The organism is Leptospira noumeaensis (assembly GCF_004770765.1).
GTDB classification, from domain to species: domain Bacteria; phylum Spirochaetota; class Leptospiria; order Leptospirales; family Leptospiraceae; genus Leptospira_A; species Leptospira_A noumeaensis.
Genome location: NZ_RQFK01000033.1, coordinates 172,398 through 228,359, shown reverse-complemented (window position 1 = coordinate 228,359; position 55,962 = coordinate 172,398). Strand labels below are relative to the sequence as shown.

The 55,962-nt window shown below is 39.6% G+C and carries 65 protein-coding genes and 2 tRNA genes (2 of these 67 running past the window's edge); 59 read left to right on the top strand and 8 right to left on the bottom strand.

All coding sequences use genetic code 11. The annotated features are described in order from the left end of the window. Positions 1–201, top strand: the 3' portion of a protein-coding gene (locus EHQ24_RS17910) for a hypothetical protein (RefSeq protein WP_135602957.1). 147 nt of this gene lie to the left of the window's left edge; 201 of the gene's 348 nt are visible here — the last part of the coding sequence; the start codon falls outside the window, past its left edge; its stop codon occupies positions 199–201. A gap of 11 nt (positions 202–212) precedes the next feature. On the opposite strand, the gene EHQ24_RS17905 is transcribed toward EHQ24_RS17910, so the two are convergent. Continuing rightward, a complete protein-coding gene (locus tag EHQ24_RS17905) occupies positions 213–1,142 on the bottom strand; it encodes a rhamnan synthesis F family protein (RefSeq protein WP_167483098.1) in 930 nt (309 codons plus the stop codon). A gap of 135 nt (positions 1,143–1,277) precedes the next feature. Between EHQ24_RS17905 and glf the strand changes: the two genes are divergently transcribed. Beyond that, complete coding sequence (gene glf, locus EHQ24_RS17900) at positions 1,278–2,420, top strand: UDP-galactopyranose mutase (RefSeq protein ID WP_135602955.1); 1,143 nt, start codon at positions 1,278–1,280, stop codon at positions 2,418–2,420. On the opposite strand, the gene EHQ24_RS17895 is transcribed toward glf, so the two are convergent. Continuing rightward, complete coding sequence (locus EHQ24_RS17895) at positions 2,412–3,149, bottom strand: glycosyltransferase family 2 protein (protein WP_135602954.1); 738 nt, start codon at positions 3,147–3,149, stop codon at positions 2,412–2,414. The genes glf and EHQ24_RS17895 overlap by 9 nt on opposite strands. A gap of 160 nt (positions 3,150–3,309) precedes the next feature. Here EHQ24_RS17895 and rfbC point away from each other — a divergent pair, with 160 nt between their 5' ends. The 10 genes from rfbC (at position 3,310) to EHQ24_RS17845 (ending at position 14,745) form a co-directional block, all read left to right on the top strand. Next, positions 3,310–3,858, top strand: coding sequence for a dTDP-4-dehydrorhamnose 3,5-epimerase (gene rfbC, locus EHQ24_RS17890; RefSeq protein ID WP_135602953.1), 549 nt, complete (start codon positions 3,310–3,312; stop codon positions 3,856–3,858). 88 nt (positions 3,859–3,946) lie between these two features. Next, on the top strand, positions 3,947–5,008 hold the full coding sequence (gene rfbB / locus EHQ24_RS17885; RefSeq protein ID WP_135602952.1) for a dTDP-glucose 4,6-dehydratase: 1,062 nt from the start codon (positions 3,947–3,949) through the stop codon (positions 5,006–5,008). Next, positions 5,005–5,883 (top strand): glucose-1-phosphate thymidylyltransferase RfbA, encoded by an 879-nt coding sequence (gene rfbA, locus EHQ24_RS17880; RefSeq protein WP_135602951.1) that lies wholly within the window; start codon positions 5,005–5,007, stop codon positions 5,881–5,883. The genes rfbB and rfbA overlap by 4 nt, the downstream gene beginning before the upstream one ends. Positions 5,884–5,910: 27 nt before the next feature. Further along, positions 5,911–6,765 (top strand): dTDP-4-dehydrorhamnose reductase, encoded by an 855-nt coding sequence (gene rfbD / locus EHQ24_RS17875; RefSeq protein WP_135602950.1) that lies wholly within the window; start codon positions 5,911–5,913, stop codon positions 6,763–6,765. 122 nt (positions 6,766–6,887) lie between these two features. Next, positions 6,888–7,649 carry a glycosyltransferase family 2 protein gene (locus EHQ24_RS17870; protein ID WP_135602949.1) on the top strand — a complete coding sequence of 254 codons (762 nt, stop codon included), beginning with the start codon at positions 6,888–6,890 and terminating at the stop codon, positions 7,647–7,649. A 112-nt stretch (positions 7,650–7,761) separates the two neighbouring features. Beyond that, positions 7,762–8,517 carry a glycosyltransferase family 2 protein gene (locus EHQ24_RS17865; protein WP_208725857.1) on the top strand — a complete coding sequence of 252 codons (756 nt, stop codon included), beginning with the start codon at positions 7,762–7,764 and terminating at the stop codon, positions 8,515–8,517. Between the two features lie 202 nt (positions 8,518–8,719). After that, complete coding sequence (locus EHQ24_RS17860; protein WP_167483097.1) at positions 8,720–10,462, top strand: O-antigen ligase family protein; 1,743 nt, start codon at positions 8,720–8,722, stop codon at positions 10,460–10,462. Continuing rightward, entirely contained in the window at positions 10,459–11,601 is a 1,143-nt protein-coding gene (locus EHQ24_RS17855) for a glycosyltransferase family 2 protein (RefSeq protein WP_135602946.1), read from the top strand. Before EHQ24_RS17860 ends, EHQ24_RS17855 begins: the two co-directional genes overlap by 4 nt. Position 11,602: 1 nt before the next feature. Continuing rightward, positions 11,603–13,132: an LA_3751/LA_3752 family putative glycosyltransferase gene (locus EHQ24_RS17850; protein ID WP_135602945.1), complete on the top strand. Its 1,530-nt coding sequence runs from the start codon at positions 11,603–11,605 to the stop codon at positions 13,130–13,132. Positions 13,133–13,143: 11 nt separating this feature from the next. Next, on the top strand, positions 13,144–14,745 hold the full coding sequence (locus EHQ24_RS17845) for an LA_3751/LA_3752 family putative glycosyltransferase (RefSeq protein WP_244310501.1): 1,602 nt from the start codon (positions 13,144–13,146) through the stop codon (positions 14,743–14,745). A gap of 12 nt (positions 14,746–14,757) precedes the next feature. Here the strand turns inward: EHQ24_RS17845 and EHQ24_RS17840 are convergent, their stop codons facing one another. Together EHQ24_RS17840 and EHQ24_RS17835 are read right to left on the bottom strand one after the other, a co-directional pair. Continuing rightward, on the bottom strand, positions 14,758–16,209 hold the full coding sequence (locus EHQ24_RS17840; protein ID WP_135602943.1) for a hypothetical protein: 1,452 nt from the start codon (positions 16,207–16,209) through the stop codon (positions 14,758–14,760). Positions 16,210–16,358: 149 nt separating this feature from the next. Then, a complete protein-coding gene (locus tag EHQ24_RS17835) occupies positions 16,359–17,918 on the bottom strand; it encodes a hypothetical protein (protein ID WP_135602942.1) in 1,560 nt (519 codons plus the stop codon). Between the two features lie 152 nt (positions 17,919–18,070). On the opposite strand from EHQ24_RS17835, the gene EHQ24_RS17830 reads away from it, so the two are divergent. Further along, positions 18,071–19,606: a hypothetical protein gene (locus tag EHQ24_RS17830; protein WP_135602941.1), complete on the top strand. Its 1,536-nt coding sequence runs from the start codon at positions 18,071–18,073 to the stop codon at positions 19,604–19,606. A 130-nt stretch (positions 19,607–19,736) separates the two neighbouring features. After that, the gene (locus EHQ24_RS17825; protein ID WP_135602940.1) at positions 19,737–20,744 is read left to right on the top strand and encodes a glycosyltransferase family 2 protein; all 1,008 of its coding nucleotides are present in this window, start codon (positions 19,737–19,739) and stop codon (positions 20,742–20,744) included. A gap of 87 nt (positions 20,745–20,831) precedes the next feature. Here the strand turns inward: EHQ24_RS17825 and EHQ24_RS17820 are convergent, their stop codons facing one another. Then, the gene (locus EHQ24_RS17820) at positions 20,832–22,382 is read right to left on the bottom strand and encodes a phosphatase domain-containing protein (protein WP_425270101.1); all 1,551 of its coding nucleotides are present in this window, start codon (positions 22,380–22,382) and stop codon (positions 20,832–20,834) included. A gap of 44 nt (positions 22,383–22,426) precedes the next feature. Between EHQ24_RS17820 and EHQ24_RS17815 the strand changes: the two genes are divergently transcribed. Then, complete coding sequence (locus EHQ24_RS17815) at positions 22,427–24,199, top strand: UbiD family decarboxylase (RefSeq protein ID WP_135602938.1); 1,773 nt, start codon at positions 22,427–22,429, stop codon at positions 24,197–24,199. 123 nt (positions 24,200–24,322) lie between these two features. Beyond that, positions 24,323–25,294 carry an ADP-glyceromanno-heptose 6-epimerase gene (rfaD, locus tag EHQ24_RS17810; RefSeq protein WP_135602937.1) on the top strand — a complete coding sequence of 324 codons (972 nt, stop codon included), beginning with the start codon at positions 24,323–24,325 and terminating at the stop codon, positions 25,292–25,294. Between the two features lie 3 nt (positions 25,295–25,297). Here the strand turns inward: rfaD and EHQ24_RS17805 are convergent, their stop codons facing one another. The 3 genes from EHQ24_RS17805 to EHQ24_RS17795 form a co-directional block, all read right to left on the bottom strand. After that, positions 25,298–25,597, bottom strand: coding sequence for an ArsR/SmtB family transcription factor (locus EHQ24_RS17805; RefSeq protein WP_135602936.1), 300 nt, complete (start codon positions 25,595–25,597; stop codon positions 25,298–25,300). A 150-nt stretch (positions 25,598–25,747) separates the two neighbouring features. Next, on the bottom strand, positions 25,748–26,515 hold the full coding sequence (locus EHQ24_RS17800) for an SDR family NAD(P)-dependent oxidoreductase (protein ID WP_135602935.1): 768 nt from the start codon (positions 26,513–26,515) through the stop codon (positions 25,748–25,750). A gap of 73 nt (positions 26,516–26,588) precedes the next feature. Continuing rightward, the gene (locus tag EHQ24_RS17795; protein WP_135602934.1) at positions 26,589–27,281 is read right to left on the bottom strand and encodes a histidine kinase; all 693 of its coding nucleotides are present in this window, start codon (positions 27,279–27,281) and stop codon (positions 26,589–26,591) included. A 215-nt stretch (positions 27,282–27,496) separates the two neighbouring features. Between EHQ24_RS17795 and EHQ24_RS17790 the strand changes: the two genes are divergently transcribed. The 43 genes from EHQ24_RS17790 to EHQ24_RS17580 all read left to right on the top strand — a co-directional run. After that, positions 27,497–27,568: transfer RNA gene (locus EHQ24_RS17790), tRNA-Thr, on the top strand. A 6-nt stretch (positions 27,569–27,574) separates the two neighbouring features. Next, a tRNA-Trp gene (locus EHQ24_RS17785) sits at positions 27,575–27,648 on the top strand. Positions 27,649–27,689: 41 nt separating this feature from the next. Further along, positions 27,690–27,878, top strand: a complete 189-nt coding sequence (gene secE / locus EHQ24_RS17780) for a preprotein translocase subunit SecE (protein ID WP_002973751.1) — start codon at positions 27,690–27,692, stop codon at positions 27,876–27,878. Between the two features lie 8 nt (positions 27,879–27,886). Further along, positions 27,887–28,441: a transcription termination/antitermination protein NusG gene (nusG, locus tag EHQ24_RS17775; RefSeq protein ID WP_002973653.1), complete on the top strand. Its 555-nt coding sequence runs from the start codon at positions 27,887–27,889 to the stop codon at positions 28,439–28,441. Between the two features lie 39 nt (positions 28,442–28,480). Next, entirely contained in the window at positions 28,481–28,906 is a 426-nt protein-coding gene (gene rplK, locus EHQ24_RS17770; protein ID WP_135602933.1) for a 50S ribosomal protein L11, read from the top strand. 25 nt (positions 28,907–28,931) lie between these two features. Further along, positions 28,932–29,624, top strand: a complete 693-nt coding sequence (gene rplA, locus EHQ24_RS17765; RefSeq protein WP_100743132.1) for a 50S ribosomal protein L1 — start codon at positions 28,932–28,934, stop codon at positions 29,622–29,624. Positions 29,625–29,636: 12 nt separating this feature from the next. Next, positions 29,637–30,170, top strand: a complete 534-nt coding sequence (gene rplJ, locus EHQ24_RS17760; RefSeq protein WP_100743131.1) for a 50S ribosomal protein L10 — start codon at positions 29,637–29,639, stop codon at positions 30,168–30,170. Between the two features lie 36 nt (positions 30,171–30,206). Then, entirely contained in the window at positions 30,207–30,590 is a 384-nt protein-coding gene (gene rplL, locus EHQ24_RS17755; RefSeq protein WP_004783509.1) for a 50S ribosomal protein L7/L12, read from the top strand. 125 nt (positions 30,591–30,715) lie between these two features. Further along, entirely contained in the window at positions 30,716–34,402 is a 3,687-nt protein-coding gene (gene rpoB / locus EHQ24_RS17750) for a DNA-directed RNA polymerase subunit beta (protein ID WP_135602932.1), read from the top strand. Positions 34,403–34,416: 14 nt separating this feature from the next. Continuing rightward, positions 34,417–38,718, top strand: coding sequence for a DNA-directed RNA polymerase subunit beta' (gene rpoC / locus EHQ24_RS17745; protein ID WP_135602931.1), 4,302 nt, complete (start codon positions 34,417–34,419; stop codon positions 38,716–38,718). A gap of 140 nt (positions 38,719–38,858) precedes the next feature. Continuing rightward, entirely contained in the window at positions 38,859–39,233 is a 375-nt protein-coding gene (rpsL, locus tag EHQ24_RS17740) for a 30S ribosomal protein S12 (RefSeq protein ID WP_004783543.1), read from the top strand. Between the two features lie 14 nt (positions 39,234–39,247). Beyond that, positions 39,248–39,721 carry a 30S ribosomal protein S7 gene (gene rpsG / locus EHQ24_RS17735; RefSeq protein ID WP_012388943.1) on the top strand — a complete coding sequence of 158 codons (474 nt, stop codon included), beginning with the start codon at positions 39,248–39,250 and terminating at the stop codon, positions 39,719–39,721. 73 nt (positions 39,722–39,794) lie between these two features. Then, positions 39,795–41,744: an elongation factor G-like protein gene (locus EHQ24_RS17730; RefSeq protein ID WP_135602930.1), complete on the top strand. Its 1,950-nt coding sequence runs from the start codon at positions 39,795–39,797 to the stop codon at positions 41,742–41,744. A 49-nt stretch (positions 41,745–41,793) separates the two neighbouring features. Then, on the top strand, positions 41,794–42,999 hold the full coding sequence (gene tuf / locus EHQ24_RS17725; RefSeq protein WP_002974170.1) for an elongation factor Tu: 1,206 nt from the start codon (positions 41,794–41,796) through the stop codon (positions 42,997–42,999). Positions 43,000–43,004: 5 nt separating this feature from the next. Beyond that, positions 43,005–43,313 (top strand): 30S ribosomal protein S10, encoded by a 309-nt coding sequence (rpsJ, locus tag EHQ24_RS17720; RefSeq protein ID WP_002974412.1) that lies wholly within the window; start codon positions 43,005–43,007, stop codon positions 43,311–43,313. Between the two features lie 11 nt (positions 43,314–43,324). Next, the gene (gene rplC, locus EHQ24_RS17715) at positions 43,325–43,948 is read left to right on the top strand and encodes a 50S ribosomal protein L3 (RefSeq protein ID WP_002974191.1); all 624 of its coding nucleotides are present in this window, start codon (positions 43,325–43,327) and stop codon (positions 43,946–43,948) included. 19 nt (positions 43,949–43,967) lie between these two features. Further along, positions 43,968–44,603 carry a 50S ribosomal protein L4 gene (rplD, locus tag EHQ24_RS17710; protein WP_135602929.1) on the top strand — a complete coding sequence of 212 codons (636 nt, stop codon included), beginning with the start codon at positions 43,968–43,970 and terminating at the stop codon, positions 44,601–44,603. Between the two features lie 4 nt (positions 44,604–44,607). Further along, entirely contained in the window at positions 44,608–44,913 is a 306-nt protein-coding gene (locus EHQ24_RS17705) for a 50S ribosomal protein L23 (RefSeq protein ID WP_002973792.1), read from the top strand. A gap of 2 nt (positions 44,914–44,915) precedes the next feature. Further along, positions 44,916–45,752, top strand: coding sequence for a 50S ribosomal protein L2 (gene rplB / locus EHQ24_RS17700; RefSeq protein WP_100721553.1), 837 nt, complete (start codon positions 44,916–44,918; stop codon positions 45,750–45,752). Positions 45,753–45,765: 13 nt separating this feature from the next. Next, positions 45,766–46,044 carry a 30S ribosomal protein S19 gene (rpsS, locus tag EHQ24_RS17695; RefSeq protein WP_100743125.1) on the top strand — a complete coding sequence of 93 codons (279 nt, stop codon included), beginning with the start codon at positions 45,766–45,768 and terminating at the stop codon, positions 46,042–46,044. 8 nt (positions 46,045–46,052) lie between these two features. After that, on the top strand, positions 46,053–46,403 hold the full coding sequence (gene rplV, locus EHQ24_RS17690; RefSeq protein WP_004783773.1) for a 50S ribosomal protein L22: 351 nt from the start codon (positions 46,053–46,055) through the stop codon (positions 46,401–46,403). A gap of 3 nt (positions 46,404–46,406) precedes the next feature. Continuing rightward, positions 46,407–47,084, top strand: a complete 678-nt coding sequence (gene rpsC, locus EHQ24_RS17685) for a 30S ribosomal protein S3 (protein ID WP_100743124.1) — start codon at positions 46,407–46,409, stop codon at positions 47,082–47,084. 22 nt (positions 47,085–47,106) lie between these two features. Continuing rightward, positions 47,107–47,520, top strand: a complete 414-nt coding sequence (gene rplP, locus EHQ24_RS17680) for a 50S ribosomal protein L16 (protein WP_015678382.1) — start codon at positions 47,107–47,109, stop codon at positions 47,518–47,520. Further along, positions 47,517–47,789, top strand: a complete 273-nt coding sequence (gene rpmC, locus EHQ24_RS17675; protein ID WP_002973697.1) for a 50S ribosomal protein L29 — start codon at positions 47,517–47,519, stop codon at positions 47,787–47,789. Before rplP ends, rpmC begins: the two co-directional genes overlap by 4 nt. Positions 47,790–47,792: 3 nt before the next feature. Then, positions 47,793–48,062 (top strand): 30S ribosomal protein S17, encoded by a 270-nt coding sequence (gene rpsQ, locus EHQ24_RS17670; RefSeq protein WP_012388932.1) that lies wholly within the window; start codon positions 47,793–47,795, stop codon positions 48,060–48,062. Beyond that, positions 48,059–48,451 (top strand): 50S ribosomal protein L14, encoded by a 393-nt coding sequence (gene rplN, locus EHQ24_RS17665; protein WP_002974152.1) that lies wholly within the window; start codon positions 48,059–48,061, stop codon positions 48,449–48,451. Before rpsQ ends, rplN begins: the two co-directional genes overlap by 4 nt. Before the next feature lies 1 nt (position 48,452). Beyond that, positions 48,453–48,836, top strand: coding sequence for a 50S ribosomal protein L24 (gene rplX / locus EHQ24_RS17660; protein ID WP_004783817.1), 384 nt, complete (start codon positions 48,453–48,455; stop codon positions 48,834–48,836). Between the two features lie 2 nt (positions 48,837–48,838). Then, the gene (gene rplE / locus EHQ24_RS17655; protein WP_135602928.1) at positions 48,839–49,390 is read left to right on the top strand and encodes a 50S ribosomal protein L5; all 552 of its coding nucleotides are present in this window, start codon (positions 48,839–48,841) and stop codon (positions 49,388–49,390) included. Positions 49,391–49,400: 10 nt separating this feature from the next. Continuing rightward, the gene (locus tag EHQ24_RS17650; protein WP_012476296.1) at positions 49,401–49,586 is read left to right on the top strand and encodes a type Z 30S ribosomal protein S14; all 186 of its coding nucleotides are present in this window, start codon (positions 49,401–49,403) and stop codon (positions 49,584–49,586) included. Positions 49,587–49,602: 16 nt separating this feature from the next. Further along, positions 49,603–50,001, top strand: a complete 399-nt coding sequence (rpsH, locus tag EHQ24_RS17645) for a 30S ribosomal protein S8 (RefSeq protein WP_002973604.1) — start codon at positions 49,603–49,605, stop codon at positions 49,999–50,001. A gap of 14 nt (positions 50,002–50,015) precedes the next feature. After that, the gene (rplF, locus tag EHQ24_RS17640) at positions 50,016–50,555 is read left to right on the top strand and encodes a 50S ribosomal protein L6 (RefSeq protein WP_100743119.1); all 540 of its coding nucleotides are present in this window, start codon (positions 50,016–50,018) and stop codon (positions 50,553–50,555) included. A gap of 6 nt (positions 50,556–50,561) precedes the next feature. Then, the gene (gene rplR / locus EHQ24_RS17635) at positions 50,562–50,930 is read left to right on the top strand and encodes a 50S ribosomal protein L18 (protein ID WP_135602927.1); all 369 of its coding nucleotides are present in this window, start codon (positions 50,562–50,564) and stop codon (positions 50,928–50,930) included. Between the two features lie 3 nt (positions 50,931–50,933). Continuing rightward, positions 50,934–51,437, top strand: a complete 504-nt coding sequence (gene rpsE / locus EHQ24_RS17630; RefSeq protein WP_002973816.1) for a 30S ribosomal protein S5 — start codon at positions 50,934–50,936, stop codon at positions 51,435–51,437. A gap of 13 nt (positions 51,438–51,450) precedes the next feature. Continuing rightward, entirely contained in the window at positions 51,451–51,630 is a 180-nt protein-coding gene (rpmD, locus tag EHQ24_RS17625; RefSeq protein WP_100743117.1) for a 50S ribosomal protein L30, read from the top strand. 4 nt (positions 51,631–51,634) lie between these two features. Beyond that, positions 51,635–52,168: a 50S ribosomal protein L15 gene (gene rplO, locus EHQ24_RS17620; RefSeq protein ID WP_135602926.1), complete on the top strand. Its 534-nt coding sequence runs from the start codon at positions 51,635–51,637 to the stop codon at positions 52,166–52,168. A 7-nt stretch (positions 52,169–52,175) separates the two neighbouring features. After that, positions 52,176–53,555: a preprotein translocase subunit SecY gene (secY, locus tag EHQ24_RS17615; RefSeq protein WP_002974039.1), complete on the top strand. Its 1,380-nt coding sequence runs from the start codon at positions 52,176–52,178 to the stop codon at positions 53,553–53,555. Between the two features lie 3 nt (positions 53,556–53,558). Beyond that, positions 53,559–54,122 carry an adenylate kinase gene (locus EHQ24_RS17610; protein WP_004783833.1) on the top strand — a complete coding sequence of 188 codons (564 nt, stop codon included), beginning with the start codon at positions 53,559–53,561 and terminating at the stop codon, positions 54,120–54,122. A gap of 10 nt (positions 54,123–54,132) precedes the next feature. Further along, the gene (infA, locus tag EHQ24_RS17605; RefSeq protein WP_012476295.1) at positions 54,133–54,351 is read left to right on the top strand and encodes a translation initiation factor IF-1; all 219 of its coding nucleotides are present in this window, start codon (positions 54,133–54,135) and stop codon (positions 54,349–54,351) included. A 9-nt stretch (positions 54,352–54,360) separates the two neighbouring features. Continuing rightward, the gene (rpmJ, locus tag EHQ24_RS17600; protein WP_002974084.1) at positions 54,361–54,474 is read left to right on the top strand and encodes a 50S ribosomal protein L36; all 114 of its coding nucleotides are present in this window, start codon (positions 54,361–54,363) and stop codon (positions 54,472–54,474) included. Positions 54,475–54,480: 6 nt separating this feature from the next. Continuing rightward, on the top strand, positions 54,481–54,858 hold the full coding sequence (gene rpsM / locus EHQ24_RS17595) for a 30S ribosomal protein S13 (protein WP_100790756.1): 378 nt from the start codon (positions 54,481–54,483) through the stop codon (positions 54,856–54,858). 11 nt (positions 54,859–54,869) lie between these two features. Beyond that, the gene (gene rpsK / locus EHQ24_RS17590) at positions 54,870–55,283 is read left to right on the top strand and encodes a 30S ribosomal protein S11 (protein ID WP_100743113.1); all 414 of its coding nucleotides are present in this window, start codon (positions 54,870–54,872) and stop codon (positions 55,281–55,283) included. A gap of 9 nt (positions 55,284–55,292) precedes the next feature. Further along, positions 55,293–55,925 carry a 30S ribosomal protein S4 gene (rpsD, locus tag EHQ24_RS17585; RefSeq protein WP_135602925.1) on the top strand — a complete coding sequence of 211 codons (633 nt, stop codon included), beginning with the start codon at positions 55,293–55,295 and terminating at the stop codon, positions 55,923–55,925. 25 nt (positions 55,926–55,950) lie between these two features. Then, positions 55,951–55,962 carry the 5' portion of a DNA-directed RNA polymerase subunit alpha gene (locus tag EHQ24_RS17580; protein ID WP_002974165.1) on the top strand. It continues 966 nt past the right edge of the window, so the window shows 12 of its 978 coding nt (coding positions 1–12); its start codon is at positions 55,951–55,953; its stop codon lies beyond the right edge, outside the window.

Sequence of the window (55,962 nt, the reverse complement as noted above, 5' to 3'; positions counted from 1 at the left end):
CATCTGGTTGGAAGGAATGGAATGCATAAATACAACAACCAGGATCATACAATGATGACAACTATGTTAACAGTGGAAAACATAGCTACTGATCGAATTGTTTACGATGTTTGGAATGTAAATCAAGATGCAGAATACCATGAAAGCGGCGAAATTGGAAAAGAGAATATTGAAGAAAGATTAATCCCGTTTAAAGTCTAAAGCTTTCTTTTTTATTTGGAAATTAACTCAATATTGTCTAAATGATAATATTGATTAGTTTTTTCCAAAAGGTTTTCTAAATCATTCGTCAGACCGTTGGCAATCAGTGTTTTTGCTAGATCTCTTTTTATAAAAGGAAAACCATGATCTTTGACTATTGTGTCCCAATGCACATGCGTTGGATTTATATAAAAGCTACTGTCGATATTTTGGTCTAATTTTTGATATTCAATCAGGGATCCTACTTTAAACCCATTCTGAATCCAATATTTGGTTCCTCCGATTTCATACTCTAGGATCAGGAGTTTTTTGAAACGAGTTGGATAAAAACTAAGTTCCTTCCAGAATTTTTTAAATGATGCTGAGTGTATCACTTTGTTTTGAAATACTAGAAAATAACTCATAATGTGGTGTTCAAATTCATAGGAATCTGTGAGCCCCCAAACATCGTAATCGGATTTCTTAAATTTCTCGAAGATCGGTTTCAGCGAATGGAGAGGTCCATAAATACTGTCATTTGTAATTACAATTTGTTTGTAATCCTCCCAATCTTCCGTTTCCCATAAACCTGTTTTCCATGAACCGAAATCGTAACCAATGTTTTCGCGCCAAATATAGTGTTTTAAATAGGGTCTAATTAACTCTATCTCCTTTTCAGAAGAAACAGGGGAGGTATCCACTAAAACAATGTCGGAACCGAGGTCGGAAAGATTTTTTAGATAGTGTCTTAGATTTTTAGTGACCTCGCCTTTTAGATTAAATGTGGAAAACAATACCAAACGGTCGTGTTGTTTTTTGCGATAGTTTTGATTGTTGAGTATTTTCGGTTTTTGGTTTAGAAAAAGAAATTTGAATAATTTAAGCTTATGTATTCGGAATAAAACTTTTAATATGAATTCTTTAATGAGAATTTTATTGTTTTTTTTCTCTATCTTTATCATGGGATATTCAATCCTTTCATTGGATCTATTTAAATGAATCCTACTAACCAAACTCATGTAAAGTGTTTTGTATAAATTAAGAAAAATAAATTGAAAAGGGGATGCTGAACTTATTATTGTTCTATTAGAACTTTTATGGACTATTCAAAATATTCAGTCATTGTTGTTGGGTCGGGTTTTTTTGGTTCGGTTATTGCGGAGAGAGTTGCTTCTGAATTAAAGAAAGAAGTTCTTGTAATTGAAAAACGAAATCATATCGGCGGGAATTGTTATTCGGAAGTAGATCCGGAAACAGGGATTGAGTTCCATACTTATGGGACTCATATCTTTCATACTTCTAATGTAAAGGTTTGGGAATATATCCAAAAGTTTACTGAGTTTAATAATTATTATCACCAAGTTCTAACGACTTTTAAAAACAAAGTCTACCAAATGCCGATCAATTTGGAGACAATCAATCAATACTATGGTTTGAATCTAAAACCCTTTGAGGTAGAACCCTTCTTGGAGAAAGAAAAGGCCAAGGATCGTATTGATCATCCTCCACGCAACTTTGAGGAAAAGGCAATCTCCTTAATTGGACGTCCTTTATACGAGGCCTTTATCAAGGGTTATACCAAAAAACAATGGAATAAAGATCCAAAGGAATTACCTGAGTTTATTTTAAATAGATTGCCTATTCGTAAAAACTATAACGAGAGTTACTATTATAGTCGCTGGCAAGGAATTCCCAAAGATGGTTATGGGAAAATTTTTGAACGAATGCTTTCTAATCCGCTCATCACAACTGTGTTGAATACTAATTTTTTTGATATCAAGGATCAAATTCCGAAAGATACAATTTTGATTTATAGTGGTCCAATTGACCAATATTTTGATTACAAGTTTGGTAAACTAGAATACCGAACCCTTCGGTTTGAAAAAGAATCCCATCCTTATGATGACTTTCAGGGAACATCCGTTATGAATTATGCGGAGGAGACCGTTCCCTTTACTAGAATCCATGAGCCAAGACATCTCCATCCAGAAAGAACTTATGGAAATACAACTCTTACCATTAAAGAATTTTCTTCATTGGATGATGGATCAAATCCATATTATCCGATCAATGATAAGAGAAACACTGATTTGGTAAAGGTATATCGCAAAGAAGCGGATGCATTAGAAAATGTTTATATCAGTGGAAGGTTGGGTGATTACAAATACTTTGATATGCATGAAACCATTGATGCCGCATTGACACTTTTTGAAAACGGTATCCGTGAAAAACTAAAATAATCCGATTTTTCTTAAACTAAATTTGATTATTTCATAAAACATCACAAGTCTGCCTCTGATGATTTGGAAGATGTTCCGTTTGGTTCCGCCGAGTCCCCTTAGGGTAAAGGTGTTTTGGTGCCTACGGTAGTAGATATATGGAGTTTCAATCAAGATCACTTTTCCAGTTAACTCGGCTACGAGTCCGAGCCATAAGTCTTGTCCAATCTCTTTGGTTTTCGGAAAGGGAAGGGCGTCTTCTAGAATCTTTCGACGGAAAGCCATACAAGATCCGTAATAAGAACTTTTGATTACGTTTTTGAGAATGCCTTTTTTAGAGCCAAATATCTTAAAAAAAGAAGGCGCAGTAGTATTCAAATTTTCATCAGTCACGATAGAATCATGTAAAACCAAATCGTAGGATTCTAAGATTGTATTAATCGTATTTACTTTATTATCTAACCACACGTCGTCTTGGTCAGAAAGATAAATATAATCTCCAGTAGATTTTTTTAGAGCATTTTGAAAATTTTGAATCGGATCTCTAAAGGTTTGGTATAAAAAAAGTTGGATTCTTTGATCTTTGGCTGCGTAACTTTTTAATATTTTGACCGTATCGTCTGTTGAGGAATCGTCGGATATGACGACCTCATCATTTTCTGATAGTTGTTTGAGGATTGAGTTTAATTGTTCGGCAATGTATTTCTCACCGTTATATGTAGCCATACATACTGAAATTTTTGGTTTCATAGATGTTACTTCCAGTGTATTTCAGTTTCCTTATCTGAATACAAAATAAACTAAAAGTAAAGGTTCATAATGCTCTTTATTTCTTCTATTGACAACCCTTTCTAAGGAAAAGACCTTGTTCCCAGAGTTTGACAAGGACATACCATTCATTTAAAAATATATGAAAACGAAAGAATTTTCCATTTCGGGACCTGTTCTTATTTTTCCGACGGTTCATGGAGACGATAGGGGCTTTTTTTTGGAATCTTTTAAGGCATCAGAATATGCTTCTTTAGGAATTCCGAGTCTCTTCAGTCAAGATAACCATTCTAAATCCAATAAAAATGTATTGAGAGGTCTTCATTACCAAGCACCTCCAATGGATCAGGGTAAGTTGGTTCGGGTGGTCAAAGGATCTGTTTTGGATGTGGCCGTTGATATAAGGAAAAATTCAAAAACTTATGGGCAACACGTATCAGTCATTTTGACAGAAAAAAAACATGAGATTTTTTGGGTTCCTTCTGGATTTGCTCATGGGTTTCTCGTTTTGGAAGACAATACTGAATTTTTATATAAAGTTACGAATGAATATTCTAAGGAGTCTGAGGGGGGAATTTTATTTAATGATCCTGCTCTTGGAATCGATTGGGGTATAAGCACAGAAGCGTGCATTTTGTCCGCTAAGGATAAGATTCTTCCTTTCTTAAAAGACTTTGTCAGTCCGTTTTGATTAATTCATTTTTTATTAGAAATTACATAAATTTCAATTCTCCATTATTTTCGAAATTCCAAGTTAAAGGATATAGATAGTTTTAAACATGAAACAAAGAAAAATTTTGGTCACCGGTGGTGCAGGTTTTATTGGTTCAAATTTTGTTCATACGATTTTAGAATCTTCTGAAGATGTCTCTATCACCGTTGTCGATAAGTTAACGTATGCGGGAAATTTAAAGAATTTAGAAAAATGGAAAAATGATCCCCGATTTAATTTTATCAAGTTAGACATCACTGATAAAACAGAGGTATTTGCAAAGTTACAAAATGTTGCTATAACAGAAATCGCCCATTTTGCAGCTGAATCGCATGTTGACAGATCCATTCTCGGGCCAGAAGAATTTATCAAAACAAATGTCATGGGTAGTTTTTATATGTTAGAGTTTGCTAGAACTCTTCATGCAAAAAAAGAGCTAAAGGTATTTCTTCATGTTTCCACGGATGAAGTTTTTGGTTCCTTAAGTGCAGATGGAGCATTTACTGAAACGACACCTTACTCGCCAAATTCACCTTATTCGGCTTCAAAGGCCGGATCCGATCATTTGGTGCGGGCATACTTTCATACTTATGGATTACCTGTCATCACCACTAACTGTTCTAATAATTATGGACCTTTTCATTTCCCGGAAAAATTAATCCCGCTTATGATTCTAAATTGTCTACAAGGCAAACCACTTCCTGTTTATGGAACCGGAGAAAATATTCGAGATTGGTTGTTTGTGAAAGACCATTGTCTTGCTATTGATTTGGTTATGAGAGAGGGCAAATTTGGTGAAACTTATAATATTGGAACACGGAATGAAAAAAATAATTTGGAAATTGTTCATAGAATTTGTGAACTAATGGACAAAAAAAATCCAAACGGGGCTCCTCATAAAAAGTTAGTTCAATTTGTTAAAGACCGTCCTGGTCATGATTTTCGTTATGCTATTGATCCCGCAAAAATTGAAACGGAATTGGGTTGGAAACCGAAATACCAATTTGATGAAGCCATTGAACAAACAGTGGATTGGTTTTTAGAAAACAAACCTTGGTGGGAAGAAATTCTATCTGGCGATTATAACAAATATTATGAATTTCAATATAAGGAATTGAATTCAAAATGAAGGGAATCATTTTAGCAGGCGGCTCAGGAACTCGACTTTACCCAGTAACAAAGGTCGTCAGCAAACAATTACTGCCGATTTACGATAAACCTATGATTTATTATCCATTAAGTACCCTTATGTTAGCGGGAATTAAGGAAATTTTAATCATTTCGACTCCAGAATCAACACCTCTTTTTAAAGAAATGTTAGGTGATGGTTCTCAGTGGGGTATTTCGCTTACATTCGAAATACAACCTTCCCCTGATGGATTAGCGCAAGCCTTTCTGATTGGAGAAAAATTTCTGAATGGGGGAGAACCTGCGGCTCTCATCCTTGGAGATAATATCTTTTTTGGACATGGAATGGAAGAACAATTGAATGCTGCTGTTAATAAAAAAAATGGCGCTACAGTTTTTGCTTATCATGTCAATGATCCAGAAAGATATGGTGTCGTTGAATTTGATAACGAACGACGTGCCGTTTCCATTGAAGAAAAACCATTAAAACCTAAAAGTAATTATGCGGTTACTGGTCTGTATTTTTATGATTCTAAAGTTGTTGAATATGCAAAACAGGTAAAACCTTCAAAAAGAGGCGAACTTGAAATTACAGATCTAAATAAGATTTATTTGGAAAAGGGAATTTTAGATGTTCAGCTTATGGGAAGAGGGTATGCGTGGCTCGATACAGGAACCCATGAGTCACTTTTGGAGGCTTCTACATTTGTAGAAACTGTGGAAAGGCGCCAGGGTTTAAAGATTGCTTGCCCTGAAGAAATTGCCTATCGCAAAGGTTATATTTCCAAATCGGAATTAGAGAAATTGGCCGAACCATTAAAGAAAAATGGATATGGTCAATATTTGATTCGAATTTTAAATGAAACAATCTACTGATTGGTTAAGAAATTAGTTTAGCTAAATATGAAAAAAATTCTTGTTACTGGATCCAATGGGCAATTGGGATCTGAACTTCGTTTGTTGTCTGAGAAAGAAAAGAACTTTAATTTCGAATTTGTGGATCGTTCTGTCTTGGACTTATCCTCTGAGAATAGTGTTAAAGACTTTTTTTCTAAATCTAAAGATTATTTTGCAATCATCAATGCAGCAGCATATACAGCGGTTGATTTAGCAGAGAAAGATGAAAAAAACGCGGAATTAGTGAATTTAAATGGTGCCAAATCATTAGCTGCTCATGCTAAATCTCTAGGAGCAAAGTTCATTCATATATCAACGGATTTTGTTTTTGATGGGAACCATAATCGCCCCTACAAGGAAACAGATTCCAAAAATCCCATTTCTGTTTATGGCAAAACAAAGTCTGATGGAGAAGATCAGGTTTTAGAAGAAAATCCAGATTCTATCATCATTCGGACTTCCTGGGTCTATTCAAAGTTTGGAAAAAATTTTTTTAATACAATTGCGAAGTTAGCAAAAGAAAGAGAAAACCTTCGAGTCATTGATGACCAAATTGGTACCCCTACTTGGGCAGGTGATTTAGCTCGTGTTTGTTTTTTAGCTACCAAGACAAAACACTCTGGGATCTATCATTTTTCTAACGAAGGTGTGGCAAGTTGGTTTGACTTTGCCAATGAGATCGTCGAAACCTTGGGTTATTCTTGTAAGGTGATTCCCATTGCCACTGAAGATTATCCTACAGATGCAAAACGTCCTTCTTATAGTGTTTTAAGTAAAAAGAAATTTCGAGAAAATTTTGATTTTCAGAATGTACACTGGAAACAGAGACTACTAGAGTTAGTGAAAGAAGTTAAGCAGTAGAAAATTGGGATTATGTTTGCTCTCTGACCTAATTGTTTGTTAATTTATCCTTATATTTCATTTTCGATTTTGTTTAATTTGTCTTTAAAATTTACCAGTTCCTTTAAAATGTAGTCAATTTTATGCCTAAAGTATCTGTCATTATGCCCGCTTACAATGCGGTTTCTTATCTTGAGGAATCTGTTCATTCACTCACCAACCAAAATTTTAAAGATTGGGAGCTTCTTCTTGTGGATGATTGTTCCAAGGATGAGACTGCAATCTTGGCAAAAAAAATAGCTGCTTCGGACTCTAGAATTCAATTTATTCCCAAAGAAAATAACTCGGGTTCTGCTGACACTCGTAATACAGGAATCAAATTGGCTAACGGTGAGTTCATTGCCTTTTTGGATGCTGATGATTTATGGGAACCAAATTTTTTGGAGACGATGATTCCCTTTATGGAAAAAAATCATTCTCCTTTTTCTTTTGCCTCTTACCGAATTGTGGATGAAAACGGTTCTGAATTTTGTGAACCATTTCTCGTAAAATCAAAAGAGTATTCATATCGTGATCTACTGCATTACAATCGGGTCGGGTTACTCACAGCGATTTACCATGTTCCTAGTGTAGGAAAGAAGTTCTTTGACCCAGGTTTAAAAAGTTTGAGAGACGACTATGCACTTTGGCTTGATATTTTAAGAGACGGAAAAAAAGCTTACGCCAATTCTGAGATTTTGGCTCGTTATCGTGTTCGAAGAGGGGCTGCTACATCTAACAAGAAAAAAGTGATGTTAGCACACTTCCGAATGTTAAAAAATCGTGAAAAAATATCTACTTTTTATGCTTTCATTTTAACATTGGTTCATGGGTTTTTAGGCCTTCGCAAGTATAGAAATAAGTAACCAAAGTTTGATTCTGTAGATTCGTTTTTACCGCTTGACTTTCACTTATCATTGTAATTTCTAGATAGTAACTATGGTCGCTAGACGTAATCAGTTAAGTTCAGAGAAATCAATTAAGACTTCTTTAATCATCCCAATTTATAATGAATCCTCACATTTGGAGGAGTTTTTAGCCAAGGTTGATTCCCTTGAGTTGTCCACTAAAAAGGAGCTAGTTTTTATCGACGATGCTTCTCGTGATAACTCTTTAGAAATTCTAAAAACATTCCGCTTCCGATCGGAACATAAAATCTTGATTCAGGAAAAAAATCAGGGGAAGGGTGCCGCTCTCCATAGAGGGATCGCGGAAGCAACGGGAAATATCATTATCGTTCAGGATGCTGATTTTGAATACGACATGGACGAAATTCCTATGTTAATTGAACCCCTTGCGAAGGGAAAAGCGGACGTTGTGTTCGGTTCTCGCTTTAAAAAGGATGGTCGTCAGGTTCACCGTACTTTCCACTACCTGATCAATCGAATCCTTACCATCCTTTCTAATTTTTTGAGCGGTCTTTATTTAACCGATATGGAAACTTGTTACAAGGCCTTCAAAGCGGAAATTGTTCAAAACATCAATTTGGAATCAAAAAGATTTGGATTTGAACCTGAGATTACTGCAAAGCTCGCTCGTCTTAAAATCCGCGTTCAAGAATTTCCTATTTCTTATTATCCAAGAAATTATTTAGAAGGCAAAAAAATTACTTGGAAAGATGGAGTTGCGGCACTTCGCCATATACTTTACTTCAATCTTATCGTATCAAAGAAAAATTTCTTTCATAAGTCGATGCCCGACAAATACATTCCAAAAACTGCCAATTGGCTTTAAGATGCAGAGATTACCTTTTCTCCTTTTTGACTTTTTATTCTTTATAGGTTTTTTAAGTCTTTTTTTTGGAGAAACGAACCAAAAGTTTTTTAGAAACGATGCGATAGGTTTAGGCGTTTTTCTTTTCCTTATCTATTTCTTTTGGAATTTACGGAAAAGAAAATATTCCTTTCGTTCTTTCTTTCACCTACTATTTGTTATCTTGTTATCAAACTTTGTTTTTTTTAAATTAGCAGAGTATGATCCCATTCAATTATTGCCAGAAAAATTAACAATTAAACTAACCATGTTTTTTTGGGCTGTTGTTCTGCTCTATTATCATGCAAAATCTTCAGAAAAAGAATTTCTAACTTTCGGTAGTATATTAGCAGTCCTACCTTGTTTTGTTACTTCCAATTTTATGAGTTATCCAGTGGTTCCCATTGGATTTGCACTTGCCCTGGTGATCCGATACCAGGATTCCATTAGTGAAAATTTCACTTGGCTTCTGCTTTTATCGACCGCCGCTTTTATTTATTGGATCATCAAGGACTGGTATGATGACTTTGCGTTAATCAGAATTTTGTTACTTTTCGAAGTGATGATTTTTGTTTCTTTTGCTCGAACTTGGAAAGAGTCGATGAAACAAATCATCGTTGATGGTCTTCTGTTGGTATTTTTGATTAACGCTATTATTTTGGCTGTGAAGATGTTTTTGGAGCCGAATTTTAGAATTAGTAACTATCGTGAAGACTTATTCCTAATTCCGGTGAGCCTAATAGGATCAAATTCCTTTTTAGTCTTGGGTCTTGCTGTTTATTCCATCAGATCCGAAAATCGTTTTAAAAATTTATTCTACTTTGCAGTTTTAATCTTTGCCTCTCTTTTGCTAATGATTTCCGTTTCAAGGATTTCTATTTTGTCAGTGGGTTTACTTGCTTTTATTATCATCTGGAGCCAAAGATCAAGTTCAGTAAGAAAGTTTCTATCCATACTTGCTGTTCCAGTGATTGTGTTTTATCTAATATTTTTGCTCTATTCCGAAAAAACTTTATTTGATCTAGGAACCATTGGAATCCGATTTTCTATATGGAGACTTCATTTCTTTTCAACAATTGCGAACGCACCTTTGTTTGGCCTTGGATTTAATCCTGAGAAAATCATTCCATTTTTAGATATTAGATATTTGTCTTTAGCTGATTTCCGTTTTGTACAAGACTATATCATTCATTTTCATACCTTCCCTTTGGCTCATAATTTGTATTTTCAGATATTAAGTTCTGTAGGCATTGTTGGACTTTTATTCTTTTTTTATTTTCTTTTCATCTATTTGTATCGTTTCGTGAAAGGTTATTCTGAGTATTCTGCTAAAGATAGGCTTTTGTTCTTTATACTGATTGTCTGGTTAGTTCATGAATTTATGGACTTCAGCAGTTTAGAAGTGGCAAATGTCTTTTTCTGGGGGATGGTGCTTGTTGGTGTCACTAGAATCAATAAAAATGAAAATCGTCAAACGAAACCAATCAAACCTATATTTTCTAAAACTTTTTTAGTTTTTTCTTTTTTACTACTTATCTCATTCTCTTTACGTTTCGGGTTTGTAGAACAATCAATTTTCAAATACCACAAAGACGTACAACTTTCTACTTTTTATGAATTTCAACCCAAGAACAATAGTTTGGTAAAAAAGATTGAGAACAAGAATGTAAGTCTTTTAAAAAATTGGAAAATTCAATTTCTAGGTGCAAGATATTTTTTTCTTGAACTTGCTTTAGCAAAAGACACTGAGTTGGAACCCAGTTTACTCGTGCAATGTTTTCAGACCATGCCTCGTCAGGAACTCTGTGCGGCAAACCTAATGACCTATGTTTTAAAACAAAAGAATATGGATAACGCAATGACTCTGAGTCGTTATCTACTATCAGCAAAAGATCCATTTGGAATCTATACTCGGGACTTTTTATGAAAAAAAAGAAATCAGTCACATTTGTAATTCCTTGTTTAAACGAGGAAAAAACTCTTCCTTTTGTTTTGGAAAAACTTGTTACCATTCGGAAAGATTATAACAGTCTGTATGAAATAGAAATTTTGGTTTCAGACAACGGTAGTACGGACAAATCAGTTTCGATTGCAAAAAAGTTTGGAGCTCGCGTTGTTTCTGCCAAGGAAAAAGGTTATGGTTCTGCTCTTGATACCGGAATACGAAATGCAAAAGGTGAGATTATTGTTTTTGCCGATGCAGATGATACTTACGATTTTTTAGAATCGCCAGCTCTTATCAAAAAGTTAATTGAGACTGATTCCGATATGGTGATTGGATCTCGTTTGGATGGAACGATCCACAAAGGAGCAATGCCTTTTTTGCACCGGTATTTAGGGACTCCAGTTATTAATTGGATCATCAATTTGCTTTATGCCAAAAAAACAAAAATTCGGGATTCAAATTCTGGTTTTCGTTGTTTTAAAAAAGAAAGTTACCTGCGATGGAATGTAAAAAGTAAAGGGATGGAATTTGCTTCTGAACTTTTAATCAAAGCTTTGATTCATGATTCTCTTATGTATCACGTTCCTGTCTCGTTATATCCAGATAAGGTGGGCAGGATTCCTCATTTACGCACTTGGCGTGATGGTATGAGACACTTACTCCGAATTTTGTTTTATGGTTCGCATTTATTTGAACGAACGGGAATTGTTATTTTTGTTCTGGCCTGGTCTCAGCTTCTAATATCGGTTTTTGTAGGGAAAGTGATCTCTGTATTTGGAGTCAATTTCTACGGATTACATTCTATGTTATTGTTTTCTTTTCTTTCTGTTCTTGGTCTTACACTTTGGGGGACAGGGCTACTCATCGCAACAAAACAAGCCAAAGTAAGTTCGATATATCAGTTTATTTTATCAATGGAAGAAGACAGACTTTTCTTTGTACTCCTGAGTGGTTTGGGCATCATTGCTTTAGCGATTGTATGGATTTTCATTCAGTGGCAAAAATCGGGCTTCGTTTTTATTAATTTTGAACGTGAATTCATTGTAGCGACTAACTTAAGTTTAACTTTGCTGATCTTTGGGTTACAAGCCGTTACAGCACATATCATTAAACGAGACTAAAATGGGTTTTCCCAAAAGATTTTGTATTTATTTTCTTATTATCCTGATTCCATTTTTTTATCGATGGAAATGGAACGATCATTCTGTTTTTATCTCTAGCGATCCTGAAATCAAATACTACCAAGTATTAAATAGTCTAGCAGGTGGTTCCGCAGAGGAGTGTTATTTCCCTGCAAAGGAACTAGGATTTGAAGTATCAATGATTCCATTCGGATATCCTTGGGCTTTCTTTCTAAAAAATGGGAATTGTGTTTTTCAATATCCAGTTTTGTTTACTTGGATTCAGAAGTTAATTTTACTCGTTGTCTCAATTAAATGGATCACTTATATTCCGATACTTTTCTTTTTGTTAAATTTTTTTCTGTTGGATCGAATCTTAAATCAATATGAGAAAAGGGGGAATTTCGTTCTTCTTTCTGTTCTATTCATTCAATGTTTAACACCAATATTTCTTTCTTCGTTGGATTATTCTGAACTCACGTTAACGAATTTTTTCCTTTTAGCAGCCATTCTTTCTTTTCTTGAATTTCAGGATAAAAGTGAATTTCGATATGGTTTGCTTTTGGCTGTTGCCATTGTTTTTAATTTTCAACTGCGTCCAGAGTCATCCATTGCCCTCATTTTATTTTTAGGAATTTCTTTTTTAATATCTGAGAACAAAGTCAGTTTATTTAAAAGATTAATTCCTTATATTTTATTATGTATGGGATTACAAATATTGTTCTTTCTCTGGAACCACGATGTATATGGACATTTCCTTGGTATGAGAGGTTTGAACACCGTCACAGATATGGAGTCGGGAAATTTACAGAGGGATCTCGGTCGGGAATGGATTGCCGATCTCTGGGGTAATGAGTTTAAGATCGGAATTTTTAAAGGTTATCCAATCTTAATTTTGGCAACTCTTTCGTTATGGTGGGAAAGGAAATCACCAATATTTCCATTTCTTATTTCTGGAACCATATTCATTCTTTTGTTGCCTATTATTTCTCCTTACCGCGCGGGTGTTGATATTTTTGGGATGCGATATTTTGAAAGTGGTGTTTATCTTTTAATGGTCGGAACTTTTCTCTCTTTTGGGAAAAGGCAGTTTAAAATCCCTGTTTATCTTCTTTTTTTGCCTTTGGTATATTTTTCATATAAGTCGGATACAAGGGCGATCAAACAATGGTCGTCTTCGGCAAAATTATACCATCAAGTAATGGAGCAGATTGATAATCTCAAACCAGATCTAATCGTTCAACGTGGTCTTTCCATCTCTTATTTAGTCGGTTATAGTTACGTTAAATACCCTCAGCTTGCGGTATATTCCAATGAAGATTGGTTGAAAGTAGAGAATCAGTTACAGAACAAAGATAATCGAATTCTGTACTTAGAGTGGGAAGGAAATCAATTGGTAAATGCCGAATTTCCTACTGCGATTTGGAAGGAAAAGTTTGATATCAATTTTAAGTTAAAACCTGTGAAATATAAAATTCAATCTGAATTTACCTTGGCACATTTCAAAGGGTTTCTTTTAGAAAAGAAGTAATGAAGACCCTTATGTATTGGTTAAACAAAGTTCAGCAAGTATTCATCAGTGGAAATTTTCTTCTTTTATTATTGGTTATATTTATTGGTAATTTGGTTTATAAAAGGGTTGTTTGGGATAGTGGAACCAGTCCCTTAATACAATCTGATTCTCAGATCAAACTTTATCAAACTATTGAATACAAAGATAGAGGGATTCATTCCCATCAATGTTTTGCAAAGTATCAGGATTTTGATGAAAACTATAGATTTTATCCTTTCCGATATCCATGGACAGTTTTTACAACAGATGACTTCGGTATCAAACATTGTGTTTTTCAGTATCCAAGTTTTTTTGCTCAAACATTTTCTTTGTTGCCGATACCATATCGCTTTTTTAATGGAATCATCCTTATTTTATATATAATCTTATGTTTTTTTGTTGTACTCAGTGTTCGATCTCTTTTCGAAATTAAGGAAACAAACTATTTAGCTTTAACAGGGCTTTTGTTTCTGGTAGGGTATGGCATTTCGAGTGCCATTGAATTTTCTGAAAGTATCCCTGCGCAATTACTGCTATTAGCCTTTTTCTTTGTGGTGTTTCGACTAGAAAACAATCAGAAAGTGTCTTTACCATTTCAGTTACTATTTGGATTTTGCGGTGGTATCTCGATATTTCTCCGTTCCGAATCACTAATGTTTATTGGGATTCTTGGTTTAATTGTTCTTTATCGTAACCGAAATCAGTTTTTTGTTTCGTTAGTTAAGTATATGCCGTTAATAGCCGGATTTATTTTGGCTTTCGGATTGTTTGGGTACTATAATTTTACCGAGTTTCAAGCAGTTTTAGGCGTTAGAAGTAAAGTTAGTTTTACCGATTTTTCAAGATTGGATTTAAATCATCGATTTCATTTAATCCAAGAGTTCTTTTTCGGAAATACAGACCGAATTGGGTTTTTATTCTACTGTTTTCCTATTTTGATTTTGATAGTTTATTCATGTTTTAAATTGAAATTATCGCAGCTTCAGAAATTGATTATCACAGTAACTCTAATATCATTTGTAACGGTTGTTATACTTAGCCCGTATTCTTCGGGTGGTTTGTATTTAGGTTTACGATTTACCGAATTCTCGTATTTACTATTTTCTATATTTGTTATCTCCTTACTTTCTACTGTATTTGATCAAAAAGAACGACAAATGGTTATTCTTTTAATCCTTCTGCAAATTGGGTTGGGTTTCTATCATGTAAGAAGAAATTTTAAAACGATAGACTTTGTAAAAAAATACCATGAAATTTTTCAGGCAAAATTAAATGAACAACCTGACTCACCAGTTGTTCATTTAAGTGTATTTGATTTATTATTGATTTCTGATTCTTTTTTAAAAAAGCCTCATTGGATTGCAAACCAACAAACTGAGTTTAATATTTTAGAAACAAAATTTATGAAATCTGGAGTAAAAAAGTTCCAGGTTTTCTTTTATAATTTTAGACCACCTAAAGATGATAATGTGACAGAAGAATTCTACGATCAATGGATCGATACTAAGTATGAAATAAGTTCAAATTATTACCAAAAGGTTTCAGATGAGGAAATTGCCGGTTTTAGATTGATGCTTTGGACAAAAAAGTAAAATTATCTGAGTTTACCTGTAGTAGAGGTCACAACCTTTTAAGGGTGTAGTTTTGTTTTTAAAACTTTCTTTTACAAAAACTTGAAGCGGTAGAATGAAATCTTGATTAAGTGATTCGTCTTTGTCTGCCGTTTCTAAAGCAGTATCATTACACCACTGAATGTAATTCACGTTTTTTACTTCGGAAATAACCTTAGAAATATCAACCGCAAAGTTTTTGGAAAATAGCGGATCAATATAGTTCACAGGTTGTACATATTCTGTTGGACTGAGTTGGTTCAAAAAGATATAAGTGGCGTGTACTCCGCTGGCTACAAATACAGTTCCTTCTCCCAATTTTTTTATCTGATCAGCAATGATTCTACTATGATCGGGAATGTGTGAAAGATCTTTTTTCCACCGGGTGCTAATCGAGTTCCAAGAGTAAAAAACCAAAATCAAAGCAAAAAGCGATAGCTGCCATGATACTTTTCTTGCAGGTGTTGCTAGAATTGCCAGTGGTGGTATTAGTGCCAAGAAATAGTGTTGGAAATAATAACCCGTATAACTTGCTCCAAGAAGAGCTGTGAGTGTTAACGCAACGAGAGCGATTTTATAGGAAGAGAATTTTCGATCAGAAAGTAAGGTAAGAAAACCAAGGAAAAGTAGGGGCCAAAAAAGCCGGAGTAAAACTCCAAACGGAAATCCAATAGTTTCATTTGGTTGGTGTTTGGAGGATACGGTTAGAAGAGCATCAAAAAATTCTTGGGTATGACCCAGGAAATAATAAACTAAAACACTTGTACCAATAGGAATGATGAAGGTGCTCATTTCTAAACAGACTTGGAAAAGGGAAGTGGATTTGGATCTTTTCCAAAGTGCATACATTCCTAGGAACACAACATCGAAAAAAATTATATATTTGATTAGAAAGGCAAAACCTAAAAAGAAAAAGGAAATGGCTTTTGAATTTTGTCGAAAGAATAAGGAAATGCCAAGCCATTCGTAAAATAAAAAGTAAATTTCGGAATTGGCAGACAAACCGGAAGATAATCTAGAAAAAAAATACAATACCAAGGTTCCACAGAATAACCTTTGGATCCAAGTTTGATTTTTCACAAAAGTGGAAACTATCATCGCTAGACCGAGGAGATGGAGAAAAGAAGTCCACCGTAAGACCTCCGTATCGTAAGGTAAAACTAACAGGGAAATGGCGTGGATCAGATAAATACCTATAGGTTTGATATCCCAAAGATCTAAATAAGGAACTTTTCCGAGCAGTATTCCTTTGCCAATGATAAAGTAGGTAATTTCGTCCCAATCTAAAACAGAAACAGTAAAAGTAAAATGCCTAAATGCATATCCTAGAAGCCCAAGGAAAATCCCTAAACTAAGAACCTGTGGTATTTTTAGTTCCCGATTCTCAAAAAAATTTGTTACAAAGACAAAATAAGATCGGAGTAATTTTACAATTTCAGATTTCACTTATAATCCTATGAATAGATATTTTTGAATCTTATCATAAGTCTACTGAATTTCGAATCTTTGTATTTTTCTTTTTCATAATTTAAAAAAGATTCTTACGTATCTTTCCCTCGGCTGGCTATCGAACTATATCGTAGTTTTATTTAAAATCATCGTTGAGAGCAGTTTGTGTTGTTGACGTTGGGGTGAAAGGGTAAGTTTTCGAAATCCATCGATCTTTTGAAATTACTTTCATAATAACAATTGTTCCAGAGTGAAACCATTTCTTTTTCGTTTGCACCAAAATATTGGACATAAAAGGAAAAAATAAGAAAAACTAAAGTCACAATTTGATAAGGGCGATTCCTCCAAATGGTCAATGGAACCATAGAAAAAATTAACATGGAATAGAGATTAATATCTGTTAAAAATCTAGCACCATAGGAATGGCCTCCTTCCCAATATATATATTTAGCATAAAACAAAAGAAATAACACTTCGGGTAAAAGAAGGGAAAGGAACAAAACTTTATTCGTAACTTTGAAAAAGTGGAAAAACGGCAAAAGTAAATATGGAGAAAAAAAATAATATCCGAATCCTGGACTAAAGGTCAGACCAACAAGCCCTTCCAAAAAAGGTTTAGAGAATAAATCAGAGTGTCCAACATAAGAATAGGCGATCTTGTGCAATGAATATCCACCCAAAAAATGTTGGTAGTAGGCATCATTCAACAAACAGAAAAACAAAAGTGTGACCGAAAAAGAAATCAACGCCGAGAGCAAAGACCATTTAAATTTTTTGAATTTTGTGATTAGCACTGTCAGGGGAAAGGTTAATAGAAAAATTGAACTCGGTCGGGAATAAATTAATACTGCTGCAGAAAAACCAATAAGCAAAAATCGAAGATGGTGATTGTTTTCAATAAAAACCAAATATAGAATAAAACCAAGTATAAATTCAATGATTGTATGTTGCCATAGGCCTTGTGACGAATTTGAAAAATGGGATGTACATAAAGAATAAATCAATACATACGAAAAGGATATGGCTTTTGAATTTGAAAATGGCTTTAGGCAAAGAACCAAATAAAGCAGAAATGATGTTACAGTGGCCAGGAGAGCGGCACTAAAATTTTCCAATCGGTAAATTGCTTGTAAAACAAAATAGACCGAATTAAGGTTTTCGTAATTTATTTCCGGAACTACTGGATAGAAAAGTGAAAAGGTTTTATAAATCAAAAAGTTAAAAAAACCAGGAGTCCAGGGATAGGTCGGTAAAATTTCCATGTTTCCTGGGACTAAGTAATAAGGTAAAACTAAAAAGCCATCCTGTCTTGGATGTGGAAGGTTTTTCATTTGCCCTTGGAGTGAAGCTAAATCGTTTTGACTGAGGAGTGTGGTAGAACCCTGATTTAATAACATACTAAAGTTAAAATTTGTGGAAGGATCTAACCAAAGTGGGAAAAACCGAGAAGGGATCAAATCCGATGAAGGGACAGGGTTCGTAAAGGATAGATAAAAAAGAAAAAGGGAAACAAATTTCAGTAAGGTGTTCCCTTTTTTTGTAAATGTATAAAAAATTAACAAACCCAAGGTGGTAAATCGGGCTAATTTGGGAGAGATAAAAAAGCTCCCCGTATACAAATAAAAAATGGAAATTAACATTAAAAAGAGGACTGCGGGTACGTATAAGAATGGTCTTTTTTTTGCGAAGGAAAACGAATTAGGCATAGAAAATTTTTCCCAGTTTTGTATTGAATCATCCTTTTTGCTATCTTTTTTAAACAGGTGTTAGATTTTTTCAGAACTTATCTGGAACAAAAAATACCCAACTTAAATTTTTAATACACAGTTTTTATACCTGTTATGGAGTATGTCGAGAAATGAATATTACAGATCTGAAAGATTCCTTTACCAAAACTAAAGTTTTGATTTTGAAAAAACCAGAGACCCAAGTGTTGGTTTTTTTTCTCACTTTTGTTCTTCTCTATTTTTTTGTGAATTTATCCAACTTTTTGGGTGAGTATTATTTCGTAACGGACTTAGCAGCTAACGATTTTCAAATTATGGAAATCCTAAGTGGAAGGATTGCTTATGGCCCATACTCAAGGTTTCAGTTCAACCATCCTGGCCCTGTATATTTTTACTTTTTGGCTTTCGCTGAAAAACTGTTTTTCTTTTTTGATTCCGCTTATGCCCGTTATGTTTTTTTCACCTATTTATTAAACTGTTTTTGTATTGGTTTTGTATTTTACCAACTGACAAAAATTTTTAAATCTCCTTGGGCTGCGGTTTTCTTATGGATTTCTAGTTTTTTTGTATGGAAGAGTTTAGGGTTTGGGTTTCTGTTTGAGACTTGGACGCCATTCGTGATGATTTGTCCTTTTCTAGTTTTTATATATTCTGTAGCTAACTTATCCGAAAGAAAGTGGTGGTATTTACCTGTTTTTTTATTCACCGGATCTTTTTTATTTCAGATAAACATTATGGGTGCAGTTCCTTTTGGAACTGGATTCCTTTTTGTTTTCTATTACCTTTTTAAGGAAAGAAAGAAATACCAATGGAATGTGAAGGAATTAAAGTTTCCAATCCTTGTTTCTGTTCTGGTATTGTTCCTTGTTTGGCTTCCAGTCCTCATTGATTTTTTTCAGAATTTTCCCGGCAATATCAGCAGTGTTTTGAGATACTTACTGAAAGGTGGTGGGAACAAAAAACCCGTAGAGGTGTTTTCGTTTTTAAAAACGATGTTGGATTCTATTTTTCCTTTACCATACGCTGGTTTTTTTTATGGGATCATCATTCTTTTACCATTTTGGAAACCAACTGGTTTGAACGACTTCGGACTACGACTTCGTAATTTTAGTTTTGTATACACTGTTGTCATTTTACTTACCCTGTTTCGGATGAAAGGGCCAATTGTGCCTCACCTTTACTGGCATTTTGATTCGGTAATTGCGATTCAGATTTTTCTTGTTTTGATGGTATTTTTCCAGAAACAAATGGATGTGGAATGGAAACCAAAACAGCTTGTTTGGTTTGTTTTACTCATCAGTTTTAGTGTTTTTTTGTATGGGAAAGAACCGGCAAAAGATAGAAATTTATCTGTGAAGGAATGGACAAATGCCATTCATGATTTGGATGATCGTTTTGTTTTGCATTGGGATTCCAATCCAAAGGATTTTTCTCAAGGCAATTTGGTTCTCGGTGTGGCGTCCACGTTAAACAGGGAAGGTAAAAAAGTTTGTTTTACGGATCCTTGGTTATTTCTCGTTCCTCGCACCTACCACTGTAGTCCAGAAGATTTAAAAACATCCACTTTCATCCAGTTTGAAACAAAGGATGAGTCGACTCCTGTTTTAGTTCGGGAAGAAAATCAAATTCGATATCTAAATTCTTCCGTAAAGATCCAAAAGAATTAACCGTTTCAAATCAGAGTTTTTGCTTCTGAAAAATGATTTCAGAAGCAAATTGTAGTGGTCTTAAAGGCAGGTTTTCTTTTATTTTCTCTTTAGTACGTAATTTCTTTTAAAGAATCAACATATCTTAAATATGCATCATTATCTTGTCCCCAGAAAAAAACCAAATCTTCTCTCCCTAATCATTCCTTGTTATAACGAGGAAGAAGTTTTAAACATTTTAAAAAAAAAGTTAAGAGATACCATCCCAAAGTTTCAAGTCAAAACAGAAATCATACTGGTGAATGATGGAAGTTCTGATTTGACTATCGTTGGTTTGATGCAATGGGCAAAAGAAGATGCGAGTGTTCGTGTTATATCCTTAGCTAGAAATTTTGGTCACCAAATTGCTGTCACTGCAGGTATGGATCATGCACGCGGTGATGCTGTGGTTGTGATGGATGCCGACCTGCAAGACCCTCCTGAAATCATTCTGGAAATGTTAAAAAAATACGAAGAAGGGTATGATGTTGTTTACGGGCAGAGACTAGCTCGTTCCGGTGAATCATTTTTTAAAAAAGTAACTGCTTGGGCTTTTTATCGTTTGATGAAAATTTTAGTTCATAAAGACCTTCCTTTGGATTCGGGAGATTTTCGCCTGATTTCTAGAAGATGTTTGGATGCATTGAATGGCCTTCGTGAAAATCACAGATTCCTTCGCGGGATGAATGCATGGATTGGATTTCCGCAAACTCCCGTTTACTACAATCGGGATCCGAGAGTGGCGGGTGAAACCAAATACCCGTTACAGAAGATGTTAAAATTGGCAATGAATGCCGCGGTTTCTTTTTCTCCTTTGCCACTCCGTTTTAGTTTAGGGCTTGGGATTGTGGTAGCAGTGATTGGTTTTGCAGTAGGGGTGTATGCGCTCTTCCGAGCCTTCCAACATTTTATTTTGCAAATGCCGATAGTTTATAATCCTGGTTGGGCCACCATCGTCACTTTGATTTGTTTGATCGGTGGATCCATTCTGATTTCGATTGGGATTTTGGGAGAATATGTAGCCCGTATTTTTGAAGAGTCCAAAGGCCGACCTCTTTATGTAGTCGAGTTCACCGAAGGTATCCGCACAGAGAAATCTTCGGCCAAACCGAAAAGATAAAACCCTTTGTTTCTTTTCTCATTTCACCATAATTTAATTTTTATCAGAACGTTTGTCTTTTACGATCCGATCATTGGTATTTTTGATTTAAGACCTAAAGGCAGAAATTAAACCTTCTTTTAGTTTTTGCCTAGTTCCCTCTGCTGATTTAGGGATGGTCAATTCGTCCATTAACTTCAGCAAAAAACCCTCATCCACAAGTTTCCCCTCAAGCACCTTCCCAATCATTCCCGCCACCACAGCTAAAATCTGTTCGATCGTTAAGTATCCTTCCGATTCTAAAATGATCCCCATTCCCAAAGCTCCCTCTGTTCCATAAAACGCTTGTTCCTTGGCAAAAAGGTTCTCATACATTCCCGCAGGTAAGGCATCCTTTACTTTTTCACGCATATCGGCTTCACTTGGTCCATGGTTTGTTTTGTTGATGAGACTTAAGGAAACCGGGTTAGAGGTTCCATGGATTCTATGAATTTCTTCGGCTAGGAGTCTAATTTTTTTAGCCGCATCTCTTGTGATGGCATCCCGACCAAGAAAGTTTAGTTTGTATAAATATTCTTCTAATTCGTCTCCGGTGAGTTTACCCATACAAATGACTTGGTAAAGAGTAAAGATCATATAATCGGATTCTGTATTGTCACCGAGTAGGATTTCTTTTGCATCTTTGGGAAGGTAAATGCGGTCATAGAGTAGGATGGAGAGTTTGTAAGACATTTGGTCAAATAAACTCTGGTAAGAAGCTCCTAAGAACTTTTTCGTTCGAGACCATGCGGGTTTAAATCCATTTTGTAAAAATTCGATAGGGTTAAAAATTGTCCCAAGCACTTTATCAAAGACACCTTTGATCGTTCCTTCTAAATATTTTAAATGCAAAGATTCAATCTGGATTCCATCTTTGGCAATGGTGGCAAGCATGGTGCGACGAAAAAAATGGGGACTGGCTGAGATAAATGCCAAAGGAGCATTCGACAATGAACCACGAAGTTCTCTGTACAGTTCCGGCATACCGGGCAGCGCCTGTTTTTGGTTAGGTGTCTCAAAGACAGCAGTAAACTTTCCTTTTCCAGAGTGGATGTCTGTAGCCAAATATGTTTGGTCAATATCCGAAGTCACCACCATTCCTTTGTAGTCTTCGGCAAGGATCCGGAGTTTTCCTTTTCCAACAATTGTTGTTTTTCCCAAAATAGAATCTTCTGTGGCATTTAAATGGGCCAAGTCTTTGGAATATTGTCGAAAACTATCCAGGCCTTCGAGTATGACTTGAAAGTCATGGAACCCAACGGGGAGTTTGTCTCGGATTTCGCAGGAAAAAAAACCATCTTCATCCGCTTTGATTTTGCCTGAGGTGTAAATTTTTCCACCACTCGCATCATACACTTCTAATTTTAATACTGGTTTTCTGACGGGAGCCAAAGAAAAATCTAGAAAGGGTGTGATTTTTGTTTCTTCCCCAATAAAAAGTCCAGTCATTAGATCCCAAAGGCCCTCTGCCTTCATCAGATCGGTAATCCCCACATCCACCACTTGGCCTCGGACATACGAGCGCCTCTCTCTTCCTAAAGATCCTCCGCAGACAGCAATTCTTTTGATATCGGTAATGATTGGTTGTGTGGTATTTGGTTCTTGGGACATAGAATTTATGCCCTTAAGAGTCTAAGAAAACGAGGAGCCGTCCATTCCTTTTTATGGTTTCACTACGATCTACCAATGATTTTGTCCGACTTTTGCAAACGGAGGGAGAACTCCGTGTGATTTCTGATCCCGTGGATCCTTACCTGGAACTTGCGGAGATCCAGAGGCGAATTGTGGCGAAAAAGGGCCCAGCCCTTCTTTTTACCAATGTCAAAGGGACAAAGTTTCCGGTTGCTACCAATCTTTACGGCTCTGAAAAACGAATTCATTTGGCCTTTGGCCCAAAACCAGTAGCGACCATCCAACGTCTTGCTAAACTCGCGAAGGAAATTTTTCCACCTCGGTTCTCGAAACTCTGGAAGGAACGTTCTCTAGGGCTTCTTCCTTTCCAAGTGGGTTTAAAACAGGTGAGAAGGGCCCCAGTTCTCTCTGGCAGCGTTTCATCCACGCTTGAGTTACCCCAAGTGGTTTCTTGGCCGAAGGATGGTGGTGCCTTTGTCACTCTTCCTTTGGTTTATACCCAACATCCTGAATCGGGAAATGGAAACTTAGGTATGTACCGCGTGCAACTTTTCAAAGACAAAACTGTAGGGATGCACATCCAAATCCACCGCGGGGGTGGGTTCCATTATTATGAAGCTGAAAAAAAAGGAGAATCCCTTCCGGCTCATGTTTACATTGGTGGACCACCTGCCTTAACCATCGCTGCTGTGGCACCACTCCCCGAAGAGATCCCGGAACTTGTTTTTGCCTCCTTTCTTATGGGTGAAAAACTCCGGATGAAAAAAGACAAAATGGTTTCCCCGTATCCCATTGTAGCCGATGCCGATTTTGCTCTTATCGGTTCCATCCCACCGTACGTAAGAAAACCAGAAGGCCCTTTTGGTGACCACTACGGATACTATTCGTTGTTACACGATTATCCTTACTTAGACCTAAAACATATTTTGCATAGAAAGGATGCGATCTGGGCGGCTACAGTGGTAGGAAGGCCTCCCCAAGAAGACCATTACATCGCCGAGTTTTTACAAGATTTACTTTCTCCTATGTTTCCCCTAGTGATGCCACAGGTGCTCGGTGTTTGGGCCTACGAAGAATCAGGTGTCCATTCCCTTGCTGCTGCCGTGGTAAAGGAACGGTATTTCCGAGAAGCCTTTATGGGCGCTCTTCGCATTTTAGGAGAAGGACAACTTTCTCTCACAAAATGTTTACTGGTTACAAACGAACGAGTGAATTTAAAAAACTTTTCAGAAACCTTCAAAGTCATCACTGAAAGATGTGATCCAAAAACTGATTTTTTTATCTTTAGTCATATCAGCCAAGATACTTTAGATTATACAAGTGGAACTGTAAACAAAGGCAGTAAACTTTTATGGATGGGAATTGGTGATACAAATGCACCTGTAAAGTTCCCAAATCTTCCCCGACAGTTTAATGGAAATTTTAAAGACAAACGATTGACTAAACCAAGAGTATTTTTACCTGGAGTGCTTGTGGTAGAAGGATCAGCTTTTGCAAAAGACGACCAATTGGCTCAGCACTTGTTAAAGGAAGATCTCGGTAGTTTCCATTATGTATTTCTTGTGGATGATGCAGAAGATGCTTCCAAAACAGATTCGGATTTCATTTGGACCATGTTTACAAGAATGGAGCCGGCCTCCGATGTTTATGCAAGAACAGAAACCAAACAGAACCATATCGCATACCAAGTTCCTATTGTATTTGATTGCCGGATGAAACCTTGGATTCCTGAAGTCCTACTTCCTCTTTCGGAAACAGTGAAACAAGTGAATGAAAAATTTGGACGGATCATCGATTCTATCTGATAGTCTCTGATGGAATCGGCAATCCTCTCATCAAATTCCATTAGGAATGGATTTGGTTTTCTTTGTGTTTGTAAAAAAGTGTATAGAAAGAATCCCTGGGTATAAAAAACTAAAACGAAACCAATGGCAAAAAAACTAACTCTCGTCACTGGAGGCGCAGGCCTCATCGGATCACAAATCATTGAAGACTTAAATCAGAATGGAAATACCGATATCTTGGTTGTTGATCATTTAGGAACCACAGAGAAATGGAAAAACCTACAAAGGAATTTTTTCTTAGATTATTATGAAAAAGATAAATTCGAATCTATGTTCGATGTGGGAAATTCAATCTTAAATGAGATTTCTGAAATTTACCATTTAGGTGCTTGTTCCGCTACCACAGAAAAGGATGCCACCTATCTGATGCAAAATAACTTTCATTATACGAAAAAATTGGCCGAGTTTGCAGTCGCAAAAAACATACCTTTCCTCTATGCCTCCAGTGCGGCCACTTATGGGGAAGGAGAATTTGGATACAATGACAATGCCCCAATCGAAAATCTTAAACCTTTAAACATGTATGGGTATTCCAAACAACTCTTCGATCTTTATGCCAAAAAAATAGGGATCGCTGACAAACTCGTTGGACTCAAATACTTCAATGTTTTTGGATACGGGGAAGCCCATAAGGGAGAAATGAGGAGTCTAGTTTTAAAAGGTTACGAACAAATCCGTGACACAGGGAAGTTAAAATTATTCAAATCTTATAAACCAGAATACAAAGACGGGGAACAAAAAAGGGACTTTCTTTATGTCAAGGATGCGAGTAAAATCAGCATTTATTTACTTTCTGAACGAAAGTACGGATTGTACAATGTGGGGCGGGGGATTGCGGAAACTTGGAACGATTTGGCGAACGCTTTGTTCGCTTCGATGGACAAACCGGTCAATATTGAATATGTGGAAATGCCAGATTCGTTAAAGGGCAAATACCAATACTATACCTGTGCGGAGATGGAAAAGATCACCCAAACAGGATATCCCTTCGGTTATACAAACCTCAGGGATGCCGTTGCTGAATACATCCATTTCCTATTAGAGGAAAAGAACTGATGTTTACTTTCTGTACACTTTTACAATGGTTTGGATCAGATCTTTGAACTTAGGATCTTTCAAACTATAGAACACTTGGTTCGATGATTTACGAGACTCTAAAATTCCGTTATTTTTCATCTTACTTAGGTGTTGGGATGCCGCTGATTGGCTGGTTCCTAACAATTCGACAAGCTGACCTACCGTTTTTTCTTCTTTCGCTAAAGTATAAAGAATCAAAAGGCGAATCGGGTGGGCTATCCCTTGAATTCCTTTGATCGCTTGTTCCAATTGTTGTTTGGTGAGTTCTGTTTTTATTTTCATCAGTAAGAGTTCCGTTATATCCTTATGACGAATATGTATTGTATTTACCTACGAAATTTTTTTCGTTTGTAAAAAAAATGACAAGAATTGGGAAATAGGGTTCCTACCCTCGCGATGTTTTGTCGAGGGTAGGGTAGGCATTAATCGAAGTTAGATTCGAACCCCACCAGAAATTTCTAGAACCACTCCAGTTACTAAATCATTGGAAATGATAAACTCGGCAGTAGATGCAATTTCATCAGGTTCCCCGAGCCTTCCCACGGGAATGATGGATTTCCATTTTGAAAGAGCTTCTGGGTTCATGTCTTTTAGAACCATTTCAGTTCCAATAAACCCTGGTGCAATCCCAGCCACTCGGATTCCAAACTTAGCGAGTTCCTTCGACCAGGTCACAGTCATAGCCGCAACACCTGCTTTGGCAGCGCTATAATTCGTTTGGCCTGAGTTTCCGTGCATAGCAACGGAGGCAATGGGAATGATCACTCCCTTCTTTTGTTCAACCATCTTGGCCGCGGCTTCGCGTCCGGTAAGAAAGACACCCGTTAAGTTTACGTCAATGACTGATTGCCATTGGTCGAGACCCATTTTGCCTTTTACCTTTCCCGTTTCTTTGTCGACCCGGATGAGTAGGCCATCACGTAAAATTCCTGCATTTAAGATAGCAACATCCAAACTGCCTTGGAAAGCGGCCGCTTCTTCGATGAGACGGATGCTGTCTTCTTCTTTGGCTACGTTTGCCACAACGCCAGTGGTTTTGATTCCTTCTTTTTGAAAGAGAGCTACCGTTTCGTCCAATTTGTCTTTTTGGATGTCTGAGAGAATGATATTGGCACCTGATTTACCTAAACGGTAAGCCATTGCTTTTCCGAGGCCACCGGCAGATCCGGTGACGAGAATGTTTGCACCTTTTAATTCCATGTCCACCAGTGTAAAAATGGCGGACACAAGGTCGATAAAAATCTATGTGAGTAGAGCCTAAGGGATTAACGAATTAAATTTCTGCTAGTTCGGCACTTCGAAATGACACATAATTATCGTTAAATGGAATTTCCACTCGAGCGACAGTGCGGTCTCCATGAGTGATGATGCGAAATAGGTTGGGGTCAACCCCTTCGTTTTTGAGTAGGATCATGATGAGAGCAATCCCAAGGCCTGCACCTTCCGTATTGTCCATATTGTCCATATAGAATTCGGCAATGTCGTTGTATCCCATGGACTTTTTCATTTTCTCTCGCATCCGAACTTCTTCGGTTTTGATGACAGGTGTGTTGTTTGTCACTTCGACAAGAAGACCATCTAAGCAGTAATGGAATTTAATTTGAACGTAGACTCCGCGGGCAAGGCAACGTTTTCCATATTCATCAGCCATCTTTTCTGAAAACTTTTTAGAATAGTCTTTAATTCCCTGGAGGTAGTCGTTTTCGTCAGTAATGTCTAGACCCTCGTCTTCAAAAAACACACGTTTTTGATTGGCTTTGATTCCGTTGATGGTGAGTTCTTTGGAGATTGTATAAAGCATCTCCACAAATTGAGATTGTCCCACTTCCGAAAGGATATTTGTGATGAGGCCTAAAACATATTGCTCGAGTTGGCGATTCATCCGGGAAGACCTTACGACAATTTTGGATTTTGCCTTTACTAAATCGGGAATTTGTGTTTCTAATTCTACAAAAGGTTTCGCCACGAATCATTCCTTAAAGTGGGGGACTTATCCCACATGGTTCTATTATCGAACCGGGAAATCCACAACTAAAATCTCAAGGGAAATTCAGTATTTTTCCTGTTTTTTTACCATTTCCAGGAAATAAACTCATTTTCCATTGACCAAAGAGCCTCATTTAAAATAGTGTAAAAAACCTAGCCTCGCTTGGAAACCCGCGCTTGGGTGGGAAACGTTTTGCCCTCTTAGCTCAGTGGTAGAGCACTTCCATGGTAAGGAAGGGGTCACCAGTTCAAGCCTGGTAGAGGGCTTGTTTTAGGGCTGTAGTTTAATGGTAGAACTAGGATCTCCAAAGTCCTTGGTGGGAGTTCGATTCTCTCCAGCCCTGCCAGACTACAGAATATATAGAATTAGAGAACAGGACAAGGATCAATGAAAGCTACGAGTTTCATTCAGGAATGTAAAGCAGAACTTGAAAAAGTGCATTGGCCAACGCGCCAAGAGGTAGTCAGTTCTACCGTTGTAGTCCTAGTTACAGTATTTATCTTTTCCCTATTTTTATCAGCTTCGGACTTTGTATTCCTGAAACTGTTAAAGTGGTTCTGGGCATTAGGAACATAGGTAGGGAAGTGGGCGATTCTTTAGATAAAAAATGGTATGTGCTTCAAACTTATTCCGGTCACGAGAATAAGGTGAAGACAAACATTGAGAAGATGGTCCAACAACAAAAGCTGGAAGACCAGATTTTCGCGGTAAAAATTCCTTCAATGGAAGTTGCCGAAATGAAAAACGGCAAGAAGAAGGTCACAAAGAAAAAACTCATGCCGGGTTACGTTCTCGTTGAGATGAACATGACCGATGACCTTCGATTTAAAATCCAGAACTTACCTTCTGTGTCTACTTTTGTAGGCGGAAAAGGGAAAGGTCCGGAGCCACTTTCACTGGATGAGATCAAAAATCTTTTCAGCGATGTGGGAAGTGTGGAATCGGAAGAAGTTTCGAGACCTCGTTTCCTCTTCAAAGTGGGCGAAACATTGAAAATTATAGATGGTCCGTTTGCTAATTTCACAGGTCTTGTGGATGAAATTTTCCCTGACAAGGGAAGACTCCGCGTTCGTGTAGAAATTTTCGGAAGATCCACTCCTGTAGAGTTGGATTATCTCCAAGTAAAATCGGAACAATAGAACTGATAGATTGATTTTTAGTAAGGAACTTGAAACGAGATGGCTGCAAAGAAAGTAGTAAAACAAATTAAACTCCAAGTGGAGGCAGGGAAAGCAAACCCGGCTCCTCCAGTAGGTCCCGCTCTTGGTCAAGCCGGACTCAATATCATGGAATTTTGTAAACAGTTCAATGAAAGATCAAAAAACCAAATGGGACTCAAACTTCCTGTGGTCATCACTGTTTATTCCGACAGAAGTTTTACATTCGTAACTAAGTCTCCTCCAGCAGCTCTTCTTGTCATGAAGGCGCTTGGGATTCCCGGTGGTTCTGCCACTCCCCACACTGTAAAAGTGGGAACAATCAAACGAGCTCAACTAGAAGAAATTGCAAAAACTAAGATGGAAGACCTAAATGCGAACGATATGGAAGCAGCAATTAAAATCATTGCTGGAACTTGTCGTTCCATGGGTGTAAACGTCGAGTAATCATTAGGAAACGGGAACCGAAGTCATGAAACGCGGCAAAAAATATATCCAACTCAAAGAGAAAGTCGATCGCACTAAGGTTTATACCCTTGGTGAAGCAGTCGGTTTGGCAAAAGCTACTAGTTTTTCCAAATTTGATGGAACTTTAGAGATTTCGACTAAAATCAATTATAAATCTCTTCAAAACGTAAGAGGGACAATCTCTCTTCCACACGGAACTGGAAAAACAATCAAGGTTTTGGTTTTCTGTAAAGGAGACAAACAAAACGAAGCGAAGGAAGCTGGTGCTGATTTCGTAGGTGATATGGATCTGATTGAAAAAGTTTCTGGTGGATGGACTGATTTTGACGCTTGTGTGGCAACTCCTGATATGATGAAGGAAGTTGGTAAACTTGGTCCAGTTCTTGGTCGTAAAGGCCTTATGCCAAAACCAAAAGCAGGAACAGTAACCACTGATGTATCCAAAGCAGTGAAAGAACTGAAAGCGGGTCGAATTGAATACCGCCCTGACAAAGGGGGAGTGGTTCACTTGGGAGTGGGAAAATGTTCCTTCTCTGATGACAAACTTTCTGACAACATCAATGCTGTTGTTGCAGCTCTTATGAAAGACAAACCTTCCGATGCGAAGGGTGATTACCTAAAGTCTTTCTCTGTAGCAGCAACTATGGGAATCGGCGTAAAAGTCGATGTGAAAGAACTAGTAAACGCGAACATATAACGAGTAAGAATCATGGCAAATCCATCTAAAATTGAAGCAGTAGCAGAACTTAAAACTCGTTTGGAAAAACGACCGAACTTTATTTTAGCATCTTACAGCGGTTTAACTGTTGAAGATATGTCCAACCTTCGTGCGAAACTTCGCAAAGAAGGATCGGAGATGAAGGTGATTAAAAACAACCTATTCCTCCGTGCTTTAAAAGAGTCTTCTGAACATAAAAACAACTCCATTGATTTTGGGGATGTTTACAAAGGCCCACTTGCAGCTATTTTCTCTCTGGATGCACTTCCAGCAGTAGCAAAAGTTTGTAAGGACTTTGCAAAAGATAAGAAGGAACTCGAAATCAGAACCGGCTATATGGACGGGGAAGTTTTGGGTAAATCTGGAGTAGAGGCGATTGCTGGACTTCCGTCCAAACAAGAACTTCTTGCGCAAGTGGCTCGTGGGATCAATGCTCCTGCAACGCAAATTGCTTCTGGAATCAATCAAATCATGGCATCATTGGCACGCGCCATCAATGCTGTAGCCGAGAAAAACGGCAATTAGTAATCATAGTGATTAGTAGGATAAGGAGAATATAGGATGTCTGTTGACGCGCTATTAGAACAAATTGGAAGTCTTACACTGGTTCAGGCAGCTGATCTAGTGAAAAAGATGGAGGACAAATTCGGGATTTCTGCTGCTGCACCGGTTGCGGTAGCGGCTGTTGCGGGTGCAGGTGGTGGCGCAGCTGCTGCTGAAGAGCCTGCAACTTTCAATGTAATCTTGAAAGCACACGGTGACAAAAAGATCGACGTTATTAAACTCGTTCGCGAAATCACTGGTCTTGGATTGGCAGATGCGAAAACGCTTGTTGAAGCTGGTGGAAAATCAGTGAAAGAAGGCGTTTCTAAAGACGAAGCTGCTGATATTAAGAAAAAACTCGAAGGTGTTGGGGCTCAAGTAGAAGTTGCTGCTGCCGGTTAATCGGTTGCCAATTTTTAAACCCAGTCTTCAAAAACTTAGAGGCAGGGAGGCCGTAGGCGTCCCCACCTCTATTTTTTCGTTTATCATACCATCTACTATTTTCATGTCTCTAGGGAGAGTATTCCATGCATACCCGAATGCAAATTAGAAACCGGGTAAATTTCGGTAAAATTACCGACCTCAATTTACTTCCTAATCTTATCTACGTACAGAAAAAATCCTTTGATTGGTTTCTCCAGTCGGAAGTGAAAGATCCGACGAAACGTTTGAACCAAGGGTTGGAAGCGGTATTTCGCGAATCCTTCCCAATCGAATCGCCAAACAACGATATGGTCATGGAATATGGCCATTATATCTTGGGAGAGCCAAAACGCGATCCACAAGAGTGCAAAGACACTGATTCTTCCTTTGCAGTTCCTCTAAAAGCAGTCATTCGACTCATCATCAAAGACACCGGAGAGATCCGGGAACAAGTTGTCTACATGGGAGACCTTCCTGTGATGACAGACCACGGAACTTTCATCATAAATGGTGCGGAAAGGGTAGTGGTGAGCCAACTTCATAGATCCCCTGGTATTTTCTTCTCTTATGACCAAGCGCGTGATACTTTCTCTGCTCGAGTGATTCCTTACCGAGGTTCTTGGTTGGAATTCGAAATGGACAATAAGGGAATCCTTGTTGCCAAAATCGACCGTAAGAAAAAATTCCCGGCCACCCTTCTTGTAAAAGCAATGGGTATGGGAACCAACGAAGAAGTGCTTCGTCTCTTCTACGGATCTTCCAAAATGAAAATTGCTGGTGCGAACCCAAAAGACCTCAAACGTCTGATTGGTCGCCGAACCATCGCTGATATCATCAACATGGAAACGGGAGAGGTAATGCTCGACGCCGGATCCAAAATCAATGAAGACAATATCTCCATCCTTCGTGAAATGAAGGTAAAAGATGTGGATGTCATTGAATTTCCGAAAGGAAAAGACAACCCAGTTCTTATCAATTGTTTGGAAAAAGACGGTGTCAACGACTACGAAGATGCGGTCAAAAAATTCCATACAATCATGCGTCCCGGCGAACCATCTACGATTGAAAACGCAGAAGCGGAACTGAAACGTCTCTTTTTCTCACCAAAAACTTTTGATTTGGGGATCGTTGGTCGTTACAAAATCAATAGTAAATTCGAATTCAATAATCCAAAAGAGTTTGCAAAAGCGGAAGACCGAGTATTAAGAAAACAAGATATCATCGAAACGGTTCGTTATCTTGTGATGCTTATGTCTGAAGCAGAAAACTACTATCCGGACGATATTGACCACTTAGGAAACAGAAGGATTCGTTCTGTTGGTGAGCTCATCGCAAACCAATTGAAACTTGGATTCTCTCGTGTAGAACGAGTGATCAAAGAAAGGATGACAGTTCAAGAGCCGGAACAACAAACTCCGCAGCTTCTTATCTCCATCAAACCAATCACTGCTGTGATCAATGAGTTTTTTGGATCATCGCAACTTTCTCAGTTTATGGACCAAACCAATCCATTGGCAGAACTTACGCACAAACGTAGGTTAAACGCTCTTGGGCCTGGTGGTCTTTCACGTGACAGAGCAGGTTTCGAAGTTCGTGACGTTCATTATTCTCACTATGGTCGTATGTGCCCAATTGAAACACCGGAAGGTCCAAACATTGGTCTCATTCTTTCCATGTCTAGTTTTGCACGAGTGAACGATTATGGGTTTATTGAAACTCCATACCGTCTCGTAAAAAATGGAAAAGTCCAAAAACAAGTAGAATACCTCACTGCAGACAAAGAAGAATACCACTACATGGCGCAGTCCAACTCGACTGTAGATGATAAGGGAGAATTTACATCCAAACTCATTTCCACTCGCCATAGAGGGGATTTCCCTTTCCGTAGCCCATCCGAGATCCAATATATGGATCTGGCTCCTTTGCAAGTTGTGTCTGTATCCACAGCACTCATTCCATTCCTCGAACATGATGATGCGAACCGCGCCCTAATGGGTTCGAACATGCAACGCCAAGCGGTTCCTCTTCTTACGGAAGAAGCTCCTTTTGTCGGAACAGGGATGGAAGCTCGTGCGGCTTATGACGCAGGGGTTTGTATTGTTGCTAAAAAAGATGGTGTGGTTTCCAAAGTGGATGCTACTGGGGTTTGGATCAAAGAAGACCAATCCAAAGAGATTGTTCACTACCCACTCATTAAATTCAAAAAAACCAACCAAGGTACTTGTTTTAATCAAAAACCAAACGTTTCGATGTTACACACAACGACTGGTGGTAAGGTAAGTAAGGTTTCCAAAGAACGTGTAGAGTTAACCACTTCTAACGGAGAAAAAGAAACTCACGAGCTTTTCCATTCAGAAGACGTACAATACGTTGCGGTTGTGAAAGAAGGCCAAGACTTAGGAATTGGTGCTCCAGTTGCCGGACAAATCATCAAAGGTGAAAAATACGGTGACTTCGGTCAAATCCTACAAAAAGGAACTGTTCTTGCTAATGGCCCATCGACTGATGCTGGTTATTTGGCACTTGGCCGAAACGTACTCGTTGCGTTTATGCCTTGGGAAGGATACAACTTTGAGGATGCGATTCTCATTTCAGAACGAATCATCAAAGACGATGTTTTCTCTTCGATCCACATTGAAGAATTCGAAATCCAAGCTCGGGAAACCAAACTCGGACAAGAACAAATCACTCGTGACATTCCAAACCTTTCGGACAAAGCGTTCCGTGATTTGGATGAGTCTGGTGTGATCCGTGTGGGTGCAGAAGTAAAACCAGGTGACATTCTTGTTGGTATGGTGACTCCAAAAGGAGAAACCGACCTCACTCCTGAATACAAATTATTACACTCCATATTTGGAGAGAAGGCAAAAGAAGTAAGGGATTCCTCACTTCGTATGCCAAACGGTTTTGAAGGAACTGTCATCGATATCAAACGTTATTCCCGTGAAACAGGCGACGAACTCGCTGCAGGCGTGGAAGAAATGGTAAAAGTCTATGTGGCTCGTAAACGTAAACTCCTGGTGGGTGATAAGATGGCGGGTCGTCACGGAAACAAAGGGGTCGTTGCTCGTGTGATGGCACAAGAAGATATGCCATACATGGAAGACGGATCTCCTGTTGATATCGTTCTCAATCCACTCGGGGTTCCTTCACGGATGAACCTCGGTCAGATTTTTGAAACTCAACTTGGGTTTGCTGCTAAAAAACTAGGGATCAACTTTGAAACTCCCGTGTTTGATGGAGCATCCGAAGGTGATGTAAACGAATTCTGCAAAAAAGCCGGTTTACCAGAAAACAGCAAATTTCAGTTATACGACGGAAGAACGGGAGAGAAATTCATCAACCAAGTATTCTGTGGATACATTTACATGTTGAAACTGGCTCACTTGGTGGATGACAAAATCCATGCAAGATCTACTGGACCTTACTCACTCGTAACGCAACAACCACTTGGTGGTAAGGCGCAGTTCGGGGGACAAAGGTTAGGAGAGATGGAAGTTTGGGCTCTTGAGGCTTACGGTGCATCACACACCTTACAAGAGTTACTCACCATTAAGTCAGACGACATGTTGGGACGTGCAAGAATTTATGAAGCGATAGTCAAAGGAATCCACTCGATCAAACCGGGAATTCCAGAATCATTCAACGTTCTTGTTCAGGAACTCCGAGGACTGGCTCTTGATATCATCATCAAAGACTCCGAAGGATTGGAAGTGGATATCTCTGATTACGAAGATGAATTCTCGAAAAACAAAAAGAAAATCAAATTCGAGACCATTGAAAACGTTTAGGGAAGGGAAAAAGTATGAGAAATTACAATAGTTTTGAATCGATTACGATCCGTTTGGCATCACCCGAACGGATCAAAGAGTGGTCGTTTGGGGAAGTTAAAAAACCTGAAACGATCAACTACCGTACCCTAAAACCGGAACGAGATGGTCTTTTCTGCGAAAAAATCTTCGGAACCACAAAGGATTGGGAATGTTACTGCGGTAAGTTCAAATCCATCCGTTATAAGGGAGTGGTTTGCGACAAATGCGGAGTTGAGGTAACTCACTCCAAAGTGCGTCGTGAGAGAATGGGCCATATCGAACTTGCGGCTCCAGTATCGCATATTTGGTACTACCGTTCGGTTCCGTCTCGTATGGGACTCCTTCTTGATATGACGATCAACCAACTCAAAAGTGTCCTTTACTTTGAGAAGTATGTGATCATTGATCCTGCTGATTCCGGAAGGAACAGAGGGGAACTTATTGATGAAGATGAATACCATAATTATCTAGATGAATACGGTGATAAATTTATCGCAGGGATCGGTGGGGACGCCATCAAAGAACTTCTCGCACGCATTGATGTGGATGCAGAAGCTCGTGTGATCCGCCAAAAAATCCAAGATAAAAATAAAATCTCTGACAAACGTATTTTTAAACGTTTGGAAGTTTTGGAAGCTTTCCGGGATTCCGGAAACCGTCCTGAATGGATGGTTCTGGATGTAGTTCCAGTCATCCCTCCAGAACTTCGTCCGATGGTACAACTTGAGGGGGGACGTTTTGCAACTTCCGACCTTAACGATTTGTATCGTCGTGTGATTAACAGAAACAATCGACTCAAACGTCTCCTTGCTTTAAAAGCTCCTGAGATCATCGTTCGTAACGAAAAACGTATGTTACAAGAAGCAGTAGATGCTCTTTTTGATAATAGCCGTCGCAAACGCACTGTGAAAGGAAAAGGAAATCGACCTTTAAAATCGATATCCGATATGCTCAAAGGAAAACAAGGCCGGTTCCGCCAAAACCTACTCGGAAAACGGGTGGATTACTCTGGTCGTTCCGTAATCGTAGTTGGTCCTGAACTGAAATACCACCAAATGGGTCTTCCTAAAAAAATGGCTTTGGAACTTTTCAAACCATTCATTATGAAACGCCTTGTGGATTTGGAACTAGCACCAAACATCAAATCTGCGAAGAAAAAAATCGAAGCAGAAGACAAAGAAGTTTTTGATGTATTGGAAACAGTAGTCAAAGAACACCCAGTTCTTCTCAACCGTGCTCCAACTCTTCACAGACTTGGAATCCAAGCATTTTTACCAGTCCTTGTAGAAGGAAAGGCAATCAAACTTCATCCACTCGTTTGTCACGCGTTTAACGCCGACTTCGACGGGGATCAAATGGCAATCCACGTTCCGCTGGCTCCAAAAGCACAGCTCGAAACTTGGATGCTTATGTTATCACCGCATAACATTTTGAATCCTGCCAATGGACAACCGATTTGTGGACCAACTCAAGATATCGTTCTTGGAATTTACTACCTAACTTCTGAAGTAAAAGACGCGAAAGGAGAAGGTAAATTCTTCACAGGTCTCGAAGAAGTGATGTATGCGATTGAAACAAAAACAGTTGAAATTCGCTCGAAAATCTCCGTTTTACACGAAGGGAAAATCATCGAAACCACACCTGGCCGACTTATCTTCAACCAAGTGATGCCAAAAGGGTATGTTTATATCAACAGAACCCTCGGTGATAAAGAAACAAACAAAATCATTGCTGACGTATACGAGAAGTTTGGACCAGGGATCACTGTTGTGATGCTTGATGAAATCAAACGACTAGGTTACCGTTACGCGACTGTATTTGCTCCTACGATCTCGATTGATGACATCCGAGTTTCTCCTCAAAAAGAGGGACTTGTGAATGATGCCAACAAAGAAGTTGAAAAAGCGGATATGGAGTATCGTAAAGGTATCATCACGAACGAAGAACGTCGTAAAAAGGTAATCGAAATTTGGACGAAAACCAATGACCGGATTACAGACGGGATGTTTAAGGAATTGGAAAAAGACCAAGCGGGATTTAACCCGGTATACGTCATGGCAGCGTCTGGTGCTCGTGGATCCAAACAACAGATCCGTCAGCTCGCAGGGATGCGGGGCCTTATGGCGAAACCGTCTGGGGAAATCATCGAACTTGCGATTCGTTCCAACTTCCGTGAAGGTCTCGGGGTATTAGAATTTTTTATCTCGACTCACGGTGCGAGAAAGGGTCTTGCGGATACGGCGTTAAAAACTGCCGATGCCGGTTACCTCACTCGTCGTTTAGTGGATATCTCTCAGGATGTGATCGTATCGGAAGATGATTGCGGAACGAAACTAAACATCACTCTTGGAATCGTAAAAGAAGGGGAGAACGTAATTGTTTCCCTCGCGGACAGAGTGTTCGGTCGCTATACGGCTGAAGATTTAGTGGATCCTGTGACAGAAAAAGTAGTTTTCCCGAAAGACACTCTCATCACAAGAGCTCTTGGACAACAAATTGAAAACCTTGGTTATGATAAAATCAAAGTAAGATCACCTCTTACTTGTAGATCTCGCCACGGAATTTGTACAAAATGTTACGGTATGGACATGGCTCGCCTTGTCCCTGCTGAGATTGGAGAAGCAGTGGGAACCATTGCAGCTCAGTCCATCGGACAACCGGGAACACAGCTTACGATGAGAACCTTCCACGTGGGTGGTGCGGCATCTGCTACCATTTCAGAAAAAGAACATAAAGTTCCTTATCGCTCTATCGTAAAATCAATCAATGGTCGTCTTGTGACGAACGCAAACTCTGCTAAAGTATTTGCTCGTCGCGGAACCATCATCGTCAACAGGCTGATCCAAGAATTCAATACAGATTCACTTTCCAGTGTGCGTGTGGTTGAAGGTCAAAGATTAGAAAAAGGGGAAGTATTTGCGACCCAAGTTGGCGAATCTACAGAACAACGAATCACTTCAGACCAAGCGGGAACTGTTTCTCTTGTAGGAACGACTCTTCGAATCTTGGGCGATGACTTCGTGATTCCAGTAAAAATCGGAACCATCCTTCGTGCGGAAGAAGGTCAAATCGTAGAAGAAAACAAGGCACTCGCTGAGTTTGACCCTTTTAACGAAGTGGCTGTTTCAGAAACCGCAGGAACCATCCAATGGGAAGATTTAGAAATTGGTAAAAACGTTCGTCGTGACGTGGATCCAAAAACTTCCAATATCATTCTGAAAGTTGTAGAACAAAAGAAAGACCGTCTTGTTCCAAAAGTTCTTGTTGGATCGGATGAATACTCAGTCCCAGTGGATGCACTCCTCCAATTCCAAAATGGAGACAAAGTAAGAGAAGGGGATATCATCTTTAAAATTCCATCGGTAGCGGAAAAAACGCGAGATATCACGGGTGGACTTCCAAGGGTAGATGAACTTTTCGAAGCTCGTCGTCCGAAAGATGCCTGCACACTTGCAGAAATTGACGGAAAGATCGAAGACAAAGGGGAAATCGTAAAAGAAAAACGAATTCTCTATATCATCCCAGAAACTGCAGAACAAGAAAAGGTAAAAGTAGCCATCCCAGTCGGAAAACAAATCCGTGTGCGCCAAGGTGACTTTGTGAAACGAGGAGACCAGTTGGATGAAGGAAACTTTGACCCGCATGATATCCTTGCGATCAAAGGACCAAATGCCCTTCATGAGTATTTGGTATCTGAGGTTCAGGAAGTTTACCGTCTGCAAGGGGTTCATATCAACGATAAACACATCGAAGTTGTGGTTCGTTCCATGCTTCGTAAAGTGATCATCACTGACAGTGGGGACACATCGTTTGTGAACCAACAACAAGTGGATAAATTCCTCTTTGATGAAGAAAACGACCGAGTGGAAAAAGAAGGGGGATCCCCTGCACAAGGAACTCCAGTTCTATTGGGATTAACAAAAGCATCCCTCAACACAGAGTCTTATTTCTCAGCAGCATCCTTCCAAGAAACCACTAAGGTTTTAACAGATGCGGCCATCAAAGGAAAAACAGACAACCTAATGGGTCTGAAAGAAAACGTAATCATTGGTCATATGATTCCTGCGGGAACTGGTATGAAAAAATACCGTGACATTGAAGTTTTCAAAGACCTTCCAGGAGATTTGGATTGGGATCTTGAAACCGAAGAAGAGGAAGAAGAAGTTTCGGAACTTTCTGAAGCGGCTCCTGTTTCTACTGCCACACTTTCCAGACTTGTTGCCGAAGAGGACGAGGATGAAGATGAGTTGGAAGAAGAAGCGGACGACTCCGATGATGAGGACGACGACGATTAAATCAAAACTTTGTCCTTAGAGACTTTTTGCAAGTTTCTAGGGACAAAACCATGTTTTCGTTTACAAAATGTCCCTATCTGGAATTTTGGACGAAAACGTCATTATTTTTTTAAAGACAGAGAAGTAGAAGAAGGAATCGAATGCCTACAATTAACCAGCTCATCCGTATTGGAAGAGAAGACCAAAAGAAAAGAACTAAATCTCCTGCCCTAAAAGCATGCCCACAAAGACGTGGAGTTTGCACAAGGGTAATGACTTTCACTCCTAAAAAACCGAACTCAGCTCTTCGTAAAGTAGCAAGGGTTCGCCTCACTACGGGAATCGAAGTCACGGCTTACATTCCTGGTGAAGGCCATAACCTCCAAGAACACAACGTGGTTCTTATCCGTGGGGGAAGGGTAAAAGATTTACCAGGGGTTCGTTATCATATCATTCGTGGAACACTGGATACACTCGGTGTAGACAAACGTCGTAAAGGACGTTCTAAATACGGCGCTAAGCGTCCTAAAGCGTAATCGGAGAAAGTTATATGTCTAGAAGAAGAGGAAAAGTTGAGCCACGCCACATCGAAGGCGATCCTAAATACAATGACAAAGTGATTTCTAAGTTTATCAACTGCCTAATGGTAGATGGTAAAAAAAGTGTCGCTGAATCCGTGTTCTACGATGCGTTAGAAGTAATTGCTAAAAAAACTGGTCAGGATCCGTTTGCTGTTTTTCAAGAAGCCTTGGAAAACGCGAAACCACAAGTGGAAGTAAAATCTCGTCGTGTGGGTGGTGTGACTTACCAAGTTCCTATCGAAGTTCGTCCAGAAAGACGATTGGCACTTGGAATCCGATGGCTCATTAAATATAGCCGTGGAAGAAACGAAAAATCAATGAAAAACAAATTGGCAGCGGAATTCATGGAAGCTCAAAAAGGCACAGGATCTGCGATCAAGAAAAAAGAAGACATCAGAAAGATGGCAGACGCCAACAAGGCTTTCTCCCACTACCGCTGGTAGTCTTATCCATTCGATTCCAATCATTGATAAGCCAGGTTCATACCTGGCTTTTTTATTTTAACGAATCAGCATTATGAAATACCGTACGATTGGAATTTTTGCACATATTGATTCGGGAAAAACAACCCTCACCGAACGAATCTTATTCGAAGCAGGAAAAATTTCTGCTGTGGGCTCCATCGAAGATGGAAATACAGAATCGGATTCTTTACAGGAAGAAATTGATCGCGGGATTTCCATTCGAACTACCTTTCACTCCCTTCCATGGAAAACTACTTTCGGTGAATTCCAAATCCAACTCGTAGACACACCGGGCCATATCGACTTTCGTAACCAAGTCACTGATCTTTTGCCCGCTATGGAAACAGCCATTGTTGTTTTAGAAGCAGGGACAGTGGTGCAATCACAAGCCCGTCTTGTCATCGAAGAACTAACAAAGGCCTCTGTTCCTATGGTGTTTTTTATCAACAAACTGGACAGGTTTGGAGATGAGTATTTGGACACTCTTGTTTCTTTAGAGGAAATTTTAGGTGGAGCTCCCGTGGCTCTCTTTCAAAAAAATGAATCTGGCAAATTGGAATTTTATTTCCATCACCCTTCCGCGTTTCCAAAAACAGTAAAAGAGGAATTAATCTCATGGAGTGATGATCTGATGATTTCCTCCTGGAATGATCCTTCTGGCCAAACTGATTTTTCGATGATTGGGTTACACACAGGCCCGAAGGCCGGAAAACTTTATCCCGTGTATGGGGGTTCTGCGAAAACGGGTGAGGGGGTTCGGGAGCTTTTGGATTTGGTACTCTGGACGGAACCAAAGGCAATAGAAAACACATCTTCCCAAACGATCCCCCTCCTTGTGCTTTCTAGAAGGACAAACCCAGAGTTTGGTCGGTATGCCGTCATTTATCCAACCCGTGAGATCCTTTTGGAAGAAATCCACTCCCTTTGGAGTAGGCTTGTTACTGGAGACAGCGGCAAAGAACTCGGGCGTTCCACCGAGAATGATCTTCCGGAAGAAAATCCCTTTCACTTCTTAGATCCAGAGTCGGAAGAAACCATAACGACATTGGAAAAGGGAAAATTGGTTCTCCTGAAAAATCACCCAGGCTTAGTCCTTTTACCCGGCTACCAAGTGAGCCAAACGAGAGATTCTTTTTCAGAAGAAGATAGTTCCTCGTCGGAACGTTCCCAGAGTCCCTTTTCCGTGGTGATCGAACCGGAAGAGTCTTCGGAAAAAGAATTTTGGTTATGTCGTTTGGAGGAACTAGTTTGGGAAGATCCAGGGTATACACTCCAAAACAAGGAAGATACCGGACAAATGGTACTTCTTGGGCGAGGGGAGCTGCATTTAGAAATTGGGGTTCGTCGGGTTATGGAAAGGACTGAAAAAAAACTCAGTTTCAGTTCGATAAACATTGCCAAATTAGAGCATCTTAAAAAAATGTCTCATAAGGTTGCCCTAGAGCATCGTGCCTTTGAAGACCAAAAATCAAGCGGCGCGCTCATCGCAGTCCTGGAAGATACTGCCGACTTTTCGAAGCAAATTGCCTTCGAGGTAAGTCTTCCGGAAGAAGTAAAAAATTCGATAGAAACGTCCTTTTTGGAAGCCTGCTTGCACGGGTTCTACGGTGAGGAAGTTGTAGGTCTAAAGTTTCGTGTCCTCTCGTATGAGAAGCCGAAAGGAGATTTACAGACCACTTTAACGCTTTTGAAAGTAGCAATACTTGCGGGCGTAAAGGAATTGTTTCCTTCAAACACATACTTGGTCGGACCCCTCACAGAAGTAGAAGTGATGGTGGACGCAGACCACTTAGGTGTAGTTCTTTCTGATCTAAGTCGCAGAAATGCTAAGGTGGTTTCCATCTTGGAAGCTGTGGCAGGGAAGAGTCACTTAAAAGCCAATGCACCGGCCCAAAACCTGCTTGGCTTTTCAGGGGCTCTTAGAAACATGACCAAAGGGATTGGCATTTCTTGGGAAAGGACTGCTTTTACCTATGAATTTCATGCAGTTTTAAAGGAGTAAAGAACCGAGGATCGGGTCTTGCACCACGATTGAGGAGTAGATTCTAACAATGGCTAAAGAAAAATTTGACCGTTCAAAACCACACTTAAACATCGGAACTATTGGTCACGTTGACCACGGTAAGACAACCCTAACAGCAGCTATCACAACAACGCTTGCAAAGTTAGTGGGTGGAAAAAATAAAGCGATTGCTTATGACCAAATCGACAACGCGCCCGAAGAAAAGGCTCGTGGGATTACTATTGCAACGTCCCACCAGGAGTATGAAACTCCAAACCGTCACTACGCACACGTAGATTGCCCGGGACACGCGGACTATGTTAAAAACATGATTACTGGTGCTGCTCAGATGGACGCTGCGATTCTCGTAGTATCTGCAACTGACGGTGCTATGCCACAAACTAAAGAACACATCCTTCTTGCTCGCCAAGTAGGGGTTCCTTACATCGTGGTTTACCTAAACAAAGCTGACATGCTTGCTGCTGATGAAAGAGACGATATGGTTGAGATGGTTAAAGAGGAAATCAAAGACCTTCTTAACAAATACAACTTTCCTGGTGATAAAACACCTTTCATCTCTGGTTCTGCATTAAAAGCTCTTGAAGGTGAAGATTCTGACTTAGGAATGAAATCCATTCTTAAACTTATGGAAGCTGTTGATACTTACGTTCCAAACCCTACACGTATTGTTGATAAACCTTTCCTTATGCCAGTTGAGGACGTATTCTCAATCACTGGTCGTGGAACTGTTGCAACTGGCCGTGTGGAGCAAGGTGTTCTTAAGATCAACGACGAGATCGAAATCGTTGGTATCCGTGATACATCTAAATCAGTTGTTACTGGTATTGAGATGTTCCGTAAACTACTCGATCAAGCTGAAGCTGGAGACAACATTGGTGCTCTTCTTCGCGGAACTAAAAAAGAAGACATCGAAAGAGGTCAAGTTCTTGCGAAACCGGGTACTATCACTCCACACAGAAAGTTTAAAGCGGAAGTTTACGTTCTTACAAAAGACGAAGGTGGACGTCATACTCCATTCTTTAACAACTACCGTCCTCAATTCTATTTCAGAACTACAGACATCACTGGTGTTTGTAACCTTCCTGGTGGAATGGAGATGGTTATGCCGGGAGATAACGTTACGATGTCAATCGAACTTATCCACCCAATTGCTATGGACCAAGGTTTGAAGTTTGCTATCCGTGAGGGTGGAAGAACAATTGGTTCTGGTGTTGTTGCGGAGATCGTTGAGTAATCCCAATGGCTGGACAAAGAATTCGCGTTAAGTTAAAAGCTTTCGATCATCGGTTGATTGACCAATCAACCTTTGAAATCGTTGCAACTGCGAAGAGGACCGGAGCTACTGTCTCCGGTCCAATCCCACTTCCAACGAAAAAAGAAATCTACACGGTATTACGTTCTCCGCACGTGAATAAAAAAGCTAGAGAACAATTTGAAATGAGAACTCACAAGAGACTCATCGATATTTTAAATACGAATGAAGATACGGTAGAAGCCCTGATGAAGCTTCAACTCCCTGCTGGAGTTTCCGTAGATATTAAATCCTAAGGATAGGATCCATGGCTAAAGGTTTAATCGGCGAAAAATTGGGCATGGCCCACATATTCAATAACGAAGGTAAGATGGTTACTGTAACTGTTTTACGCGTGGGTCCTTGTTTTGTGTCCCAGGTAAAAACATCTGCTAACGACGGCTACGAAGCTGTTCAATTAGCATTTGGTGATGCCAAAGAAAAACACATGACGAAGGCCGAAGTTGGACACATTAAAAAAGCTAACATTGCTGCCCCTAAAAAAACTCTGATTGAATTCAAAGGTTTTGAAGATGTAGCAGTTGGTGCTGAGGTAAAACTCGCTGATGTGTTTGCTTTGAACGACACGGTGAAAGTGACCGGAACTTCTAAGGGAAAGGGAACACAAGGTGTTGTGAAACGCCACGGTTTTGCCGGTGGTCCTGCTGGACACGGTTCCAGATTCCAAAGACACCCTGGTTCGATTGGTTCTAATACAACTCCTGGACGTGTGTTCAAGGGTTTGAAGATGGGCGGAAGAATGGGTTCTGAACAGAGCACTGTTCGAAACCTGAAAGTAGTAAAAATTGATGCAGACGCCAACTTGGTATTTGTATCCGGTCCGGTTCCAGGAAGAGAACGCGGTATCGTTACGATAGAGAAAATCGGATAAATAAATAGATAGGTAGAACATGAAAGCGCGTAAATACAATAAAGAAGGCGTATTCGTAAGCGAAGTTGAACTTCCGGCAGAATTATTTGCTGCCGGCATTTCGCTTGGAGCCATCTATGATGCGGTTAAAGCTGAAAATGCGAACAATAGACAAGGAACACATTCTACTAAAGATCGTTCCGAAGTTCGCGGTGGGGGAATCAAACCTTGGGCTCAAAAGGGAACTGGTCGTGCAAGACAAGGATCCATTAGAGCTCCACATTTCGTTGGTGGTGGTATCATTCATGGACCAAAACCAAGAGATTATTCCTCTAACTTGTCACGCAGCGTTAAGAAAAAGGCTGTTCTCTCCATCCTTAACAAAAAGGCAGAAGAAAACAGAATCGCGATCATAGAAGACGTAGAACCTTCTTCTTACTCCACAAAGTCCATCTACAACATTTTGAAGAACATGGACATTGCAGAGAAGGGTAACGTGGGTTTGGTGGTAGCTGGTGAAAACCAATTCCTCAAAAGATCCACTCGCAATATAGAGAACCTCAAATATGTGAACAGCAAACGAGTCGTTTGCCGAGACATCCTCTATAATAACAATTTAGTAATCTCTGAAAGCGCTTTAAAAGAGCTTCAGGCTCAGTATTCTAAGAAAGGATAAGACAGTGAACCTAGAGAATGTAATCTTATCACCAGTTGTTACAGAAAAGTCGCAAGACCTTCAAACAATTGGAGAACGTATGGGAAAAAGAACTGTCAAGTATACGTTTAAAGTCCACCCGGATGCGAACAAAACTTTGATCAAACAAGCCCTGAAACAAATGTATAACGTAGTTCCAACTGCTGTAAACGTAGCCGTTTACCGTGGGAAAATGAAACGTTTTAGAAACATGCCGTCCCCAAGACCTCACTACAAAAAAGCTGTAGTGACGTTTGCTGACGGAGCAAATTTGGATTTTGCTAAGGTTTAATTATGGGAATTAGAAAACTTAAACCCACAACACAATCTAGCCGGTATTATTCCGTTTTAGATTTCAAAGAAATCACTGAAGTGGTTCCTTACAAACCGCTCACTGCCAACATTTCTTATAAAGCTGGTCGTGACAACAAGGGACGTATCGCAGTTAGACGCAAAGGTGGACGTAACAAAAGAAAGTTCCGGATCATCGATTTCAAACGTAATAAATTTGGAATCCCTGCGACTGTAAAAACCATCGAATACGATCCAAACCGTTCTGCTTTTATTGCACTCATCTGTTATGCAGATGGAGAATATCGTTACATTTTAGCTCCTAACGGCTTAAAAGTTGGGGACAAAATTGAATCTGGTGCGAATGCAGAGATCAAATTAGGGAATACACTTCCTCTAGATAAAATCCCTGCAGGAACTAACGTTCACAACATCGAACTACATATCGGAAAAGGCGGTCAAATCGCTCGCACAGCAGGATCTTTTGCTGTGATCTCCGCAAAAGATGGTGACTATGTATCTCTCAAACTTCCTTCTTCGGAAATCCGAAAGGTTCGTAAAGAGTGTTTAGCGACTATCGGAGAACTTTCCAATAAAGACCATAACTTGGTCATCATTGGTAAAGCGGGACGTAACCGTTGGTTAGGAAAAAGACCGAAAGTAAGAGGGGTCGTTATGAACCCTGTGGACCACCCACTCGGTGGTGGTGAAGGTAGAACTTCCGGAGGTCGTCACCCTGTGACTCCTTGGGGTAAACCTACGAAAGGATTTAAAACACGTAAGACTAGACCGTCTGACCGTTTTATTGTCCAAAGACGTAAGAAAAACAGGAATAGGTAGGATCTAGATACTCATGGCTAGAAGCTTAAAAAAAGGTCCGTTCATTGACGACCACCTCATGAAAAAAATTACGAGCCTAAACTCTGAAGGGAAAAAAACTCCCTTCAAGTCTTGGTCAAGAAGAAGTACCATTTATCCAGATATGATTGGTCATACAGTCATGATTCATAATGGCAAAGCGTTTGTTCCTGTTTATGTAAACGAAAACATGATCGGTCACAAACTCGGTGAATTTGCTCCCACTAGAACCTTCAAAGGCCATGGTGGAGACAAAAAAGTAGCGAAGAAATAGGTAGAGAGATGGAAGCAAAAGCAGTAGGAAAACACCTCAGAATTTCTGCCAGAAAAGCTCGCCTGGTTGCTGATGAAGTTCGTGGATACGATTACAAAGAAGCCATTGATATCTTGCGTTTTACAAACAAAGCTGCAAGTTCAATGATCATCAACCTCTTGAACTCGGCAGTTGCGAACGCAGTGCAAATGAATGAAAGTTTGGATCCAAGTTCACTTTATGTTAAAAAAATCTATGTGGATGACGGCCCAATCATGAAACGTTTCCGCCCAAGAGCACGTGGACGTGCTTCTCGGATCCGTAAACGCCTTAGCCACATCACTGTTGTCGTATCTGAAATCGAAAAGAAGGTTAGCTAATTTATGGGTCAGAAAGTAAATCCAATCGGACTACGAATCGGAATCACACGCAATTGGGATTCTATTTGGTTTTCCAAACAAGATTACATTAAAAATCTTCATGAAGATATCAAGATTCGTAGATTCCTTCTGAAGAAATTCAAAAACGCATCCGTTGTGAAAATCGTAATCGAAAGATTCCCTGAAAAAATCAACGTAAACCTCCATACTTCTAAACCAGGTATGGTGATTGGTCAAAAAGGCCAAAACATTGAAGCGGTAAAACAAGAACTTAAAAAATACGCGGATAAGCCGATTGGCATGAACATTATCGAAGTGAAAAAACCGGAAGTGATTGCACAAGCAATTGCAGAAACGGTTGCCCTTCAAATCGAACAAAGGATGCCATTTCGTCGAGTGATGAAAGCAGAACTTCGTCGTGCGATGCGCGGTGGGGTGGAAGGCGTAAAAATCCAAATCTCCGGACGTTTGAACGGAGCTGATATGGCTAGAACAGAGAAATATATGGAAGGACGAGTTCCTCTTCATACTCTTCGTGCCAAAATCGACTTTGGATTTAAAGAAGCTCTCACGACTTTCGGACAAATCGGTGTGAAAGTATGGACTTATACAGGTGACTACTTCCCAACTAAGGAAGAGTCCGATGAAGATAAATACGCTGTAAAACGTAGAACGAGTTAAGAAGTACTAAAGAGAAACCATCATGTTAGCACCTAAACGAGTAAAATTTAGAAAACGCCAAAGAGGGCGCTTAAAAGGTAAGGACGAAAGAGGTTCTTACGTTGCGTTCGGTGAGTTTGGTTTAAAAGCCATTTCTTCCGGTCGTATCACTGCGCGTCAAATCGAAGCTGCACGGATTACTATCAACCGCCAAGTCAAACGAGGTGGGAAATTGTGGATCAGGATCTTCCCTCATTTACCAATCACTAAAAAACCTGCCGAAACTCGTATGGGTAAAGGTAAAGGTAACCCTGAGTTCTGGATTGCTGAAATCCGACCAGGACGAGTTCTTTTTGAAATGGCTGGTGTTGATGAAGATACAGCAAGAAAAGCTCTTCACTTAGCAGCATTTAAACTGCCAGTAGAAACTTCATTTGTTAAGAGGAACGTTCTATGAAAGACGATTTCAAATCACTTTCTCCAGAAGATTTAAAGAAAGAAATTCTTTCCTCTTCCGAAGAAGTAAGAAAAGCAAGATTTCAGTTTGGAGTTACAAGATCTCTTGAGAACCCAAAACTAATCCGCAATCATAAGAAGAGAATTGCCCAAGCATTGACTGTCCTTCGCGAGAAGGAACTAACAGCAAAAGGCAAACTCAAACAAATCGCACCGAAAGCTGGTTCGGCTCCAAAAGTCGCAAAAACAAGCAAAGGTAAGAAGAAGTAGGTTATGGAAGATAAAAACTCTAAAAAGTCTTTAACCATTCAGGGTGTAGTTGTGAGCGATGCTATGGATAAAACTGTAGTGATCGAAATCATCACAAGAAAAGTGCATCCACGGTTTAAGAAGATTATGACCAGAACTTCCCGCGTGAAAATTCACGATGAGAAGAACGAGTGTCAAGTTGGTGATCGAGTCATCGCTGTGGAAACAAGACCACTTTCTAAACAGAAACACCATAAACTTGTAAAGGTAATTGAGAAGGCGAAATTAGTATGATTCAACAAGAAACTATTTTACAAGTAGCCGATAACTCGGGTGTGAAAAAAGTCATGTGCGTTAAAGTGCTTGGCGGTTCCAAAAAACGCTACGCAACGCTTGGTGACGAAATCATCGTCGCTGTTAAGGAAGCACAACCTGCATACGGTCTTCGTGACGGGCAAGGTAAAAAAGTGCATAACAAAGCGGTTCAAAGAGCTGTTGTTGTGAGAACGAAAAAAGAAGTTCGTCGTCCAGACGGAACTTACATTCGTTTCGATGACAATGCTGTTGCCATCATTGATGACAAAGGGAATCCAAAAGGAACCAGGATCTTCGGACCTGTTGCCCGTGAACTTCGCGATAAAAAATACATGAAAATTATATCTCTCGCTCCGGAGGTTCTCTAGAATGGCAGCTAAATTAGCATATAGAGGCTCCGAGCCCACTAAATTCAAAAAAACGAAAATCAAAAAGGACGATGAAGTTCTTGTGATTTCCGGTAAAGAAAAAGGAAAAAAAGGGAAAGTTCTAGCAATCGACAAACGCAAAGACCGCGTTTATATCGAAGGTGTGAACAAAAGAAAACGATTCGTACGCCCAACCCAAGAGAACCCTCAGGGCGGCGCGATTGAGATCGAATTCCCAATCCATATTTCCAATGTGATGTTTCACGACGCAAAAGCGGAGAACAAAGCGAAGCCAAAGAAGAAAATTAAGGCTGTACGCTTGGGCTTTGCCAAGAAGGATGGTAAATCCGTACGAGTGACTCGACCAGAAGGGAAAGAAGTATAGTTATGGTACCTAGGCTTAAATCAAAATACGAAGCGGAAATCCGCCCGACACTCCAAAAGTCACTCGGCTTCCAAAGTGTCATGCGAGTTCCCAAACTAGAAAAAATCGTGATCAACGTTGGTATGGGTGAAGCTCACACGAACCCAAAAGCGATGGAAGCATGTCTTGTAGAAATTGGTCAAATTACAGGCCAAAGACCGGTAAAAACTTTCGCTAAGAAGTCCATTGCGGGTTTCAAAGTGAGAGAGGGAATGGTGCTTGGTTGCAAAGTTACCCTCCGCGGTCATCATATGTATGAGTTCCTTGACAGATTCATTAACGTGGCTCTTCCACGGGTTCGTGACTTTCGAGGTGTAAACCCCAAAGGTTTCGACGGTCGAGGAAATTATAACCTGTCCGTAAAAGAACAGATCATCTTCCCTGAGATTCATTTTGATAAAATCAATACGATCTACGGGATCAATATCACTTTCGTAACGAACACGGAAGTGGACAAAGAAGCGTTCGAATTATTCCAAGCCTTCGGTATGCCTTACCGAGCGGCAGGTAAGTAGGAGATTATTCATGGCGAAAAAATCAATGATGGAACGCCACGCCAAAGAGCAAAAATTCAAAGTGAGAGAGTACAATCGTTGCCCTCTTTGTGGTAGATCACGCGCTTATTTGCGCCGCTTTGATATGTGTCGTCTTTGCTTCCGGGACCTTGCTAGCAAGGCTCAGATCCCCGGTGTGAAAAAGTCCTCCTGGTAATTAGGTTAAGGTAAGTATGAGTCTTTCAGATCCAATCGCAGATATGCTAACAAGAATCAGAAACGCACAACAAGCTAAACATGAGCTTTGTGTGATTCCTGGTAGCAAAATCAAAAAGTCCATCCTAGATCTTCTTAAAGAAGAAGGTTTTGTAGATGATGTTCAAACTGTAAAAAATGGAAGTTTTGATGACTTCCAAGTGAAATTAAAATACGACACGGAGAAAAAACCGGTAATTCGTATGATCGAGAGAGTATCCACTCCGGGTCGTCGAGTTTACATCCAATCTGGTGAAATCCGTCCGTTCCGAAATAACATCGGAACACTCATCCTTTCTACTTCGAAAGGTGTGATGACTGGGAAACGTGCTCGCAAACTCAGAGTAGGAGGGGAAGTTCTCTGTAAGGTATTCTAGAGAACGATAACACCATGTCTCGAGTTGGAAAAAGTATTATCAAATTGCCTGCAAAGGTAGAAGTGAAAGCGGATGCAGAAGCCCTTACAATCAAAGGGCCATTAGGGGAATTAAAAACTCCTCTGTATGATGGTGTCAGTGCCAATGTGGAAAACGGCGAACTTGTTTTTACTCGCAAAAGTGAAGACCAAAAGACTGTGGCTTTACACGGTCTCGTTCGTTCCCTAGCAATGAACTGCGTCAAAGGTGTGACCACTGGTTGGGAAAAAAACCTAGAAATTACTGGGGTTGGTTACCGTGCACAAAAACGCGGTAAAGATCTAGTGATGGCTCTTGGTTATTCTCATGAAGTGGTTTTCCCTGAGCCAAACGGTATCAAAATCGATGTTGCAGATCAGCTAAAAATCAAAGTATCGGGAATTGACCGACAACTGGTTGGACAAGTTGCGGCTGACATTCGTTCGAAAAGACCTCCTGAACCTTACAAGGGGAAAGGGATCAAATATCAGAACGAATACATCCGTAGAAAGGCCGGAAAAACCGGTAAGAAGTAGAACGTCATGATCAATAAGACAGCTAAAAATACGAAAAGATTGAGAAGAGCGGAACGAGTTAGATACAAACTCCGCTCTACATCGGAAAGACCTCGGTTGGTTTTTAACAAAACAAACCGTTACCTCACTGCACAAATCATTGATGATGCAAAAGGTGTAACGCTTGTTTATGCAACCACTCTAGGGAAAGATTTTCCGAAACATGAAAATTCTAAGAAGAGTAAATCGGCTGCGACCGAACTCGGTAAAGTAGTCGCTGAAAAAGCGAAAAAAGCAGGAGTTTCCCAAGTGGTTCTCGACAGATCTGGAATGGTTTACCATGGCAAGATCGCTGCTTTTGCTGATTCTGCCCGCGAAGGTGGATTGGAGTTCTAAATGATGTTAGAAGAAGAAACAAAAGAATTTACTGAGAAGGTCGTAAAAATCGACCGAGTTGCCAAGGTAGTGAAAGGGGGACGTCGTTTCTCCTTTAACGCTCTATCCGTTGTTGGTGACTCTAAAGGAAAAGTAGGAATTGGATTTGGAAAAGCAAATGAAGTTCCAGACGCAATCCGAAAGTCTATTGAATCGGCAAAAAAGAATTTAAAATCCATTCACTATATCGGTCATACCGTTCCTCACGATGTTGTGGGACAGTTCAAATCCGCTCGAGTGATTTTGAAGCCAGCATCTCCGGGAACGGGGATCATCGCTGGAGCTTCTGTTCGATCCGTTTTGGAAAGAGCAGGAATCCAAGATGTTTTAACAAAATCATGGGGATCTTCAAACCCGATGAACATTGTGAAGGCGACTATGGATGCATTACAACAGTTGGAAACTCCGTCAATGGCGGTAAAACGACGTGGTGTTAGCCTCAAACATTTGTTTGGGCAAGATCTATAAAAGGTAACTGACTATGGAAGAAGTGATCGTAACGCAAGAAAGAAGTTCTATTGGTATCATCCCGATACACAAAAAAACTCTAATTGCTCTCGGCCTTAAAAAGAAAGGTCAATCCAAAAAACACAAAATGACTCCCCAATTGAAAGGGATGTTACGACAAGTAGGTTACTTGTTGAAAGTGGAAAAGGTATAATTGTATGGCGCAAGACAGAATTGAACAAGGCCGTGGATTTGGTGCAAAACGCCCCAAAAAATCTACATCCCTCGGAAACAAAAACTTGGTTCCCGTTCCGGAAGGTGCAAAAACATCTCCGAAACGAGTGGGTCAAGGTCCAGGATCAGGGATGGGAAAAACTTCCACTCGTGGTTCCAAAGGACAAAGAGCTCGTGCGGCTTCGATGAGACGTGGATTCGAAGGGGGACAGCTTCCTCTTCACAGACGTTTGCCAAAACGTGGTTTTACTAATATTTTCTCTGTGGAATTCCAACCAGTCAATTTGATCTCTTTAACTAAAGCAGGTCTTTCTGGGGAAGTAACTCCTGCCATTCTCAAAGCCAAATCTTTGATTAAGTCTGAAGCCGGACCAATCAAATTACTCGGAACTGGAGAAGTGACTGTTGCCATCACCATTACGGTAGATGCTTTTTCTGCTTCTGCAAAAGAGAAAATTGAAAAAGCCGGTGGAAAAGTCATCATTAGAGAAAAGAAAAAAGAAGAGAAAAAAAACTAGATAACCTATGTTTCAAACCATCGCTAACATCTTTCGAATCCCGGAATTAAGATCTAAAATCCTATTTACGATAGGTATGTTGTTACTTTTCAGAATGGGAACTCACGTGACCATTCCAGGAATCAACAGTTTGATTGTAACGGGCATTACTGCCGATCCGAGTGAAGGTTTCCTCGGAATGGTAGATTTGTTTGCTGGTGGTGCTCTTTTAAAATTTTCTATTTTTGCACTAGGGATTATGCCTTATATCTCTTCTTCGATTATTATGCAACTTGTGATGGTTCTCATACCTAGTTTGCAAAAAATGCAAAAAGAAGGGGAAGAGGGCAGAAAAAAAATCCAACAGTACACTAAGTACGGAACTCTCATCCTTTGTGCGATCCAGTCTCTTGCTGTGATCCAACTTGCTAATTCTTGGTCTACTGGATCGGGAACAGCACAAGCGAAATACCCAGGGCTCATCAACCCATCTGTAGAAGGTTATTTTCTACCGATTGCGATGTTATCCATCACAACGGGAACTGTGCTTCTTATTTGGCTCGGGGAACAGATTACAGAACGTGGGATTGGTAATGGAATTTCTCTCATTATCTTTGCTGGTATCATTGGTCGTATGCCAGAAGCGCTCATTGCTATGTTTACATCTGATACCTCAGATGCTCTTAGTATCCTAATTCTTATCATTATTTTTATCGTTCTTATTTCACTTACGGTGATTTTAACCCAAGGGGTTCGCCGGGTTCCGTTAAATTACGGAAAACAAATGGTGGGAAGAAAGATGGTTCAGGCTCGTAGCCAATCCATTCCTTTCAAAGTGAACAGTGCCAATGTAATGCCAATTATCTTTGCATCTTCACTCATTCTTTTCCCACAAACAATTGTTCAGTGGCTGTCCTCTAAGGGCGGTCAGTGGGCAGGTTGGGCAGTGATTATGGACTATTTCAATCCATTCTCGCAAATTTGGTATCATGCCCTTTTCTATTATGTGATTTATACATCTCTAATCATATTCTTTGCTTATTTTTATACGGCAATTCAGTTCAACCCACAAGAGTTAGCTGATAACCTGAAAAAATACGGTGGGTTCATTCCGGGAGTTCGCCCTGGTAGCCAAACAAAAGACATGATCGAGAAAATCTTGAATCGAATCACCCTTCCAGGTGCTCTTTTCCTTGCTGGTCTTGCTCTTGCTCCGTATCTCATCATTAAGTTTTTAAACCTCGGTTCTAATACCGGTGGGGGAACTTTGGTGTATACATTCGGAGGAACTTCACTTCTGATTATGGTAGGTGTGGCTCTAGAAACTTTGAAACAAATCGAAGCCCAACTTCTAATGAGAAATTACGAAGGATTCATGAAGAAGACTAAAATCAAGGGAAGAGTGTAACGAATGAAGAGACTCATATTTATGGGGCCCCCAGGTGCTGGAAAAGGGACCCAAGCTGACATCATCAAAGAGAAATACCAAATTCCACAGATCTCTACCGGAGACATTCTCCGTGCTGCCGTAAAAAACGGAACCCCTATGGGGATAGAAGCAAAAAAATATATGGACGCGGGAGACCTTGTTCCAGATGCTGTCGTTATAGGCATAATTCGCGACCGTTTGGTCGAAGCTGATTGTGCAAATGGATTCATACTGGATGGATTTCCTAGGACGGTGGAGCAAGCAAAGGCTCTCTCGGAAATCCTCAAAGAGCTCCGGATGGAGCTCGACTCCGTTGTCAACCTAGACGTTCCTGACGAAGAACTCGTCAAACGGTTGCTAGGTAGAGCGATCAAAGAAGGACGCTCGGATGACAACGAAGAGACCATCAAAAACCGTCTGCATACTTACAACACCAAGACGTTGCCCCTAATAGACTTTTATAAAGGCTCTGGGATCCTTCGGCAAATCAATGGTTTGGGAAGTATGGAAGAAATCACTAACACTATTTTAAAATCGATCCAGTAGGAGATATACCCTGGCTAAGGAAGAAGCAATAACTATTGACGGAACCGTTTTAGAACCGTTACCGAACGCTATGTTCCGCGTGGAACTAGAGAATGGTCACAAAGTTCTAGCACATATTTCGGGAAAAATGCGTATGCATTATATCCGTATTTTACCCGGCGATAAAGTTACTGTAGAACTTTCTCCTTATGACCTAACCAAGGGCCGTATCACTTACAGAAAGAAATAGGGAACTATAATGAAAGTTAGAGCATCAGTAAAAAAAATCTGTCCAGAGTGCAAAGTCATTCGCAGAAAAGGTGTAATCCGAGTGATTTGCACGAACCCAAAACACAAACAAAGGCAAAGATAGAAAGATATGGCACGTATCGCGGGTGTTGATTTACCATCAAACAAAAGAATATTGATCGGTCTTACATACGTATTTGGTATTGGTAAGACGTCCTCTCAAAATATCCTGAAAAAAGCAGGAATTGACGAATCTATCCGGGTGAAGGACCTTTCGGACGAACAAGAAGCCGCGATCCGACGAGTCATTGAAGAATCATACCAGGTAGAAGGTGATCTTCGTTCCGAAGTCAACCTAAACATCAAACGATTGATGGACGTAGGTTGTTACAGAGGTTTCCGCCATAGACGTGGACTTCCTGTTAACGGACAAAGAACAAGAACCAACGCAAGAACTCGCAAGGGTGTCAAGAAAACTGTAGCTAACAAGAAAAAGGCTACTAAGTAGAGGACAGGTCCATGGCTGAAAAAGACGCTAAGAATAAAAAAGATACCAAAAAGGTTAAGAAAAAAGAAAAGAAAAACGTTCCGCGAGGTAAGGTTTATATCCAAGCTTCGTTTAACAATACAATCGTATCCATTACAGATATGGCTGGAAACGTTCTTTCTTGGTCCTCGTCTGGAATGATGGGATTTCGTGGATCCAAAAAATCCACTCCGTATGCAGCACAAGTTGCTGCTACCAATGCAGCTGAAAAAGCAATCGAAGCTGCTGGTCTTTCAGAAGTAGATGTAATGGTTTCCGGTCCAGGAATTGGACGTGAGTCTGCCATTCGTTCTTTGACTACGAAAGGAATTTCAATCAAACTCATTAAAGACGTAACTCCGCTCCCGCACAATGGGTGCCGACCACGCAAAAGAAGAAGGGTGTAGGAATTAGATATGGCACGTTACCGAGGTCCAGTTGTTAAATTGATGAGAAGAGAGGGACTTAACCTCTTTCTCAAAAATAGTCATACTTTACATAAAGAAAAATCTTCCCTAGAAAAGAGAAAGTACCCACCAGGTCTACCTCCTAAGAAAAAAGGAAAGATTACTGAATACGGAGCTCAGCTTCGTGAAAAACAAAAAGTAAAACGCGCATACGGAGTTTTAGAAAAACAATTCCGTAGATACTTCGAAGAAGCATCTCACACTCCAGGGATTCCTGGTGAGAACTTACTCCAATTCCTCGAAAGAAGATTGGATAACGTTCTTTATCGTATGGGATTTGCAGTCACTAGAAGACAAGCTCGTAACTTTGTAGCTCACAGACATATCCTTGTGAACGGACACAGAGTTGATATTTGTTCTTATCGTGTGAATGTTGGTGATAAAATCGAAATCCGTGAGAAGTTCCAAAAATCCACGTTTATCGAAGAAAATATCAAACTAGCTCAAGCAATCAATCGTACTGCTTCTTGGGTGAGTGTGGATTATACCAAGTTCTCAGGAGAAGTGACTTCACTTCCAACAAGAGAGCATATTGATATCCCTGTGAAAGAACAGGTAATCGTAGAGTTGTACTCGAAGTAAGAATTTAGAGAAGAAGGATACGACATTGTCTCCAAAG

Excerpts from the sequence above, each read along its gene's own strand:
- EHQ24_RS17905 (WP_167483098.1), bottom strand. The coding sequence starts at position 1,142 with ATGATAAAGATAGAGAAAAAAAACAATAAAATTCTCATTAAAGAATTC.
- glf (WP_135602955.1), top strand. The coding sequence starts at position 1,278 with ATGGACTATTCAAAATATTCAGTCATTGTTGTTGGGTCGGGTTTTTTT.
- EHQ24_RS17895 (WP_135602954.1), bottom strand. The coding sequence starts at position 3,149 with ATGAAACCAAAAATTTCAGTATGTATGGCTACATATAACGGTGAGAAA.
- rfbC (WP_135602953.1), top strand. The coding sequence starts at position 3,310 with ATGAAAACGAAAGAATTTTCCATTTCGGGACCTGTTCTTATTTTTCCG.
- rfbB (WP_135602952.1), top strand. The coding sequence starts at position 3,947 with ATGAAACAAAGAAAAATTTTGGTCACCGGTGGTGCAGGTTTTATTGGT.
- rfbA (WP_135602951.1), top strand. The coding sequence starts at position 5,005 with ATGAAGGGAATCATTTTAGCAGGCGGCTCAGGAACTCGACTTTACCCA.
- rfbD (WP_135602950.1), top strand. The coding sequence starts at position 5,911 with ATGAAAAAAATTCTTGTTACTGGATCCAATGGGCAATTGGGATCTGAA.
- EHQ24_RS17870 (WP_135602949.1), top strand. The coding sequence starts at position 6,888 with ATGCCTAAAGTATCTGTCATTATGCCCGCTTACAATGCGGTTTCTTAT.
- EHQ24_RS17855 (WP_135602946.1), top strand. The coding sequence starts at position 10,459 with ATGAAAAAAAAGAAATCAGTCACATTTGTAATTCCTTGTTTAAACGAG.
- EHQ24_RS17850 (WP_135602945.1), top strand. The coding sequence starts at position 11,603 with ATGGGTTTTCCCAAAAGATTTTGTATTTATTTTCTTATTATCCTGATT.
- EHQ24_RS17845 (WP_244310501.1), top strand. The coding sequence starts at position 13,144 with ATGTATTGGTTAAACAAAGTTCAGCAAGTATTCATCAGTGGAAATTTT.
- EHQ24_RS17835 (WP_135602942.1), bottom strand. The coding sequence starts at position 17,918 with ATGCCTAATTCGTTTTCCTTCGCAAAAAAAAGACCATTCTTATACGTA.
- EHQ24_RS17830 (WP_135602941.1), top strand. The coding sequence starts at position 18,071 with ATGAATATTACAGATCTGAAAGATTCCTTTACCAAAACTAAAGTTTTG.
- EHQ24_RS17825 (WP_135602940.1), top strand. The coding sequence starts at position 19,737 with ATGCATCATTATCTTGTCCCCAGAAAAAAACCAAATCTTCTCTCCCTA.
- EHQ24_RS17815 (WP_135602938.1), top strand. The coding sequence starts at position 22,427 with ATGGTTTCACTACGATCTACCAATGATTTTGTCCGACTTTTGCAAACG.
- rfaD (WP_135602937.1), top strand. The coding sequence starts at position 24,323 with ATGGCAAAAAAACTAACTCTCGTCACTGGAGGCGCAGGCCTCATCGGA.
- EHQ24_RS17805 (WP_135602936.1), bottom strand. The coding sequence starts at position 25,597 with ATGAAAATAAAAACAGAACTCACCAAACAACAATTGGAACAAGCGATC.
- EHQ24_RS17800 (WP_135602935.1), bottom strand. The coding sequence starts at position 26,515 with ATGGAATTAAAAGGTGCAAACATTCTCGTCACCGGATCTGCCGGTGGC.
- secE (WP_002973751.1), top strand. The coding sequence starts at position 27,690 with ATGAAAGCTACGAGTTTCATTCAGGAATGTAAAGCAGAACTTGAAAAA.
- rplK (WP_135602933.1), top strand. The coding sequence starts at position 28,481 with ATGGCTGCAAAGAAAGTAGTAAAACAAATTAAACTCCAAGTGGAGGCA.
- rplA (WP_100743132.1), top strand. The coding sequence starts at position 28,932 with ATGAAACGCGGCAAAAAATATATCCAACTCAAAGAGAAAGTCGATCGC.
- rplJ (WP_100743131.1), top strand. The coding sequence starts at position 29,637 with ATGGCAAATCCATCTAAAATTGAAGCAGTAGCAGAACTTAAAACTCGT.
- rplL (WP_004783509.1), top strand. The coding sequence starts at position 30,207 with ATGTCTGTTGACGCGCTATTAGAACAAATTGGAAGTCTTACACTGGTT.
- rpoB (WP_135602932.1), top strand. The coding sequence starts at position 30,716 with ATGCATACCCGAATGCAAATTAGAAACCGGGTAAATTTCGGTAAAATT.
- rpoC (WP_135602931.1), top strand. The coding sequence starts at position 34,417 with ATGAGAAATTACAATAGTTTTGAATCGATTACGATCCGTTTGGCATCA.
- rpsL (WP_004783543.1), top strand. The coding sequence starts at position 38,859 with ATGCCTACAATTAACCAGCTCATCCGTATTGGAAGAGAAGACCAAAAG.
- rpsG (WP_012388943.1), top strand. The coding sequence starts at position 39,248 with ATGTCTAGAAGAAGAGGAAAAGTTGAGCCACGCCACATCGAAGGCGAT.
- EHQ24_RS17730 (WP_135602930.1), top strand. The coding sequence starts at position 39,795 with ATGAAATACCGTACGATTGGAATTTTTGCACATATTGATTCGGGAAAA.
- tuf (WP_002974170.1), top strand. The coding sequence starts at position 41,794 with ATGGCTAAAGAAAAATTTGACCGTTCAAAACCACACTTAAACATCGGA.
- rpsJ (WP_002974412.1), top strand. The coding sequence starts at position 43,005 with ATGGCTGGACAAAGAATTCGCGTTAAGTTAAAAGCTTTCGATCATCGG.
- rplC (WP_002974191.1), top strand. The coding sequence starts at position 43,325 with ATGGCTAAAGGTTTAATCGGCGAAAAATTGGGCATGGCCCACATATTC.
- rplD (WP_135602929.1), top strand. The coding sequence starts at position 43,968 with ATGAAAGCGCGTAAATACAATAAAGAAGGCGTATTCGTAAGCGAAGTT.
- rplB (WP_100721553.1), top strand. The coding sequence starts at position 44,916 with ATGGGAATTAGAAAACTTAAACCCACAACACAATCTAGCCGGTATTAT.
- rpsS (WP_100743125.1), top strand. The coding sequence starts at position 45,766 with ATGGCTAGAAGCTTAAAAAAAGGTCCGTTCATTGACGACCACCTCATG.
- rplV (WP_004783773.1), top strand. The coding sequence starts at position 46,053 with ATGGAAGCAAAAGCAGTAGGAAAACACCTCAGAATTTCTGCCAGAAAA.
- rpsC (WP_100743124.1), top strand. The coding sequence starts at position 46,407 with ATGGGTCAGAAAGTAAATCCAATCGGACTACGAATCGGAATCACACGC.
- rplP (WP_015678382.1), top strand. The coding sequence starts at position 47,107 with ATGTTAGCACCTAAACGAGTAAAATTTAGAAAACGCCAAAGAGGGCGC.
- rpmC (WP_002973697.1), top strand. The coding sequence starts at position 47,517 with ATGAAAGACGATTTCAAATCACTTTCTCCAGAAGATTTAAAGAAAGAA.
- rpsQ (WP_012388932.1), top strand. The coding sequence starts at position 47,793 with ATGGAAGATAAAAACTCTAAAAAGTCTTTAACCATTCAGGGTGTAGTT.
- rplN (WP_002974152.1), top strand. The coding sequence starts at position 48,059 with ATGATTCAACAAGAAACTATTTTACAAGTAGCCGATAACTCGGGTGTG.
- rplX (WP_004783817.1), top strand. The coding sequence starts at position 48,453 with ATGGCAGCTAAATTAGCATATAGAGGCTCCGAGCCCACTAAATTCAAA.
- rplE (WP_135602928.1), top strand. The coding sequence starts at position 48,839 with ATGGTACCTAGGCTTAAATCAAAATACGAAGCGGAAATCCGCCCGACA.
- EHQ24_RS17650 (WP_012476296.1), top strand. The coding sequence starts at position 49,401 with ATGGCGAAAAAATCAATGATGGAACGCCACGCCAAAGAGCAAAAATTC.
- rpsH (WP_002973604.1), top strand. The coding sequence starts at position 49,603 with ATGAGTCTTTCAGATCCAATCGCAGATATGCTAACAAGAATCAGAAAC.
- rplF (WP_100743119.1), top strand. The coding sequence starts at position 50,016 with ATGTCTCGAGTTGGAAAAAGTATTATCAAATTGCCTGCAAAGGTAGAA.
- rplR (WP_135602927.1), top strand. The coding sequence starts at position 50,562 with ATGATCAATAAGACAGCTAAAAATACGAAAAGATTGAGAAGAGCGGAA.
- rpsE (WP_002973816.1), top strand. The coding sequence starts at position 50,934 with ATGTTAGAAGAAGAAACAAAAGAATTTACTGAGAAGGTCGTAAAAATC.
- rpmD (WP_100743117.1), top strand. The coding sequence starts at position 51,451 with ATGGAAGAAGTGATCGTAACGCAAGAAAGAAGTTCTATTGGTATCATC.
- rplO (WP_135602926.1), top strand. The coding sequence starts at position 51,635 with ATGGCGCAAGACAGAATTGAACAAGGCCGTGGATTTGGTGCAAAACGC.
- secY (WP_002974039.1), top strand. The coding sequence starts at position 52,176 with ATGTTTCAAACCATCGCTAACATCTTTCGAATCCCGGAATTAAGATCT.
- EHQ24_RS17610 (WP_004783833.1), top strand. The coding sequence starts at position 53,559 with ATGAAGAGACTCATATTTATGGGGCCCCCAGGTGCTGGAAAAGGGACC.
- rpmJ (WP_002974084.1), top strand. The coding sequence starts at position 54,361 with ATGAAAGTTAGAGCATCAGTAAAAAAAATCTGTCCAGAGTGCAAAGTC.
- rpsM (WP_100790756.1), top strand. The coding sequence starts at position 54,481 with ATGGCACGTATCGCGGGTGTTGATTTACCATCAAACAAAAGAATATTG.
- rpsK (WP_100743113.1), top strand. The coding sequence starts at position 54,870 with ATGGCTGAAAAAGACGCTAAGAATAAAAAAGATACCAAAAAGGTTAAG.
- rpsD (WP_135602925.1), top strand. The coding sequence starts at position 55,293 with ATGGCACGTTACCGAGGTCCAGTTGTTAAATTGATGAGAAGAGAGGGA.